Source organism: Mobilibacterium timonense (assembly GCF_900155555.1).
GTDB classification, from domain to species: Bacteria; Bacillota; Clostridia; order Peptostreptococcales; family Anaerovoracaceae; genus Allobaileyella; species Allobaileyella timonense.
Map to the genome: position 1 here is coordinate 56,986 of NZ_FUHN01000004.1, position 57,671 is coordinate 114,656.

Annotated in this window: 49 protein-coding genes and 1 tRNA gene (2 of these 50 only partly in view); 8 read left to right on the top strand and 42 right to left on the bottom strand. The window is 53.8% G+C overall.

What is annotated here, in order from left to right:
- A protein-coding gene (locus tag BQ7382_RS00335; protein WP_077389657.1) for an alpha/beta hydrolase crosses the window boundary here: on the top strand, positions 1 to 576 show its 3' portion. 396 nt of this gene lie to the left of the window's left edge; only the last 576 of its 972 coding nucleotides appear in the window; its start codon lies off the left edge, out of view; the stop codon is at positions 574 to 576.
- A 109-nt stretch (positions 577 to 685) separates the two neighbouring features.
- Here BQ7382_RS00335 and yihA read toward each other — a convergent pair whose 3' ends face one another.
- The 13 genes from yihA to serC all read right to left on the bottom strand — a co-directional run bounded on the left by yihA (position 686) and on the right by serC (position 15,549).
- On the bottom strand, positions 686 to 1,279 hold the full coding sequence (gene yihA, locus BQ7382_RS00340; protein ID WP_077389660.1) for a ribosome biogenesis GTP-binding protein YihA/YsxC: 594 nt from the start codon (positions 1,277 to 1,279) through the stop codon (positions 686 to 688).
- A complete protein-coding gene (lon, locus tag BQ7382_RS00345; RefSeq protein ID WP_077389664.1) occupies positions 1,279 to 3,714 on the bottom strand; it encodes an endopeptidase La in 2,436 nt (811 codons plus the stop codon). The genes yihA and lon overlap by 1 nt, the downstream gene beginning before the upstream one ends.
- Before the next feature lie 25 nt (positions 3,715 to 3,739).
- Positions 3,740 to 4,999, bottom strand: a complete 1,260-nt coding sequence (gene clpX, locus BQ7382_RS00350) for an ATP-dependent Clp protease ATP-binding subunit ClpX (RefSeq protein ID WP_077389667.1) — start codon at positions 4,997 to 4,999, stop codon at positions 3,740 to 3,742.
- A 44-nt stretch (positions 5,000 to 5,043) separates the two neighbouring features.
- Complete coding sequence (gene clpP / locus BQ7382_RS00355) at positions 5,044 to 5,625, bottom strand: ATP-dependent Clp endopeptidase proteolytic subunit ClpP (RefSeq protein WP_077389670.1); 582 nt, start codon at positions 5,623 to 5,625, stop codon at positions 5,044 to 5,046.
- A 150-nt stretch (positions 5,626 to 5,775) separates the two neighbouring features.
- Entirely contained in the window at positions 5,776 to 7,119 is a 1,344-nt protein-coding gene (gene tig, locus BQ7382_RS00360; protein WP_077389673.1) for a trigger factor, read from the bottom strand.
- A 117-nt stretch (positions 7,120 to 7,236) separates the two neighbouring features.
- The gene (locus BQ7382_RS00365; RefSeq protein ID WP_077389676.1) at positions 7,237 to 7,878 is read right to left on the bottom strand and encodes a CYTH domain-containing protein; all 642 of its coding nucleotides are present in this window, start codon (positions 7,876 to 7,878) and stop codon (positions 7,237 to 7,239) included.
- Positions 7,879 to 8,111: 233 nt separating this feature from the next.
- Positions 8,112 to 8,912, bottom strand: a complete 801-nt coding sequence (gene murI / locus BQ7382_RS00370; protein WP_077389679.1) for a glutamate racemase — start codon at positions 8,910 to 8,912, stop codon at positions 8,112 to 8,114.
- Positions 8,913 to 8,995: 83 nt separating this feature from the next.
- Positions 8,996 to 9,081 (bottom strand) — tRNA-Leu (locus tag BQ7382_RS00375).
- A 138-nt stretch (positions 9,082 to 9,219) separates the two neighbouring features.
- On the bottom strand, positions 9,220 to 10,602 hold the full coding sequence (locus BQ7382_RS00380) for an NAD(P)/FAD-dependent oxidoreductase (RefSeq protein WP_077389682.1): 1,383 nt from the start codon (positions 10,600 to 10,602) through the stop codon (positions 9,220 to 9,222).
- A 117-nt stretch (positions 10,603 to 10,719) separates the two neighbouring features.
- Positions 10,720 to 11,013: a DUF1292 domain-containing protein gene (locus BQ7382_RS00385; RefSeq protein WP_077389685.1), complete on the bottom strand. Its 294-nt coding sequence runs from the start codon at positions 11,011 to 11,013 to the stop codon at positions 10,720 to 10,722.
- A gap of 109 nt (positions 11,014 to 11,122) precedes the next feature.
- On the bottom strand, positions 11,123 to 13,045 hold the full coding sequence (uvrC, locus tag BQ7382_RS00390) for an excinuclease ABC subunit UvrC (protein ID WP_077389688.1): 1,923 nt from the start codon (positions 13,043 to 13,045) through the stop codon (positions 11,123 to 11,125).
- 4 nt (positions 13,046 to 13,049) lie between these two features.
- Positions 13,050 to 14,471 (bottom strand): D-alanyl-D-alanine carboxypeptidase family protein, encoded by a 1,422-nt coding sequence (locus BQ7382_RS00395; RefSeq protein WP_144082044.1) that lies wholly within the window; start codon positions 14,469 to 14,471, stop codon positions 13,050 to 13,052.
- The gene (serC, locus tag BQ7382_RS00400) at positions 14,458 to 15,549 is read right to left on the bottom strand and encodes a 3-phosphoserine/phosphohydroxythreonine transaminase (RefSeq protein ID WP_077389694.1); all 1,092 of its coding nucleotides are present in this window, start codon (positions 15,547 to 15,549) and stop codon (positions 14,458 to 14,460) included. Before serC ends, BQ7382_RS00395 begins: the two co-directional genes overlap by 14 nt.
- 280 nt (positions 15,550 to 15,829) lie before the next feature.
- Here serC and BQ7382_RS00405 point away from each other — a divergent pair, with 280 nt between their 5' ends.
- Positions 15,830 to 16,969, top strand: a complete 1,140-nt coding sequence (locus BQ7382_RS00405; protein ID WP_077389697.1) for a 3-phosphoglycerate dehydrogenase — start codon at positions 15,830 to 15,832, stop codon at positions 16,967 to 16,969.
- Positions 16,970 to 17,106: 137 nt separating this feature from the next.
- Here BQ7382_RS00405 and mscL read toward each other — a convergent pair whose 3' ends face one another.
- From mscL to BQ7382_RS00425, 4 genes are read right to left on the bottom strand one after another with little or no spacing between them, the layout of a single operon-like run.
- Positions 17,107 to 17,580: a large-conductance mechanosensitive channel protein MscL gene (mscL, locus tag BQ7382_RS00410; protein WP_077389701.1), complete on the bottom strand. Its 474-nt coding sequence runs from the start codon at positions 17,578 to 17,580 to the stop codon at positions 17,107 to 17,109.
- Positions 17,581 to 17,614: 34 nt separating this feature from the next.
- The gene (locus tag BQ7382_RS00415; RefSeq protein ID WP_077389704.1) at positions 17,615 to 18,604 is read right to left on the bottom strand and encodes a diacylglycerol/lipid kinase family protein; all 990 of its coding nucleotides are present in this window, start codon (positions 18,602 to 18,604) and stop codon (positions 17,615 to 17,617) included.
- A gap of 13 nt (positions 18,605 to 18,617) precedes the next feature.
- The gene (locus BQ7382_RS00420) at positions 18,618 to 19,772 is read right to left on the bottom strand and encodes a YihY/virulence factor BrkB family protein (RefSeq protein ID WP_077389707.1); all 1,155 of its coding nucleotides are present in this window, start codon (positions 19,770 to 19,772) and stop codon (positions 18,618 to 18,620) included.
- A complete protein-coding gene (locus BQ7382_RS00425; protein ID WP_077389710.1) occupies positions 19,765 to 20,355 on the bottom strand; it encodes an XTP/dITP diphosphatase in 591 nt (196 codons plus the stop codon). The genes BQ7382_RS00420 and BQ7382_RS00425 overlap by 8 nt, the downstream gene beginning before the upstream one ends.
- A 185-nt stretch (positions 20,356 to 20,540) precedes the next feature.
- Between BQ7382_RS00425 and BQ7382_RS00430 the strand changes: the two genes are divergently transcribed.
- Positions 20,541 to 21,491, top strand: a complete 951-nt coding sequence (locus BQ7382_RS00430) for an AEC family transporter (protein WP_077389713.1) — start codon at positions 20,541 to 20,543, stop codon at positions 21,489 to 21,491.
- Positions 21,492 to 21,573: 82 nt separating this feature from the next.
- Here BQ7382_RS00430 and scfB read toward each other — a convergent pair whose 3' ends face one another.
- The 17 genes from scfB to buk form a co-directional block, all read right to left on the bottom strand.
- Positions 21,574 to 22,971 (bottom strand): thioether cross-link-forming SCIFF peptide maturase, encoded by a 1,398-nt coding sequence (scfB, locus tag BQ7382_RS00435; protein WP_077389716.1) that lies wholly within the window; start codon positions 22,969 to 22,971, stop codon positions 21,574 to 21,576.
- Positions 22,972 to 23,083: 112 nt separating this feature from the next.
- Positions 23,084 to 23,233 carry a six-cysteine ranthipeptide SCIFF gene (gene scfA, locus BQ7382_RS00440; protein ID WP_077389740.1) on the bottom strand — a complete coding sequence of 50 codons (150 nt, stop codon included), beginning with the start codon at positions 23,231 to 23,233 and terminating at the stop codon, positions 23,084 to 23,086.
- A 40-nt stretch (positions 23,234 to 23,273) separates the two neighbouring features.
- Positions 23,274 to 24,587, bottom strand: coding sequence for a universal stress protein (locus BQ7382_RS00445; RefSeq protein ID WP_077389743.1), 1,314 nt, complete (start codon positions 24,585 to 24,587; stop codon positions 23,274 to 23,276).
- 24 nt (positions 24,588 to 24,611) lie between these two features.
- A complete protein-coding gene (locus BQ7382_RS00450; RefSeq protein ID WP_077389770.1) occupies positions 24,612 to 25,682 on the bottom strand; it encodes a hypothetical protein in 1,071 nt (356 codons plus the stop codon).
- Between the two features lie 70 nt (positions 25,683 to 25,752).
- Positions 25,753 to 27,189 (bottom strand): acetate--CoA ligase family protein, encoded by a 1,437-nt coding sequence (locus tag BQ7382_RS00455; RefSeq protein ID WP_077389773.1) that lies wholly within the window; start codon positions 27,187 to 27,189, stop codon positions 25,753 to 25,755.
- Between the two features lie 111 nt (positions 27,190 to 27,300).
- Entirely contained in the window at positions 27,301 to 28,314 is a 1,014-nt protein-coding gene (gap, locus tag BQ7382_RS00460; protein WP_077389776.1) for a type I glyceraldehyde-3-phosphate dehydrogenase, read from the bottom strand.
- 60 nt (positions 28,315 to 28,374) lie between these two features.
- Positions 28,375 to 29,490 carry an Ldh family oxidoreductase gene (locus tag BQ7382_RS00465; RefSeq protein WP_077389779.1) on the bottom strand — a complete coding sequence of 372 codons (1,116 nt, stop codon included), beginning with the start codon at positions 29,488 to 29,490 and terminating at the stop codon, positions 28,375 to 28,377.
- A 67-nt stretch (positions 29,491 to 29,557) separates the two neighbouring features.
- The gene (gene hydE, locus BQ7382_RS00470) at positions 29,558 to 30,613 is read right to left on the bottom strand and encodes a [FeFe] hydrogenase H-cluster radical SAM maturase HydE (RefSeq protein ID WP_077389782.1); all 1,056 of its coding nucleotides are present in this window, start codon (positions 30,611 to 30,613) and stop codon (positions 29,558 to 29,560) included.
- Between the two features lie 185 nt (positions 30,614 to 30,798).
- A complete protein-coding gene (locus BQ7382_RS00475; protein ID WP_077389785.1) occupies positions 30,799 to 31,656 on the bottom strand; it encodes a metal ABC transporter permease in 858 nt (285 codons plus the stop codon).
- Positions 31,653 to 32,369, bottom strand: a complete 717-nt coding sequence (locus tag BQ7382_RS00480) for a metal ABC transporter ATP-binding protein (protein WP_077389788.1) — start codon at positions 32,367 to 32,369, stop codon at positions 31,653 to 31,655. Before BQ7382_RS00480 ends, BQ7382_RS00475 begins: the two co-directional genes overlap by 4 nt.
- A 29-nt stretch (positions 32,370 to 32,398) precedes the next feature.
- A complete protein-coding gene (locus BQ7382_RS00485; RefSeq protein ID WP_235847900.1) occupies positions 32,399 to 33,478 on the bottom strand; it encodes a metal ABC transporter substrate-binding protein in 1,080 nt (359 codons plus the stop codon).
- 2 nt (positions 33,479 to 33,480) lie between these two features.
- On the bottom strand, positions 33,481 to 34,380 hold the full coding sequence (locus BQ7382_RS00490; protein WP_077389791.1) for a PPK2 family polyphosphate kinase: 900 nt from the start codon (positions 34,378 to 34,380) through the stop codon (positions 33,481 to 33,483).
- An 89-nt stretch (positions 34,381 to 34,469) separates the two neighbouring features.
- Positions 34,470 to 35,375, bottom strand: a complete 906-nt coding sequence (locus BQ7382_RS00495) for a TMEM164 family acyltransferase (protein WP_159437171.1) — start codon at positions 35,373 to 35,375, stop codon at positions 34,470 to 34,472.
- A 147-nt stretch (positions 35,376 to 35,522) separates the two neighbouring features.
- Positions 35,523 to 36,035 (bottom strand): ferritin, encoded by a 513-nt coding sequence (locus tag BQ7382_RS00500; protein WP_077389797.1) that lies wholly within the window; start codon positions 36,033 to 36,035, stop codon positions 35,523 to 35,525.
- 134 nt (positions 36,036 to 36,169) lie between these two features.
- Positions 36,170 to 37,288 carry a 5-methyltetrahydropteroyltriglutamate--homocysteine S-methyltransferase gene (locus BQ7382_RS00505; protein ID WP_077389800.1) on the bottom strand — a complete coding sequence of 373 codons (1,119 nt, stop codon included), beginning with the start codon at positions 37,286 to 37,288 and terminating at the stop codon, positions 36,170 to 36,172.
- 211 nt (positions 37,289 to 37,499) lie between these two features.
- Complete coding sequence (ygiD, locus tag BQ7382_RS00510; protein WP_077389804.1) at positions 37,500 to 38,300, bottom strand: 4,5-DOPA-extradiol-dioxygenase; 801 nt, start codon at positions 38,298 to 38,300, stop codon at positions 37,500 to 37,502.
- Between the two features lie 224 nt (positions 38,301 to 38,524).
- Positions 38,525 to 39,598, bottom strand: coding sequence for a butyrate kinase (gene buk, locus BQ7382_RS00515; protein WP_077389807.1), 1,074 nt, complete (start codon positions 39,596 to 39,598; stop codon positions 38,525 to 38,527).
- Between the two features lie 197 nt (positions 39,599 to 39,795).
- Between buk and BQ7382_RS00520 the strand changes: the two genes are divergently transcribed.
- Both BQ7382_RS00520 and BQ7382_RS00525 read left to right on the top strand, forming a co-directional pair.
- Complete coding sequence (locus tag BQ7382_RS00520; RefSeq protein WP_077389810.1) at positions 39,796 to 40,374, top strand: LysR family transcriptional regulator substrate-binding protein; 579 nt, start codon at positions 39,796 to 39,798, stop codon at positions 40,372 to 40,374.
- 82 nt (positions 40,375 to 40,456) lie between these two features.
- Positions 40,457 to 40,807, top strand: coding sequence for a winged helix-turn-helix transcriptional regulator (locus BQ7382_RS00525; protein ID WP_077389813.1), 351 nt, complete (start codon positions 40,457 to 40,459; stop codon positions 40,805 to 40,807).
- 147 nt (positions 40,808 to 40,954) lie between these two features.
- Here the strand turns inward: BQ7382_RS00525 and BQ7382_RS00530 are convergent, their stop codons facing one another.
- The 3 genes from BQ7382_RS00530 to BQ7382_RS00540 form a co-directional block, all read right to left on the bottom strand.
- On the bottom strand, positions 40,955 to 41,818 hold the full coding sequence (locus tag BQ7382_RS00530; RefSeq protein WP_077389816.1) for a patatin-like phospholipase family protein: 864 nt from the start codon (positions 41,816 to 41,818) through the stop codon (positions 40,955 to 40,957).
- Between the two features lie 69 nt (positions 41,819 to 41,887).
- A complete protein-coding gene (msrA, locus tag BQ7382_RS00535) occupies positions 41,888 to 43,018 on the bottom strand; it encodes a peptide-methionine (S)-S-oxide reductase MsrA (RefSeq protein ID WP_235847901.1) in 1,131 nt (376 codons plus the stop codon).
- A gap of 15 nt (positions 43,019 to 43,033) precedes the next feature.
- A complete protein-coding gene (locus tag BQ7382_RS00540) occupies positions 43,034 to 44,275 on the bottom strand; it encodes a glucose-6-phosphate isomerase (protein WP_159437172.1) in 1,242 nt (413 codons plus the stop codon).
- 118 nt (positions 44,276 to 44,393) lie between these two features.
- Between BQ7382_RS00540 and malQ the strand changes: the two genes are divergently transcribed.
- On the top strand, positions 44,394 to 45,968 hold the full coding sequence (gene malQ, locus BQ7382_RS00545; protein WP_077389825.1) for a 4-alpha-glucanotransferase: 1,575 nt from the start codon (positions 44,394 to 44,396) through the stop codon (positions 45,966 to 45,968).
- Positions 45,969 to 45,995: 27 nt separating this feature from the next.
- On the opposite strand, the gene BQ7382_RS00550 is transcribed toward malQ, so the two are convergent.
- The 5 genes from BQ7382_RS00550 to glgB all read right to left on the bottom strand — a co-directional run bounded on the left by BQ7382_RS00550 (position 45,996) and on the right by glgB (position 54,130).
- Positions 45,996 to 47,714: a phospho-sugar mutase gene (locus tag BQ7382_RS00550; RefSeq protein WP_077389828.1), complete on the bottom strand. Its 1,719-nt coding sequence runs from the start codon at positions 47,712 to 47,714 to the stop codon at positions 45,996 to 45,998.
- A 33-nt stretch (positions 47,715 to 47,747) separates the two neighbouring features.
- Positions 47,748 to 49,721 (bottom strand): glycoside hydrolase family 13 protein, encoded by a 1,974-nt coding sequence (locus BQ7382_RS00555; RefSeq protein ID WP_077389831.1) that lies wholly within the window; start codon positions 49,719 to 49,721, stop codon positions 47,748 to 47,750.
- Positions 49,722 to 49,787: 66 nt separating this feature from the next.
- Positions 49,788 to 50,915: a glucose-1-phosphate adenylyltransferase subunit GlgD gene (gene glgD, locus BQ7382_RS00560; protein WP_077389834.1), complete on the bottom strand. Its 1,128-nt coding sequence runs from the start codon at positions 50,913 to 50,915 to the stop codon at positions 49,788 to 49,790.
- Between the two features lie 18 nt (positions 50,916 to 50,933).
- Positions 50,934 to 52,121, bottom strand: a complete 1,188-nt coding sequence (locus tag BQ7382_RS00565; RefSeq protein ID WP_077389837.1) for a glucose-1-phosphate adenylyltransferase — start codon at positions 52,119 to 52,121, stop codon at positions 50,934 to 50,936.
- A 14-nt stretch (positions 52,122 to 52,135) separates the two neighbouring features.
- Positions 52,136 to 54,130 (bottom strand): 1,4-alpha-glucan branching protein GlgB, encoded by a 1,995-nt coding sequence (gene glgB / locus BQ7382_RS00570; protein ID WP_077389840.1) that lies wholly within the window; start codon positions 54,128 to 54,130, stop codon positions 52,136 to 52,138.
- Between the two features lie 292 nt (positions 54,131 to 54,422).
- On the opposite strand from glgB, the gene BQ7382_RS00575 reads away from it, so the two are divergent.
- The gene (locus BQ7382_RS00575) at positions 54,423 to 56,105 is read left to right on the top strand and encodes a glycogen synthase (RefSeq protein ID WP_235847902.1); all 1,683 of its coding nucleotides are present in this window, start codon (positions 54,423 to 54,425) and stop codon (positions 56,103 to 56,105) included.
- Between the two features lie 30 nt (positions 56,106 to 56,135).
- A protein-coding gene (locus BQ7382_RS00580) for a glycogen/starch/alpha-glucan phosphorylase (RefSeq protein ID WP_077389844.1) crosses the window boundary here: on the top strand, positions 56,136 to 57,671 show its 5' portion. The gene runs 939 nt beyond the window's last position; the window shows 1,536 of its 2,475 coding nt (coding positions 1-1,536); its start codon is at positions 56,136 to 56,138; its stop codon lies off the right edge, out of view.

Sequence of the window (57,671 nt, forward strand, 5' to 3'; positions counted from 1 at the left end):
ATCTGTGGATGGGGCGGCATGGCCCTCAACGCAGCGGCCATAGACACCAGGATCAAGGCCACTGTGGCATCCACCATGTACGACATGAGCAGGGTGACTGCCAACGGATACTTCGATGCTATGTCCGAAGACGACCGCTACCAGCTGAGAGTGCAGCTTAACCAGCAGCGTACCCAGGACTACAAGAACGGCTCCTATGCCCTGGCCGGAGGACTCCCTGAAGAGGCACCTGAGGATGCGCCGTTCTTCGTAAAGGACTACGTGGCGTACTACAAGCACCGTGCTTATCACAAGCGCTCCCTCAACTCCAACGGAGGATGGAACATGACATCTTCCCTGTCTTTCCTTAACATGCCTCTCCTTTCCTACACTGGAGAAATAAGGAATGCGGTTCTTGTGATCCACGGAGAAAAAGCTCATTCCTGCTACTTCTCCAGGGATGCCTTCAAGAAGCTGGAGGGAGATAACAAGGAGCTGATGATCATCCCTGGTGCTGTACACACAGACCTGTATGACAGCATGGACGTGATCCCGTTTGACAAAATCACGGAGTTCTTCAACGAATACCTGAAGTAAATAGTTCAACTGAAAAAGGGACGTTTCGGTACCTGCGCACTCGCGTATAGCGATGCATCCAGGTCTGAAACGTCCCTGTTTTAATAAAATATGTCGATCCGAAACGTTGCTACGCCTCAGTTTCGACGATCTCTTCCATCACATCCAGCAGCTTTTCATATCCCTTGCGCTTCAGGGCCGACACCGGGATCAGGATATCGTCCTTCTCCATTCCCAGTGTCTTCCTTATGAGTGCAAGGTTTTTCTGTCTCTCGTTTCCGGAGATCTTGTCAGCCTTAGTGGCGACCACCACCCCGTCAAGGCCGTAGTACTTCAGATAGTCGTACATCTGAACATCCTGGGCGCTCGGCTTGTGGCGTATGTCCACCAGGAGCACCACCTTACGCAGGTTCTCCCTGTTTTCCAGGTAGTTCTCCATCATCGCTCCCCAGCTTTCCTGCTGGCTCTTCGAGAGCCTGGCATATCCGTACCCCGGAAGGTCGACTATCCTGAACTGATCATTGCACAGATAAAAGTTGATGGTACGAGTCTTTCCCGGGCTTCCGCTGACCCTGGCCAGGTTCCTCCTGCCGGTGAGCAGGTTGAGGAGCGAGGACTTCCCCACGTTGGAACGTCCTGCAAAGGCGATCTCCGCCTTGTCAGGCGCGGGGAACTGCTCCGTCTTAGTACCTATGGCCTCGAGCTCCGATCTCTTGATGATCATTACTTTTCCTCTTCTTCATCCGACTGAACGGGATCCAGCAGCACCTCCTCGAAGGCCTGCCTGGCCTCCGTCAGGAAGGTGAACTCTATCTTCCTTCTGACAGATGCCGGGATGTCCTCCAGATCAGCCTTGTTCTCCGCCGGGATCAGGATCTTTCTGATGCCCTGCCTGTACGCGGCCAGGACCTTCTCCTTGATGCCACCCACCGGAAGTATCCTTCCCCTCAGGGTTATCTCTCCCGTCATGGCGATGTCTCTCCTGGCCGGCCTGTTGGTCAGCGTTGAGAAGAGCGCGGTGCACATGGTCACTCCCGCAGAAGGGCCATCCTTAGGTGTGGCGCCTTCCGGGATGTGGATCTGAATATCGTGATCCTTGAACTTGTCCTCGGAGATACCGTATTCCCTGCTCAGGGACTTGATGTAGCCAAGTGCAGCCGTTGCCGACTCCTTCATGACATCGCCCATCTGTCCCGTGAGTATCATTTTTCCGTTTCCAGGCATGAGGACAGTCTCGATGGAAAGAGTCACTCCTCCCACCGCAGTCCACGCAAGCCCGGTGGTCACGCCGATAGCAGGCTCCTTTTCCGCGACGTCGTCCAGGAAGATCCTCCTGCCCAGGAATTTTTCCACGTTCCTTGACGTGATGCTGTAGTTCTTCTTCTTGTCCGTAACGATGAACTTGGCCACCTTCCTGCAGGCCGTAGCGATCTCCCTTTCCAGGTTTCTCACGCCGGCCTCTCTGGTATATCCCTCGATGATCTCCCTGATGGCCGACTCAGAGAACTTGAGCTGGGACTTCCTGATGGAAAACTCCTTCAGCTTCTTCGGGATGAGATACTTCTCCGCGATGTGGACCTTCTCCTCCTCGGTGTAGCTGGAGACCTCGATGACCTCCATCCTGTCGAGGAGAGGTCTCGGGATCGTGCTGGTAGTGTTGGCCGTAGTGATGAACATCACCTTTGACAGGTCAAAAGGTATCTCCAGGTAGTGATCTGTGAACTCCTTGTTCTGCTCCGGGTCCAGGACCTCCAGCAGGGCAGATGCAGGGTCTCCCCTGAAATCGCTGCCTATCTTGTCCACCTCGTCGAAAAGGAAGAGCGGGTTGTTCGTTCCTGCCTCGATGATGCCGTTTATCACGCGGCCCGGGATGGCTCCCACATAGGTTCTTCTGTGACCTCTGATCTCGGCCTCATCCCTTACTCCGCCAAGGGACATCCTGACGAACTCCCTGTTGGTGGCCCTGGCGATGGACCTGGCTATGGAAGTCTTTCCGACTCCCGGAGGGCCTACCAGGCAGAGGATCGGACCCTTGATCTCCTTCGTGAGGTGCATCACTGCCAGGTTCTCCAGGATCCTCTCCTTCACCTTCTCAAGGCCGTAGTGATCCTCGTTCAGGATCTTCTCGGCCTTCTTGATATTGATGTTGGTCTTCGACGCCTTGTGCCACGGGAGTTCCAGTATTGTCTCTATGTACGTCCGGCTCACGTTCGCGTCCGGGCTCATGACGTTCATGTTGGAATATCTCTCGATCTCCTTGCGGACTTTCGCATCGATCTTTTCCGGGAGCTTGAGTTCATCGAGCTGCTTCAGCCACTTTGCGGCCTCGTCGTCCTCGTCGCCGCCCTCGCCGAGCTCTTCCTTGATGACCTCCATCTGCTCCCTCAGGTAGTACTCCTTCTGGCCCCTGCTAAGGTTGTGCATCACCTTGTTGTTGATGCGCTTCGTCAGAGCCAGGATCTGGTTCTCCCTGTTGATGATGTCGATGAGATGCTCGATCCTCGCCGAAAGGGAATTTGTCTCCAGCAGCTCCTGCTTCTCGTCGAACGGGATGTCGATCTCCCCGGCTATGATGTTGCAGAGCGCGGAAGGATCCTCCACGCCCTCGATGAGGGCTCTGGCCGCTGCCTCGCCGGCATTGCTCATCTCTATATACTTGAAGTAGTACTGCTTCAGGACTCTCAGCAGCGCCTCAATGTTCATGCTGTCTTCAGCGTAGTAGTCCTCGAGCCTGTCGTAGGTGCAGGTGAACATCCCGTCTTCTTTGAAAAGCTCTCTGATCTTCACTCTGCCCTCGCAGCTGGCGAGCACCCGTACATACTCCTCGTGGCGCTTCACTATCTGCTTCAGCCGGATGATCACGCCTGTCTGGTACAGATCATCCTTTTCCGGCTCGTTTACCGACGTATCCTTCTGTGCCGTGACCACCACATATCTGTCTCCGTTCATGGCAGCCTCCGCCGCCTTGAGAGACACGTCTCTTCCTATGTCAAAGCCTACGATGGTGTCAGGGAAAAAGCACTGTCCTCTCAGCGGTATGTAGGGGGTATGCGGCTCTGCGGGGGCCTCCTGCTCCTGCAGAAGGTCCTTTTCCTCCTCATCCCTCTGGGCGGCCAGTTCCTCCACCTCATCGAGACTCATGATCCTCTTGTCTTCCATTATGCCTCCAGTCTGACGGATCGAGCTACATGGTGATCAGCTTTCCGTCTTTTCCCTTTAGTATTGGCTGGGCGCCGGACTCCACAACATCACGGGTGATGATGCACTCCCTGACGCCGTCGATCGACGGGATCCTGTACATGATGTCCGTCATCATCTTTTCAAAAATACCTCTCAGGCCTCTTGCTCCCGTCTTGAGCTGGATGGCCTTGTTGGCGATGGCCGTTACTGCATCGTCCTCTATCGTGAGGTCAACGTCGTCCATGGCCAGAAGGGCCTGATACTGCCTGATAAGAGAGTTCTTCGGCTCCTTCATGATCCTGGTGAGGGCCTCCTCTGTGAGCTCGGACAGGGCCACTATCACAGGCAGCCTGCCGATGAGCTCTGGGATGAGCCCGAACTTCAGGAGATCCTCCGGCTCCACCTTCAGGAGGATGTCGTGGTCGTCCTTGACGCTCTCGCCCGCCTCGGAGTTGAATCCGATGATCTTGTCTCCAAGTCTTCTCTTGATGATCTGGGACAGGCCCGTAAAGGCGCCGCCGCAGATGAATAGTACGTCCTTCGTATCGAACTGAATGAACTCCTGCAGAGGGTGTTTTCTCCCGCCCTGAGGAGGTACGTTGGCTACGGTGCCCTCGATGATCTTGAGCAGCGCCTGCTGTACACCCTCTCCGCTCACGTCTCTTGTGATGGATGTGTTCTCCGACTTTCTGGCGATCTTGTCGATCTCGTCGATGTAGATTATTCCCTTCTGAGCCCTTTCCAGATCACCGTCCGCGGCCTGATAAAGCCTGAGGAGGATATTCTCCACGTCCTCTCCAACGTATCCGGCCTCAGTGAGTGAAGTGGCGTCGACTATGGCAAAAGGCACGTTCAGTGTCCTGGCCAGTGTCTGTGCCAGCAGCGTTTTTCCGCTTCCTGTAGGTCCAAGCATGAGGATGTTGCTCTTCTGTATCTCCACGGCATCCTTCTCGCTGTCGTCGTGCTCCTCCAGGTATCTTATCCTCTTGTAGTGATTGTAAACAGCAACGGCAAGAGAGACCTTGGCGTCCTCCTGCTCGATGACATAGGAGCTGAGCTCCTTCTTTATTTCCTCAGGCTTAGGCAGTTCCGTCTGAAGCTCAGGTATTCCCGGCATGTCCTCCTTGAGGAGAGACTCGCACACTTCAACGCACTCATTGCAGATGTACACATCAGGTCCAACGATGATGCGCTTTACCTGGCTGCTCGACTTGCCGCAGAACGAGCAGGTCATCTCTGTTCTCCTGGTATCTTTATTACCCATATACCGCCTTTCTGAATGTCATGCCCCTTTGTTTGAATTATGGACTATCTGTGTTCCACGACTCTGTCTATGAGGCCGTACTCCAGGGCCTCCTGCGCGGACATGAAGTTGTCTCTCTCCGTATCTCTCTCGATCGTCTCCAGTGGCTGTCCGGTGTTCTCGGACAGGATCCTGTTCAGCTTCTCTCTCGTCTTGAGGAGCCACTCTGTGTGTATCTTGACGTCTGTGGCCTGACCCTGAGCCCCTCCCAGAGGCTGGTGGATCATTATCTCTGCATTAGGAAGCGCGTAGCGCTTGCCCTTCGTACCTGAAGACAGGAGCAGAGAGCCCATGCTGGCTCCGAGTCCCATGCAGATCGTGCAGATGTCAGGCTTTACGTATCTCATTGTGTCGTATATAGCCATGCCTGCAGTCACCGAACCTCCCGGTGAATTGATGTATACGTTTATGTCCTTTTCCGGATCCTCCGCCTCCAGATAGAGCAGCTGTGCTACCACCAGGCTGGCTGTGTGATCCGTTATTTCCTCATCGATAAAAATGATCCTGTCCTTCAGGAGTCTCGAGTAGATGTCGTAACTTCTCTCCCCTGCCCCGGACTGATCTATGACATATGGGATCATGTTCATGGATCCATCTCCCTTCGATTTATATGATCCTGATTTACCATATACAAATTTGGACACGGCCCGCGGTCAGTGCCGGAGCCGCGTCCTTTTGCAATCAGTAGGATTCGCCCCCTGCATCACTGCAGAGGATCTGATCTCAGAATCGCGTAACTACTTATCTTCCTCTTCCTTGTCCTCATCGGCGGCTTCCTGTGCAGGCTCCTCCTTAGGCTCTACCTGTACAGCGTTGTCGAAGATGAAGTCAAGAGCCTTCCTCGTCTGAACATCGTCTGCGAACAGTCTCGTATCTCCGTTGATCATCTTCTTGACCTGATCAACAGTGTTTCCGTACTGCTCGGCGAAGTCCTGGATCTCCTTCTCAATCTCTTCGTCGGAAGCCTTTATGTCCTCCTGGTTGATGATACCTCTCAGGATGACCTTGGAAGCTGCTCTCTTCTCAGCGTCTTCCTTTGTCTGCTCTCTCAGGTCCTTCATGGATGTGCCGGAGAACTGCAGATACTGGTCGAGGCTAAGTCCCTGATACTGAAGCTGCTGCTGGAGCTCCTGGATCATGCTGTCCGTCTCGTTCTCGATCATCTGCTGAGGAAGCTCGAGGCCGTTGCTCTTGTAAACGCTCTCCAGCAGTCTGTCCTTCATGATCTCCACGGCTCTGTCGTCCGCAGCCTTCTGCATCTGCTCTCTCAGATCCTTCTTGTACTCCTCGAGAGTGTCGAACTCACTCACGTCGCTGGCGAAGTCATCGTCCAGCTCAGGGAGCACCTCGGTCTTGATCTCGTGTACCTTTACCTTGAACACGGCGTCAGCACCAGCCAGCTCCTTGGCCTGATACTCTTCAGGGAATGTGACCTTTACCTCTACCTCATCTCCAGGCTTAGCTCCTACCAGCTGATCTTCGAAACCAGGGATGAACTGTCCGGATCCCAGCTTGAGCTCGAAATTCTCGCCCTTTCCTCCCTGGAACTCCTCACCGTCCTTATATCCGGTGAAATCGATGATGACCGTATCGTCATTCTCTGCCGGCCTGTCCTCGACGGACTCCATCCTTGCGCCTCTCTTGCGCTCTCTCTCCAGCCTGTCATCCAGTTCTTCGTCTGTTACGGTCTTGAACTGCTTCTCTACCTCTACGCCCTTGTAGTCCTTGATCTCTCTCTCAGGGAAGCAGAGAACTGTAGCTCTGATAACGACATCCTGTCCGTTCTTGATCTCATCTGCGTCCAGCTGAGGCTGTGCGATAACGTCAAGATCAAGGTCATTGAGAGCTTCCGGATATCCGGACTGGAGCAGGTCATTCAGGGCCTCTTCATAGAAAATATCCTGTCCGTACATATTCTCGATCAGCTTGCGAGGCGCCTTGCCCTTGCGGAATCCGTCGATGCGGAACTTGTCCTTGTTTGCCTTGTAAGCTCTGGAGATCGCGGCATCAAATTCCTCAGGGGAGAAGCTCATCTCAAACTTCTTGCTGTCTCCATCCTTCTCAATGAATGTAGCTTTCATTAATATCCTCCTGCATTTCTGCTCAAATTAGTTACTGCTTTGTTTATTTCCACTGACACTGTACCCGATGGAGCCGGGCGCCTCCGTCCGCTCCTGCCTTCCGGCCGGTCCGGCTGATCAGTAGCTTTCACCTATCTCTGAAACGTCCTGTGCAAACCCCCGCTGGAGCTTAGAGGCATTCTCCGGCTTGAGGTCGAACTTCTCGGCAATGCTTGTCGCCACTTCCCGGAAATCGTCCTCGTCTCCGTGGTACCACTCCACCTCCATCTCAAGGATGACGCTGTCACCGTTCTCACCGTGGATGACTCCGTCATCAAAGGAAAGTGCACTCATGGACCTGCCTGTGTCCACCTTGATAAGCTGTCTCACGAACTCCATCTCCACCAGCTTCACCAGCTTCTTGTCGCCGGCAGCCCTGAGGAGCACGTCATATGCATCACTGGACTCAAAAGCCTTGATATCAGGATCCTCTGCAAACCGCTCATCGTTGATCACCAGGTTGAACTCCTCCCTTGAATGGAGTCCGTCATCGACCCGGTTGTCCCACTTGATGGTGGCAGTGATGCGGTCGTTCTCGTGCCTGATGCGGTACGCGATACCCGCCTTTCTCAGGTCCTGATCCTGAGTATCAAAGTAAACTGCGTGCATCCTGATGTCCTCCAGATTATCCCTGTTGACAAAAGGATCCAGCATCGGGTCGTTGAGGATCTGCCGTATCTGGGCTCTGTCCTCAAGCCTGTACTTGTATTCTGTTTCCATGTATATAATTACACTCCTGTTTGTAATGTTTTCAGGTCTTCAGGCGGTGCTTCGCCTTAGGAACACCCCCGGCTGCAGATCCTTCAGCACCAAAAGAGGGCTCGTCCCCGCAAATATACCGTTGTATTCTACATAAATTGCCTATTGTTGTCAATTAGAACAGGCTTGTCCCCGTTTGAAGTCTCTGTTTTTTTCACGAACAATGGTGATTTGGTCTCAACATCGGGAAAAAATCAGTTTTCCAGCTTTTTCAGCTTGATTTTCGCATCATTGTTCCCCACCAGCATGTCAGTCATCCTGAGGAAATTGTCCGACAGGTCGCTGGCGTAATACCTGTCCACCATCTGGTTCTCGACCGCCAGCTGGTCTCTTTCCTTCAAAAGGCTTTCCGCCTCCAGTATCACTTCCCTGGAAGAACTGTAAAACTCCAGCTTAGGATAGATGCTGTGTATCCTGTGGGCTATCAGAGGATAGTGGGTACAGCCAAGGATCAGACGATCAAAGTCATTTTCGGCCACGAAATCGTCCATATAGTAGCGGATGGTAAGATCCATTATCTCGTTGTCGATTATCCCTTCCTCCACCAGTGGAACGAAGGCAGGGCACGCCAGACTGAACGTCTTCACCTGAGGGTCGAATGAGTGTATAGTGTCCGGGTACACATTGCTTTTGATAGTGACCTTTGTGCCTATTATTCCCACGCTTCTGCATCCGTCTTCTGCGACTCTTTTCGCAGTCGGCTCGACCACTCCCAGTATCGGGATCTCGGGATGCCTCTCCCTGAGCATCGGAAGGGCCATGGCCGTCACTGTGTTGCAGGCGATTATTATCATCTTGACGTCTTTTGCGGCAAGGTAATCCACGATCTGAACAGCGAATTCCCTGATGGTCTCCGGAGATTTGGAACCGTATGGCGTCCTCGCCGTGTCACCGTAAAAGATCACGTGCTCCAGCGGCAGTCTTTCGTGAAGAGCCATCACGCTGGTGAGCCCTCCGATCCCCGAGTCGAAGAATCCAATTGGTCTGTTGTCCATTCAGCATCTCTCCCCTGTTCCCGCAAGATCCGTGAAGAGGACCTTTGCTAAAAAAATCCCCCTTGCAGAGCAAGGGGGTTTCCTGGTGCGGATGGTGGGACTCGAACCCACATGATTTGTGGTCACACGGACCTGAACCGTGCGCGTCTGCCAATTCCGCCACATCCGCTCATCGTGGCTTTCCGTATTCGCAACGACAGGTAATAATATATACTAATCGCCGCCCTTTGTAAAGCCACTTTTTAAAATTCTTTTATACTATCTTTTCTTTCAGACGTCCTGCGTGACAGTTGAAGATCCCGGCAGTCTACTGACCGTACATCTCATTCAGCAGCCGCGCCACGTAGACCCCGCTGGCCGACGCCTGAGACAGGGAGTGCGTGACTCCCGCGCCATCTCCGATAGCGTAAAATCCTTTTACGGAAGTCTCCAGATGGTCATCCACCGGAACATTTGAGTTGTAGAACTTCACCTCGACGCCGTAGAGGAGTGTGTCGTCGTTCGCAGTTCCCGGAGCGATCTTGTCAAGGGCGTATATCATCTCGATGATGTCGTCCAGCTGGCGCTTAGGGATGACAAGGCTCAGGTCGCCTGCCGTGGCCTTGAGCGTAGGAACGGTAAAGGACTTTTTCATTCTCCGCTCGCTGCTTCTCCTGCCCTTCACCAGGTCGCCGAAGCGCTGAAGGAGGACACCTCCTCCCAGGAGATTAGACAGCTTGGCTATGGATTCGCCATATTCGTTGCTGTCTCTGAACGGCTCCGTGAAGTTGTTGGTCACGAGGAGCGCAAAGTTCGTGTTGTTCGTGTGCCTCTTCGGGTCCGCATAGCTGTGGCCGTTCACCGTGATTATTCCATTGGTGTTTTCCGACACGACTTCTCCGTATGGATTCATGCAAAAAGTCCTCACCCGGTCATTGTACTGCCTGGTCTGGTATACGATCTTGCTCTCATAGACCTCGTCGGTGATGTGCTTGAATATCTCCGCCGGAAGCTCGACCCTGACTCCGATGTCCACCCTGTTGCTGATCTCCTGGATGCCGAAGGACCGGCAGACCTTGGAGATCCACTTAGACCCGGACCTTCCCGTTGCCAGTACCACCTGGGCTGCGCTGTAGACATTGCCGTCGCTGTCCGTAACCACGAAACGGTCTCCCCTTTTCTCAACAGTATCCACGGTGGTCCTGAGCCTGATATCCACCTTCTTGCTGATGTAGTCGTAGATCTTGCCGAGGATCTTAACGTTTCTGTCTGTTCCTAGATGCCTTACCTTTGCGTCCAGCAGGTGGAGATCGTGCTGAAGGCATTTTCTCTTGAGATCCGAGTTTGCGGTACTGTAAAGCTTGGCGTCTGAGCCACCGAAGGAGCACAGCACGTCGTCCACGTACTCCATTAGCTCCATGGCGGTATCGTCACCCACATATTCGTGGAGGTCGCCGCCGAACTGGTTGGTGATGTTATACTTTCCGTCTGACAGAGTCCCTGCTCCGCCGTACCCGTTCATTATGTGGCACGGGCTGCACTTTATGCATTTCTCGGTCTTTCCGGCCTTGATGGGACAGATGCGCTCTTCCAGAGCCGCCCCCTTGTCCATCATCAGCACTTTACAGCTGGTGTTCAGCTTAGTGAGTTCATAGGACAGAAAAACTCCTCCGGCCCCGGCTCCAATGATGATCACATCATAGTCTTTCATCGATATATTTCTCCCTTTCATCCCTTTACACACAACAAGACCGTCACACCCGGAAAGGCGTGACGGCTCACTTTACTTTTGTCTGGAATAAAACCGGTCCCCTATCAGGATACGGAACTAGTCCTCTGCGTCCATGAGCTTGTCCAGCTCTGCAACTGCCGCATCGAACTCGTCCTCATCGTCGATATCAAGGATCTCGAAGGTGTCGTCATCGTTATCCTTGTATCCGTAGATATATACATCGTCTGTGCCGTCGTCAGGAGCGAGAGCGATGTACTCCTTGTCGTTGAGGTCGAAAACTCCGATGATAAAGCAGTCAACGGCTGTGCCGTCATCGAACTCCAGAGTTATGAAATCCTCATCCTCGTCAGTAACCTCTTCTGCCAGATTCTCGCGCTGTTCCTCAGACATGTCATTTCTCCTTTTAATACTAAATACCGTGTCTTCCGTTCTGGAAAAAAGATCCTTGTAAATGTAACATGTATGCCGTGGTTTTGCAAGGTCTTTCGGGCATTTCGACCTATTTCGTTTCAGTGGTCTTTCCGCTGTGAAAATATTCTATAACGCTCTCCGCGGCTCTGGCGTTCATGCCGTCCACCTTGATCAGATCATCGTATGATGCGTTTTTGACCGCCTCCACGCTGCGGAAATGCCTGAGGAGCTCCTGCCGCCTTCTCGGACCGATACCCGGGATATTTTCCAGACCCGATGCGATCATGCGCTTGCTCCGTCTGTCCTTCTGGAAGGTTATGGCGAACCGGTGGACCTCTTCCTGGATAGATCCCGCATAGCTGAAGAGCATGGTGTCACCCCTCAGGTCCATCTCGCTGCCATCCTCGAATACGATCGCCCTGGTCCTGTGGACGTCGTCCTTCGCAAGGCCAACAACGGGAATGGACATTCTGAAGGCATCCACGATCTTTTTCACGGCGTGCACCTGTCCCAGTCCGCCGTCTATGAAAAACAGGTCCGGGAAGTGATCGAATCCCGGATCTCCCGCCTTTCCTCTCTTCAGGCGCCTGTACATGACCTCCTGAAGGCTCCCGTAGTCGTCTCCAGCCTCGGCGTTCCTGATCTTGAATTTCCTGTAGTCCTTCCTTACCGGCTTCCGTCCTTCGTATACCACCATGGCACCGACCATGTCCAGGCCGTTGAGGTTGGATATATCGTAGGCCTCGATCCTGTAATCACGATCCTCCTCCGGATCAGCAAGATAGGGCTGTGAGCCGCTTATCTCCGACGCCCTGACTATGATCTTTTCTATCTTTTCCCTGAGCTTCCTCTGGCGCTCGTGGTCTCTGTCCGCCCTGAGGTCCAGATCCCTGAGCAGCTGCAGGGAATCTGCGGAGGCCATATCCAGGATCGCCTTTTTGTCTCCTCTCTCCGGAACGATGATCCTGGTCTTGTGACCGGTGTCCCTCTTTTCCAGGCGGTTGGTCTCGTTGGTCTCGTTCAGCAGATCGGCCAGCAGCTCCTGGTCTTCTATGTGGACCGGCAAGAGTATCTCTCTCGGAAGTCTCGTGCTCGTGAGATAGTATTGCTTGATGAACGCAGAGAGGAGCTCTTCCTTATTGCCGGATGCTCCCTGGCTGTCCATGTAGAAGACCTCTCTCCCGGTCATCTTACCATCTCTCACCTTGTACTGGACGACGATGGAATTCTTCTGGGTGGAAAGAGGCATCAGCACGTCCTTGTCTCTCTCCCCTATCATGGTGGCCCGCTGGGTCTCCCCGAGAGTCTCCAGGGCCGTAATGTAGTCCCTGTACTTGGCGGCCTGTTCGTAGCGGAGCGCCTCTGACTCTTTGTACATCTGCTCCTTCAGGTGCTCACGGACCTCCTTGTCCCGTCCTTCCAGGATCTTGAGGATGTCCTCTATCATATCGTCGTATTCGGCACGGTCAACGTTCCCGAGGCACGGTCCCATGCACTTGCCTATGTGGTAGTTGAGACAAGGCCTGAAGCTGTCCGGAAAAGATGTCCTGGCGCACTTTTTCGTCGGATACATCTCGTCCAGCATCTTTATTATGCGGCCCACCGCCCCGCTGTCGGAATACGGACCGAAGTACCTGCTCCCGTCCCTTTTCAGAAGGCGCGTCCTCATCACCCTTGGATATTCCTCGTTTGTGGTGACCACGATGTACGGGTAGGTCTTGTCGTCCTTGAGGAGAATGTTGTACTTCGGCATGTATTTCTTTATGAGGTTGGACTCCAGGATCAGCGCCTCCATCTCCGTGGCGCAGGTGATGTAGTCAAACTCCGCGATGTTGGCCACGAGAGCCCGCACCTTCGGATCCGACTGTCCCTGGCTGCGAAAATAGGATCTGACCCTGTTGCGCAGGTTCACGGCCTTCCCCACATATATGACCTGTCCCAGGCTGTCCTTGTGCATGTAGACGCCCGGGCTCTTCGGAAGTTTTTTCAGTTCAGCTTCGATGTCAAACATTGCTTCAGAAATACCAGTCCCTCTTTCTCCGGTCCTCCTCGATCTTCATCTCTCTCAGTGCCATCTCTCTGATCTTCGCCTGCCTGCGCGCTTTTCTCCTGCGCAGGTTTCGTCTCCTGATCTGGAGGAGCCTGATGAAGATAAGCAGGATAACAAGGAGTACAACTCCGATGATCACGGTCGTCCTGTTCGAAATATATAAATATGAAGGGAACCACCCCGCAGGTATGTCCTCCCTGACCACAAGATCCACAGCCCCCTGGTATTCATCGGCTACATAGATCTTGAGCTCTCCGGCCTTGGTGCCCGCCTTGACTGGTGCCGTCAGCTTTTTGTTCACCTCCGCCTTCACCTGCACGAGAGAACTGCTGCCCTCCGGCGGAATGTAGACGTAGGCCTTCTTTTCAGTGTATACCGGCACCCGGGTGGACGCTCCGTGGCGCACCATGACCTTTCCTTTTTCCACGCCCGCCTTGCTGATGACCTTCTTCGTGACGTTCTTGAAGCCGTAGTCGAGAAGCGATGTGGCATCGGCGACCCTTGAAGAATCAGGATCGTTCATGAGGATGACCATCATGGACATGTCGTCCTGCTCTGCGATGACCGCAAAGACCGTGGAATCCCTGGCGTCTCCTCCATCGTCTGTCGAAGGCGGCACGGTCTCGTGGCTCAGGATCCCTCCGTAGACGCCGGAATATGCCAGGCTTCCGTCGCTCCCTCCCGTGAGCAGCTCGTTCCTGCTGCTAAGGGTCCTGGCAGCCGACTTGTCCGTGGCGTCCATATTGTATGTCTTAACTCCGAGGATCTTCTTGATCTTTTTGTAGGTCATGGCCGTCTTGAGCATGTCCCCCACGTCTTCCGCCGTGGAGTACTGACCGTCCTGGTTCGCTCCGGATGGGTTCGCGAATTTCGTGTTCAGCAGTCCCATCTGCGATGCCTTCTGGTTCATCTGCTCGGTAAAAGTAGACACGGATCCCGCGGAGTACACCGCCAGTGCATAGGCTGCCTCGTCGGAGTCGTCGATCAGCATGGCGTAAAGGAGGTCGTTTACAGAAACAGTCTCGTCCTTCTGGAAAAGGTCTCCCTGCTCATCCGAGACGGCGTCCATCTGAACGGTGTTTTTGAGTTCATTCTTGCTGTGCATGTTGTCCAGGACCACCATGGCGGTCATCAGCTTTGCGGCACCGGCCATCGGAAGCTTCCTGTCCCCGTGGTTGGAATAAACCACTTCACCCGTCGTCGCGGACATCACAACTGCCGCCTCCGCGGAGGAAGACGGTTGATCATCGGCAAACACCTGATTAGCATTGATGGTGGTCATCAATGCCAGTGCAACAAGCACCGTCACGACAGCCACCATCACGTTTCTTCTGCTATTGTTTGTCGATGAGCAGTATTCAGATCTCTCTTTCTTACTTGTTCTCATCTTCAAATTTCTTCATGTAAGCTATCAGCGCGTCTACACCCTCCTCAGGCATAGCGTTGTACAGAGAAGCTCTCATTCCGCCTACGGATCTGTGTCCTGCCAGGTTGATCATGCCCTGCTCCTTTGCGCCTGCGATGAACTTCTTGTCCAGCTCAGGATCTCCCGTTACGAACGTGACATTCATGAGGGATCTGTCTTCCTTTGCAACAGAAGGCTTGAACAGTTTGCTCTGATCGAGGTAATCGTAGAGCTTTTCTGCCTTCTCAACGTCTCTCTTGTGCATCTCCTTGATGCCGCCGATGCTCTTCAGGTATTTGAATACCTCTCCGGCAACGTATATGGAGAAGCATGGAGGAGTGTTATACATGGAGCCCTTCTTTGCGTGTGTTGCGTAATCCAGGTAAATAGGGGTCTTCTCGTCGGCCTGTCCTACCAGATCCTTTCTCACGATGACGATGGTAACTCCTGCAGGTGCGATGTTCTTCTGAGCTCCGGCGTAGATCAGTCCGTACTTGGAAACATCTACTTCCTCGGACAGGATGCAGGAAGACATGTCGGCTACCAGCACCTTGTCTCCAACATCAGGAACGGTGTTGAAGTGCGTTCCGTAGATGGTGTTGTTGGAGCAGATGTAAACGTAGTCAGCATCCTCTCTGATGTCGTCCTTAGTGATCTTCGGGATGTATGAGAAGTGATCCTCCTCAGAAGAAGCGATGGCCTTGGCATCTCCGAACTTCTGAGCCTCCTGGAAAGCCTTCTTCGCCCAGTTTCCTGTGATGATGTAGTCTGCCTTTCCGTTCTTCCTCATCAGGTTCATCGGAACCATGGAGAACTGCAGTGTACCGCCTCCCTGGAGGAACAGCACATAGTAATCATCCGGAATGTTCATGAGGTCTCTCAGGTTCTGCTCAGCATCCTCAATGATCTTCTTATACTCTGGAGACCTGTGGCTCATCTCCATTACGGATTCCCCTGTTCCCTCGTAGTTCAGGAGCTCCTTCTGGACCTTCTCCAGGACTTCCAGCGGAAGGACCGATGGGCCTGCGGAGAAGTTGTATACGCGGTCGTACTTAGACATTAGACTTTACCTCCATACTTCGTTTGTTTAAGTGTCTAAACAGCACTGAAATTGTAGCACTAATATCGTTGAAAGTAAAGGTGTAAGATGTTATACTTGACAAGGTTAAGTCAGTGATTTCAAGGGAAACAGGGAACGACCACCGGCGATCGCCCCGCATTGCCCGGGACCGCCGCGGCGCGTTTTTTCCTTTTCCAGGTACATCACTGTATGGGCATGCGGACAGCATGACCGCATTTACGGATTCTCTCAAGGGAGATCATTAGGAGGTACATTAGAAATGCAGAAGTATTACATCGGGACCCTGAACAACATTTCGAAGGTGGGTCTGAGCCGTCTTACTGACAATTACGAGATCACCGAAGACCTGGACAAGGCTGAAGGCATCGTAGTAAGAAGCTACAAGATGCACGATATGGATTTCTCCGATAACCTGCTGGCTATTGGAAGAGCTGGGGCCGGCGTTAATAATATTCCTCTTGACAAGTGTGCTGAGAAGGGGATCGTTGTTTTCAACACTCCTGGAGCAAACTCCAACGCTGTAAAGGAGCTGGTGATCGGCGGACTGATCATGGCTGCGAGAAACACCTACGAGGCTATTTCCTGGGCTGATTCCCTGGAGGGCGATGTTGCAGCCGAGGTCGAGAAGGGCAAGAAGCAGTTCAAGGGAACTGAGATCTCCGGCAAGACTCTCGGTATCATCGGGATTGGAGCCATCGGTGCTAAGGTTGCAAATGCAGCTCACGCCCTTGGCATGAACGTCGTAGGAAACTCCGTAGTCGTTTCCCCTCTTCTGACTGCTCCATGCAAGATGTACGACAGCATCCCTGAGATGGTAGAGGAGTGCGATTACATTTCCATCCACGTTCCATCACTGCCTGCCACTAAGGGTATGGTAAACAAGGAACTCATCAGCCACATGAAGGACGGAGTAGTCGTATTGAACTATGCACGCCCTGACCTGATCGTGGAAGAGGATGTTCTGGAGGCTGTAAAGTCTGGAAAGATCAGGAAGTACATGACCGACCTGGCAGATGAGAATCTGATCAACGTTCCTGGAGTCATCGCTACACCTCACCTGGGAGCTTCTACAACAGAGGCCGAGGATAACTGCGCTGCCATGGCCGTAGACGAGTTGATGGACTACTTCGAGAACGGAAACATCCGCAATTCCGTGAACTTCCCTGCCGTTACAGTTGACGCCAAGGAGGGCACTGTGAAGGCATGCATCCTCTACAAGGGTTGCGACGACATCTCCGCTGCTGTCAAGAAGGCTGTAGGTACCGATAACGTTGCCGGCCTTACCGACGGAAAGAAGAGAACAGAGTATGGATACGCCATCGCCCTGATCAACGAAGGCGTCGACACTGCACCGCTTGAGAAGATCCCGGGAGTTCTCAAGGTGAGAGTGATCGGCTAACCGACGCAAGGTCCGCAAGGAATCGAGCACGAAAAAAAGGATGCCCATCGCGGCATCCTTTTTTATGCGTCTGCATTGTATCACTGTGTCGACAAGTGTGTCAGTTAGAAACGTCCCTGTTGACACCAGGTAACAAACTATTCTTCTTTTTTGTTTTCCTGGAGGGCCGCCCTCACGGACTCTGCAGTCTCTCCGCCGGCCAGGAGATCACGGATCTCGGTCATCAGCCTGATATCCTCAGGTGTCTCTGGAGCCGGTTCTGGAGCATGCTCCTCTTTCTCTCTGAACCTGTTGAATGCCCTGATGACCATGAAGATCACCAGCGCCACTATGAGGAAGTTCACCACCTGCTGAATGAACATCCCGTAGTTTATCGTCGCCGGCTCTGCGCCGCCGACCGGATTCCCGATGACCACCTTCAGCGAGGAGAAATCCACACCTCCCGTGAGCAGCGCTACGATCGGCATCAGTATGTCGTTGACCAGCGAGGTCACGATGGCGGTGAACGCCCCGCCTATGATAACGCCCACTGCCATGTCCAGAACGTTCCCCCTGGATATGAACTCCTTGAACTCAGCAATGAATCCCTTTTTCTTATTGCTGTCACCCATTATGTATCACCTCTGTACGATCTTTCCGGAGGGCCTACCTGCCCACTCCTTCTCCAGTTATAAGATTTACCGCACTTCTCAACGTGTCTACCTGTATGTCCGTGGCTCCCTGCTCATACTCTCCATCAAGGGTCCACGGAGTCCCGGGCTCGATGCGGATTTTTATATTGCGGGCACTGTAAAAGGTGATCTCGTCAGCTTTAAGCTGCCCGTCAAGGAGAGACAAAGCAATGCTGTTCAGTTCCATCAGGTTGTTAGGCCTGCGGATCAGCAGCAGTTCCATCATACCGTCGTTCATGTCCACATCGAAGTTGTCCAGCTTCAGCAGACCCCCGACGGATGTGGAATTGCAGATGGCGCCGAAAATAAAATCTCCGGAAAACTCTCTCTCGTTGGGAGTCCCTTCGTCGACGATGAATTTCGCCATGACCGGCTTGATGTTCAGCACGTCCCTGATGCCCTGAAGCATGTAGGCGGTGTGGCCCATGATGTTCTTCAGGTTCTGGGGAACTGAATAGGAAGTGCTGGTGAATGCACCAAACGACGCCACGTATGAAAAGTAGCGGCCATTAAAAGACCCCACGTCCAGTTTTTTCGGCGTGCCGTTGGCTGCCACCCAGGCAGCATCGGTTATCCCCTTCGGCAATCCCACGCTGGCACCGAAATCGTTGGTGCTTCCCGATGGTATGTATCCGATCTCCGTAGTGCATCCGGCAGAGAGAACGCCTTCGATGACCTCGTTCAACGTCCCGTCTCCACCGGAGCAGACGATCCTGTCCATGTCCCCGGCATAGAGATTGGCAAAAGTCTTCGCGTCTCCCGATTTCGCCGTCATCAGGACTGAAGTCAGGAACCCGGCATCACTGAAGATCTGCAGGATATCCGCCAGGTATCTCACGGCCTGCATAGTGCCGGCCTTCGGGTTCAGAATGAAGAGGAGCCTCTTCCTTTCGCTCCCGTCCCTTCTTTCATCCTCTCTCTGTGCCACATCACCGGTGTTATTCTTCACATCACTATCAACCATAACATCACCGTTTTTACTCGTCCTTCGCCCGTATCTCCACCTCGACCTCCGCCGATGCACGGGCCTCCTTCACTACCTTTTCCGCCTGCTTTTCCCGCTCCTTCTTGCGGCGCAGGATCTCCCTGTCTCTTTCCTCGCTGTACCCCGGCACGAACTGCCGACTCATCTTTACGGCGATGGACTCAGGGTTGCTGTCCTCGTCGTCTTCGTCTGTGATTATGAGCTTCTTGTAATCGCTCTTGTCATCGCCCATCTGCTGCTCGAGGTACTTCACCATCTTCTCCTTGGTCAGGAGATGGCGCCCCATGATCTCGTCCCAGGCCTTATTGAACATCATTCCGATGCACAGTACCCAGGATATCAGGTAGAACCAGAGCATCAGCACCACGATATTAGCAAACGCCCCGTAGAGTATATTGTAGTTTGCTATGTACGAGATGTAGATGGCGTAAAAAAAAGTGATTATCATTATCCCCAGCATGGCCAGGATGGTTCCCGGGATGATGCAGCGCAGAGGTACTCTGACCCTCGGCAGTATGTAGTAGATCATCATCAGCATCAGGAAAAAGAGTATGGCTGCTATAGGTCCTCTCATTGCCACCAGCAGCCGGGCCGCGTTGTTGTCGGAGACGATCTTGAGGAAAAGTTCTTCGCCATACACGTAGATGGTAAGCGTGAAGGCGATGGCCATGATGGTGATGGCCGCCGTCGGTATCGCCTTTATCCTCTCGCTCCAGAAGCTGAACCTGTAGGATCCTTCCGTGAGGGAATAGGTCGTCAGCCTGGCAAGGGAAAACTCCAGTCCGGATGCAGCCCACAAAGCCAACACGATCAGCAGTATATTCGTGACCTTAACGTTAGATGTGGAAAAGAGATCCATCACGAAGCTGCTGACGGTGGTGTTTGTGTGGACGTTCAGCCACTCCTGGATAAAGTCCAGGGATACATCAAAAAGCCCCAGGAACTGTGAAAGCACCACCAGCGTCGGCATACTGGACATGAAAAAAAAGTAGGCGATCTGGGCGGCGAATCCGGTGTAGTACTGGTCGTCGAACTGGCGCCAGATGTGGAATCCCATCCTGATCAGTTTGTCTTTTGTCAGCCGCTGGCGGTCCGGGTCATTCAGCCTGTTTTTTATTTTGCCAATGATCTCCCGGAACCTATTCACCGAGCATCTCCTCAAGTCGGGCCAGGGATCTTCCTCTGTGGCTTATGGCGTTCTTCTCCTCGGCGCTCATCTCCCCGAAGGTCTCATCTCTCCCCTCCGGGATGAATATCGGATCGTATCCGAAACCTCCTTCTCCCCTGAAGTCTTCTGCAATGTGACCAGGGCACTCTCCCCTGGCCACCAGCTTCCTTCCATCCGGGAAAAGCATGGTTATCACGGATACGAAGCGTGCGGTCCTCTCCTCGTAAGGGATCCCCTTAAGGAGTCCCAGGAGCTTCACGTTGTTGTCGTGAGGCGTGCAACCCTCTCCAGCGAATCTGGCGGAATAGACTCCCGGAGCGCCGTTGAGGCAGTCCACCTCAAGGCCGCTGTCATCTGCAATGGTCGGCACCCCTGCAATGTCCAAGATGGCTTTCGCCTTGATATACGAATTTTCCTCGAAGGTCTCCCCTGTCTCCTCGACCTCGAATGCGTCTATACCGTAATCGTCCCGGGACACCACGGTCATGCCGAATTTCCCCAGTACGTCACCTATCTCTTTTATCTTCCCTTTGTTTCTGGAAGCCAGAACGACCTTTTCCATTTATCTCCCCGATCCCGGGGCCTGTCGGCCCCACTCGATATTGCATTGAATAAAATCCTGCACAATACTACAGAATGCCATTGATTATACCACGACGTATTGCAAATACAAAAGCATTAGTAGTATTATAGAGAGGATTTTTGTGAAAAAGCACTGAAAAGCATATATAAATTTAGGAGTTTACAATGGGTTTGATAGTGAGTAAGGTTTTGGTGGTCTTTATATACATCGGCGTGGGATTTGCGGCCTGTAAGGGCGGCCTTATCGGAAAGGATGCCGTGAAAGGTCTCAACATGCTGGTCCTCAACATCGCTTCTCCCTGTCTGCTGATCTCTTCGATCACCAGCAGGAAACTGAACGACAGCCTCTTCAAAAACACCATCATCATGTTCGTGCTGACCATTGTCTTTTTCATACTGCTTTCTATCTTCACGGTTTGGCTGTCCAGACGGATGGGGATGGACGACGACGCAAGGGCAAATGTTCTTGCGGTGGGAATGACCGCCTGCAATTCCGGTTTCATGGGCATCCCTGTTGCACAGTCCGTTTTCGGAGGTCTGACCTTTTACTATGTGATCATACAGAACATAGCCTTCAACCTGTATATCTACATCATGTCGATAATGCAATTCAACCACGGTGTGAAAAAGGTCAGTGGAAAGGTCACGCTGAGAAAGGCGATAATGCCATTCATCAACGTGCTGACGATATCGGCTGTTGCATCCATCGTCCTTCTGTTCGCCAGGATCTCGCTGCCTCAGTACGCTCTGGACATCTTTTCCACTCTCGGAAATGTATGCATCCCTGTTTCCATGATCATCGTAGGTATCAATCTCACCGAGGGCAGTCTCATGAGTCACTTTACCAATCCGAAGATCCTGATCACATCTCTGATAAAGCTGATCGGTGTTCCTGCTCTCACCCTGGCCATTGTCTATCCGATGCCATTGGATCCACTGGTAAAGCTTGCCACTGTGCTGTGCATGACATTCCCGACTGCCGTAATAACCGTAGCTCTTGCGGCGAGAGAAGACAGGGACTCCGGACTGATGTCGGAGTGCGTCGCCACATCCACGCTCCTTTCGGTTGTGACGCTGCCGGTGTGGATGATAATACTCACGACGCTGTTCCTCTGACGTCAGCAGCGAAAAAGCCGTGTCTCTCCGGATCGATCTGATCCGGAGAGACACGGCTTTTTCTTGTTGATCGCACTGTTTTCTACTTAGAGGCTTCGGCTTTTTCCTGCTTCATGTCCTCTTCTGCCACCTTCATCATGATGGCGCACTCGATCCTCTTTCTGTGGAGCTCACATCCGAACTTGTACACCTTGTTGATGTCGCCGTTCGAGTGATAGTTGTTAGCACAGCAGCCACCGGAACAGTAAAGCCTGGCGAAACATTTTCTGCACTCGTCCTTCGTGTACACGTTATTCCGGTTTCTGAACTCATCGATGATCTGCGTCTCGGTGATCCCGTTCCAGATATCACCTACCTTGAAATCATCATCCCCCACGAACTGATGACACGGGTAGAGGTCTCCTGTCGGCGTGACCGCCAGGTACTCGGTCCCGACACCGCAGCCCGCGACTCTCTTGTAGATGCAAGGACCGCCCTCGAGATCAACGGTGTAGTGGTAGAAAGTGAACGGGTCACCTTCTTTTTCCCTCTTGAGCATCTCCACTGCCAGCTTCTCGTATTCGTTGAAGAGCTGCGGCAGATCCTCCTCGTGGAGCGCATAATCCACGTCCGGATCTGAGACAACAGGCTCTATGCTGGTCTCCGTAAGTCCAAGGTCTGCCATGTGTATCACGTCGGCCGCAAAGTCCTTGTTGTATGCAGTATAGGTGCCCCTCACGTAATACTGCCTGTCTCCACGGGCCTTAGCCAGCCTCTTAAAATTCTCCACTATCATGTCGTAGGTGCCCTGACCGTCCTTCGAATGGCGCATGCGGTCATGAGTCGATCTTCTTCCATCCAGACTCAGGACTACATTTCCCATCTCTCTGTTGGTAAAGTCGATGACATCGTCGTCGATCAGAACGCCATTGGTGGTGAGGGTGAAGTTGAAGATCTTGTCGTGTGTCTTCTCCAGCTCACGGCCGTATCTCACAAGCTCCTTACAGACATCCCAGTTCAGCAGGGGCTCGCCCCCGAAGAAATCCACCTCCAGGTGCTTCCTGGAGCCGCTGTTCTCCACGAGGAAATCCAATGCTCTCTTTCCCACCTCAAGGGACATGATCCCCTTCTTGTTGTTGTAATCGCCCTTTCCTGCAAAGCAATACCGGCAATCCATGTTACAGCCGTGAGCCACGTGCAGACAGATCGCCTTGAGGACCGACTGCTTCATCTTGAGAGTGCCTGCCACTTCTTCGAATGGATCCTCTGAAAAGAGCAGTTTTTCCTCCGTCAGGTGATCGATGTCCTCAAGAGTCTCCGCCACATCTTCTTCAGTCACGTCCGGGTATTTCGCCATGATCCTGTCGGAGATCTCCGTTCTCGGGACGCTCTGGTCCACCAGGGCGATGATGTCATACGCCACGTCGTCCACAGAATGGACGGATCCGCTGTTGACGTCAATTACGATGTTATATCCGTTTAGTTTGTACTGATGTATCATTACAGCCTTTCTGTGTATCTTCAAGAATAATATCTCTGTCGATCTTCTTCGTGCAGTGTCAGCGACACCACGAAAAAAGCGCTGCCGAAGCAGCGCTCAGTCTACGGATCAACTACTTCTCCTTGATCTGCTCGCAGTGCTGATTTGCAACGCTGCAGGAAGTCTTGCTTGCAGACTGGCAGGAGGTCTGGCACTCGCCGCATCCACCAGTTACAACGCTCTTAGCAAGGTTCCTTGTAGAAATTGTCTTGATTCTTGTCATGTCTCTATCCTCCTAAGTTACGTTTCAGATTAGCAAAATATCATTCTCTTGTCAATTCCTCTTTCTCTGACTCCAGCTTTTCAGCTTCAGCGTCGTACCTGGCGAAGGCCTCCTGAAGCTTCTTGTACATCTCATCCATGTCGCCGTCGGTCACTTCCTGGAATTCTTCGATGTCGCTATCGTCTTCACTTTCAGGATCCGGAGTTTCGTCCGACGCCTCCGCCAAAGCGTTTTTACGAATCTCTGTCTGAGCTTCTTCAATACCCTCTTCCGGGATCTCCTCACGGATCTCCGCCGGAGCTTCTTCATTGCCCTCTTCCGTGGATCCCTCTGTGATATCCTCAGGAGTCTCCTCCTGGGTCTCCGTTCCGGACGAAAGTCTCGGGGCTTCAGGTGCAGCAGCTATCAGAGGTGTATCTGCGCTCTCATCTTTTTCGGACTCTGCCGCTTTGGTCTCAACAGCATCTGTATCTTCAGGTGCTTCAGGCGCCTCCGCCTCACGGGCCTCCTGCTCCTCGGCCGCCTGCGTCCGGGCAGCCTCCTCATCCTTCTTTTCCATGGCCTCACGCTCGGCCTGCGCGACCGTCATGATCCTGTACCTGAAGGTGGATTCCTCTCTCATGGAGCGGTTGATGATTCGGATGCGGTCGGCCTTTCCCTGGCTCTCGTCCATTTTCACGGGGATGTCCACGATCTCGCCCTCGTTTATCTGGATCAGCTGGTGTTCCCCGGCAGCCGGAGGTAGATCCCAGGCCAGTGTCTCAGGGTCGTATGCCCTTCTCACGTATCTCACAGATCCCTTGAGGACCTCTATCCTGTAGATGCACTTGCCTTTCACGCTCGGGAGCAGGCACTCAGTCTGATTGAAGTTCAGCTGTCCCTTAAGCGCCACGGTGGCAGCGGCCTTCCTGATCACCATCCCACGGTATACGGAGGGTCCTGCCTTGACGTTCTCAGGCACCAGCATGACCGGCCACTCGCTGTTTCTTATGACGAAGGCCGCCGTGGTCCCTATGCTCCTGTTCTCCTGGTTTCTGGATGACGTTGACTTGGTCATGATTATCATGTCCGCGTCGATCTCCCGGGCACAGGCCAGGATCTTCTCGCCGGCCTTGCCTATGGAAGCTCTCTTCTCGATCTTGTAGCCGTCCAGCCGTTTCTGGATCTTTCCAAGTCTCTGGGCCAGACGCCCGTAGATCTCGTTCGCATCATCCTCCGACAGAGGCTGTTCCACATTTTCCTGTACCATCAGGAGCACTACCTCAAAAGCGGATGGCGCAAAGGATGCCCTCACCTGATCCACCGCTTTAAGGCTCCTTCCGGAACCGTCTACCGGAACAAGAACTTTTCTCATCTGGAACTACCTCCATTACTTAAGCTATTTGATAAACTTGTTGAGTGTCATTATGAACTCAGAGAACACTATGAAAATCGTAAGATAATCGTCATCGAAAGAGCAGATGACGTTGTTCTGTACAGTCCGGCCGTCCGAAAACTCTATCTGGGCGTTAGCTCCGTAGACTCCTATCAGGATGTCGTTCCTGAATATCCTGTAGTTGCAGGACAGGTTACCCTTTCTCACGGCCCTGAATGCTACGGCTTTAAAGTCTCCAAGGCTGCACTTCAGCTCGTATCCGTCCGCTCCGCCCCTGAGCCTGGTGAAGTGGTTTTCGTCCACTCCCTCGATCGTCACAGGCCAGTGCCTGGCAAGCTTCGGGGACCTGGCGTCAGGATCCGCGCTGACAGTGGCGATCTCGTTCCCGTCCATGTCGTGTATATCGACCCGGAGAGGCTCGTACTTAGCCCTGCAGCTGGCATACTCGTTTCCATCCTCGTCCTTAACTATGTTATCCGAGGTGTCGTAGTGGAACATCTTGTAAATGTCCATGGACTCAGGGACCTGATAGTCCCTGTTGCTGTCGATCCTGTGGACGAGATCCATCAGATCCTCCAGCATTGCGGCCGCGATCATCTTGTACGACGCGAAGCCGCAGTACCTGGCGGCAGTGACCTCCATGTTGGATATATCCGCAACGCCGTCGAACCTGTACATGTCGTGTTCATAAGGCTTCAGATGCGCCAGCACGGTGCTGTCCTGGAAAAAATAATCCCTGCCTTTTTTTCCAACTGTCACGTAGTCCTTGAAGATCCCCGGTCCGAACACTATGACCTTTCCCTGGAATTCCTGGTGCTGTGCGATCCACGGCTTTCCGAGAGGTGTCTCCATGTCGCGGATCTTCTCATAAAGTTCCTCGACCGACAGATCTCCTGAGGTCTCCAGTTTTTTCACGTAAACGTTCCGGTCGTTGAAGGTCTTTCCTCCCACCACGGACCACACGGATCCTGCCACAACTGCGCAGATTCCCGCGATCAGCCACTGCCCCGTCAGGAAGGCCATGATGGCGATGAAAGCCAGCATCATCGGGATTATTCTTTTGAACTTATCCATAAGCAGGGATGCTCCTTAAAAAGTGATTTATCTCTTCAGCTCTGGCGCGCAAATCGGCGCGCCGATCCTTCTACAGGTCTGCAGCCTCTCTCAGAGTTGCCTTCTGAGCCCTGATGTTGGCGTATCTCCTCAGTGCCACCATTGCGTTGACTGCCTGCTCTGCTGTCGCGTATGCAGGGATGCCGTTGTCTCTCAGCTTCTGGATGGCCTCTCTGCACTCGAATCCGCCCTGACACTCCATAATGAAAGGCTTCTTTCTGCCATTGTAGTTCTCATATACGGCCAGCACGGTCTGCGTGATCGCAGGAACGTCTGTAACAGCCGTAGGGCAAACAGAGACCAGAACTCCATCGACGTTATCGTCCTCAAGAGCTACCTTGAGTGCTCCGCCATACATGTTGGATGTGGCCGTTCCGCTGATGTCTACCGGGTTCAGTGGCGAACCGAAGGCCGGCATGTACTTCCTGATATCCTCTCTCAGAGCAGGAGAGATGTACTTCAGCTCGTGAAGAGGCATACCCAGTCTCTCGAACTGGTCGCAGGCCAGAAGTCCGGCTCCGCCGCCGTTGGTGATCATCACAACGTTGTCTCCCTCAAGAGGCGGCATGCTGCCCAGGGCCAGCGATGTATCCAGGAACTCCATCCAGGTCTTCTCCCTCAGAACTCCGGACTCCTCAAAGAGCTGGTCGTAGGACTTGTTGTCGTGTCCTCTGTTTTCAGATGCTGTGTGGGCGAATGCGGCCTTAACACCGATATTGGATGCTCCCACCTTTATTACGGTTATTGGCTTATCGACCTCAAGGCATGCCTTCTTGAAAGCGTCATAGCTGTCCAGGGCCTCGATGTACACCGCGATGCACTTGGTATGCGGCTCCTTGTCGGCGTACTTGATGACCTCGGAAAAGTCAACGTCTGCCTTGTTTCCCAGTCCGACGAACATGCTGATGCCGAAGTGGTCGATCTGAGAAGACCCGAGTGCGGCAAGCAGATTCGATCCCGACTGGGAAATGAGGGCAACAGGTCCTTTGTTAGGAAGATACGGAACGAATCCGCAGTTGAAGTCGAAGTACGGTGTTCCGATGCCTACCAGGTTAGGTCCGATTAGAGGCAGCTCGTTCTCTCTGCAGTACTCCGTGATCTCGTTCTGGAGATCTCCGTTTCCGACCTCCTTGAAACCGGAGGAGGAAACGACCGCGATCTGGACACCCTTTGCAACACACTCCTTCAGTGCATCGAACACGCCTACAGCAGGCAGCGCAACGAATGCCAGATCAACATCCCCTGGAATGTCCTTCACGGATCTGTAGGCCTTCAGTCCACCTACCTCAGTAGCGTTGATGTTGACCGGGTAGATGATGCCCTTGTAACCGCTGTTTCTCAGGCTCTGGATCACCTTGAAACCAACCTTTTTCTCGTTCCTGCTGGCACCGATGACTGCGATCGTTCTAGGCTTGAAAGCATAGTCCAGCTTGTCTACAACATATTGTCTCGCTTCCTTGACTTCCATAATTCCCTCATCTTTACTTTACTACTTCTGAATTTAATTTTTTTATGCACAGACCCCGGAGAGTCGTGATGCCTCGCTTTTATCGTTCTCCAGGCCTTCCCGGAAAAGCTTTTACAGGGACGCCATGTGTCTCATTGTGCGCACGAGCTGGTTCACGTAGCTCATCTCGTTGTCGTACCATGCGACTACTCTCACCTCGAAGATATGGGTCCCGCACTTCTGGGCCAGTGTCTGGGTGGCGTCGAAGAGGGAGCCATAGCTCATTCCGATGACGTCTGTTGACACGATCTGGTCTTCCGTATATCCGAAGGACTGATCCGCCGCCGCCTTCATGGCCTGGTTTATCCCCTCAACAGAGACCGTATCTGTCATGTCCTTGAGAGTGGCATCCAGGATGGTCAGGGATCCCGTGGCAACAGGGACTCTCTGAGCCGATCCGATGAGCTTTCCGGCCAGCTCAGGGATGACGTTTCCGATGGCCTGGGCAGCTCCGGTCGTGGTCGGCACGATGTTGATGGCCGCAGCCCTGGACCTTCTGAACTTGTTTCCCTTTGCCGGTGCATCCAGTATCTTCTGGTTGCCGGTATAGGCGTGGATCGTGGTCATGAATCCCGTTCTAAGCTCTCTGTATCCCGCCAGAGCCTTCGCCATCGGGGCAAGGCAGTTGGTGGTGCAGGATGCTCCGGAAACTATTTTGTCCTCGGAGGTAAGTGTGTCGTGGTTGACTCCGTAAACGATGGTCTTCAGATCATCTCCGGCAGGAGCGGAGATCAGTACTCTCTTTGCACCTGCATCGATGTGAGCCTGGGACTTCGCCTTTGAAGTATAGAAGCCCGTGCACTCCAGAACGATATCGATCCCCAGCTCTCCCCAAGGGAGCTTCGATGCGTCCGGCTCGCTGTAGATGCGGATGGACTTTCCATCCACAGTGATGAAATCCTCTGTGCATCCCACCTCGTGTCCGTGGAAAGTTCCCTGAACACTGTCAAATCTCAGGAGATACGCCAGCATCTCCGGCGCCGTCAGATCGTTGATAGCGACTACCTCGATGTCATCCATCTCCACGATCTTCCTGAAGGCCAGTCTTCCTATCCTTCCAAATCCATTGATCGCAACCTTAGTCATAAGGTCCTCCTTTCTGCGGCCGCACGTGCCGCAAGACCATTATCTATGGAATAAGTATTATTAATTTTCAAACGGGAACTTCACAGGAATATTCAGGTCGTCTCTCACCTGGATGAACTCCTTCTGAACGGCCTCTGCCATTGGAACGCCCTTGTCCTTCCTGTATTCATAGGCATCCCACTCCTTGTCGCCGGCAACATAGATCCTGTCGTGGCCAGGTGCCTTCTGGGAGTTTCTCAGTCCTCTCACGATCTCACCGGCGATGTGCCTGCACTCCTTTTCGCCGATCATCATCTCCGGATTGATGACGATGAAGAAGTGCCCCAGGTGGTAAGGTCTCAAGCTTCCGTCCTCGTTGTAGCAGGTCAGATCCTTCATGAAACGTCCGCCGGCCAGCGCAGCGGAAAGGATCTCGATGATGGCCGCATATCCGTACCCTTTGTATCCCGCCATCTCTTCACCGATCCCGCCCAGAGGCGCAAGTGCGGCCTCCTTGGTCGTGAGAGCCTCCAGGATGTAATGGGTGTCAGTAAGGGCAGATCCGTCTCTTCCGATCACCATGCCGGCAGGTGTTTTCTTGCCGATCCTGTCATAGTACTCGAGTTTTCCTCTCTGGATGATAGAAGTTGCGCAGTCCAGCAGGAATGGATACTTCTCATCGGTAGGGATGCCGACCGTCAGAGGGTTCGTCCCCATCATATTCTCGACACCGAAGGTAGGAGCGATGGACGGTCTCGCGTTCGTTCCGGTAATTCCGATCATTCCGGCATTTGTCGCCATGCTCACCCAGTATCCGGCGATGCCGTAGTGGGAAGAGTTTCTCACCGCAACGCAGGCCGTTCCGTATTTCTTTGCTTTTTCGATGGCCATCTCCATGGCCTTGTGGCTGGCGACCATTCCCATTCCGTCGTTGGCATCCAGAACAGCGGTCGTAGGGAACTCCCTGATCACGTCGATCTTAGTTACCGGGTTCAGGATACCCTTGTTGATCCTGTCCACATAGATAGGCTTGAATCTGTTGACTCCGTGGCTCTCGATCCCTCTCTTGTCGCTTTCGATGAGCACGTCCGCACAGATCTCAGCGTCCTTTTCAGGAACGCCAAGCTTCACGAAGGCCTGCTTCATGAAGTCGACGATGATGTCAAAGCTTACAAAAGGTCTAGTATCCTGTTCCATGTTCAATACCTCGTTTCGTTTATGTAAAAATTTTTTTGTTACTATAGTCACTTCTGCGGGGATCCGCTCACTCTCTGCTCCAGCCTTTGTAGTCGCCCCGGGCGGAAACGGTGTGATATCCGATGCGCTCCATCCTCATCTCCATGCAGCGGTGGCACTCGGCAGCCTCTTCTCCAGTGCAGATCTTGCCGTCGTACAGGAGATATTTTCCCCTCACTCCCTTCGGCGAAAGGCTTGGCATCACAACATTGGCTCCTGCCTGCACTCCTTTTTCCCGGCCCAGGGGATCGATCGTCCCGAGAGCCGTCGTGGCGGGCAGAAGCACCTTCGGAAACATAAGCCTCAGCACGCTGAGACAGAAGAGCGTCATCTCGAGAGTCCCGTCCGGGCAGTCCCTGAAAGGCGTGTCGCTGTGGTGTATGAACGGCCCGATGCCGATCATATGAGGCTGCAGCTCTTTGAGGTAGAGGAAGTCGTCAGCCAGGTTTTCATACGTCTGATACGGCGAACCCACCATGAAACCGGCGCCTATCTGGAAGCCTATGTCCTTCAGGTCTCTCAGGCACTGCTTTCTGTGCTCTATGGAAAGATCCGACGGGTGTAGCCTGGCGTAGTGCTCAGGATCTGCGGTCTCGTGCCTCAGGAGGTACCTGTCGGCACCCGCATCGTAGAATCTCTGATATGAATCCTTTTCTCTCTCTCCGAGAGAAAGAGTTATGGCACAGTCTGGATATCTGTCTTTGATCCTTGAGACCATGTGACAGACCTTGTCGTCCGTGAACCAGGGATCTTCTCCGCCTTGAAGGACGAAGGTCCGGAAACCGAATCCGTAACCCGCGTCACAGCAGTCCATTATCTGGTCTTCCGTGAGCCTGTAGCGCTCGGCCTTCGTGTTGCCTGCCCTGATGCCGCAGTAGTAGCAGTCGTTTCTGCAGTAGTTCGTAAACTCTATCAGGCCCCTCAGGTATATGTCGTGGCCGTAGTTCTCTATGGAACGGCTGCGGGCCAGGGAATACAGGTACTCTCTGTCGCCGGGATCGTCGTTCCGGTGGCTGAGGAGAAAGACGAATTCTTCTTTTTCCAGAGTACCCTGCCGGGCAAGCCTGTCTATGAGTTCTCTCATTTCATTCTCCTATTCCAGGTCAGAAGCTGCGGCAGAGCCGTATCTCTTATCTGTCATCAGAGGCACCATAAGATGCCTGTATTCGGGTACATTTTAACATGACCTTGTTTTATTATCCATATTGAGGTGTTTCCACAGGGCCATGTATTAAAAAAAGAGACTGATCTTCCAATAACGCCCGGGCATCACGCGGCGCCCCTGCGCAGGGTGCTCCCTGCAGCACAGCTCACAGCGAACATCACTATCTGCGTGCATACTATGGTGGCTCCTACAGGGGTGCCTGCGACTATGGATATCAGCATCCCCGTGAGAGATGATATCACCGCCAGGACTCCCGAGCAGATGGTCACCGACTTGAAGCTGTTGAACATCCGCATGGCAGAAAGGGCCGGGAAGATTATCAGGGCAGATATGAGCAGCGACCCGACGAGATCCATGGCGATCACGATCACCACCGCCACCACAACTGCGATCAGCAGATTATATGCCTCTGTGTTCGTCCCGCTGGCCCTCGCGAAGTCCTCGTCAAATGTGACGGCGAAGAGCTTGTTGTAAAACAGCACAAAGATGCCCACGACCACCGTAGCCAGGATCACCGTGGATGTCACCTCTGTTCTGGACAGGGTGAGTATCGATGTCGAACCAAAAAGAGTCGTGCACACGTCTCCGGACAGGTTCGAGGAAGCACCGAATACGTTCATCACCATATAACCGACGGCGAGCGAGGCCACCGAAAGCATCGCTATCACCGCATCCCCGTTGATCTTCGAATCGCGTCCGGTGCGCAGTATCAGGATGGCACAGATGATGGTCACCGGAAGGGTGAACTGAACGTAGCTGGTAAAGTGCATGACCGTTGCTATGGAGATGGCTCCGAAGGCCACGTGGGAGAGGCCGTCTCCGATAAAAGAAAACCTCTTGAGGACCAGCGTCACTCCCAGAAGCGATGCTGCAAGCGATACCAACACCCCTACGATCACCGCATACCTCACGAATGGATAGATCCTCAAATACTCGAAAGCGAGTGACAGCCCGCTGTTCATCGTCTGTCACCTCCCTTTTCCGTCGAGGCAAAGGCCTTGCCTTCTTCCGTCTCCAGGTATTCCTCCACCGAGCCGAAAAAGATGCTGTCACCCAGGTGGAGAATATGGTCCGCGTTCTTGATGGCTCCCTCCATGTCGTGGGTGACCATGATGATCGTCACCTCGTGGAGCTTGTTTATGTGCCTTATGAGATCGTAGATCTCCTGGGTCACAAGGGGATCCAGGCCGGTAAACGGCTCATCCATCACCAGCAGCTCCCCGGATGCCGCCAGGGCCCGGGCCAGGAGGACCCTCTGCTGCTGCCCTCCCGACAGGTTTCTGTAGCAGGACCTGCTCAGTCCGCCGATGTTCAGCCACTCCATGCACATGCGGGCCCGGGCCTTCTGGAGCTTCGTGTAGAATGGCCTGAAGCCCCTTCCTCCCTGACAGCCGGACAACACTATCTCTCCTACAGATGCCGGGAAATCCTTCTGGATGTCCGTCTGTTGCGGAAGGTACCCGATGCTGCCTTTTTCAAGGCCGTCACCTCTCGTGATCTGGCCGGAAATGGGTTTGTGCAGCCCGAGGATAGCCTTCATAAGCGTGGACTTCCCCGCGCCGTTCTCCCCCACTATGCATAAATAATTTCCCTTTTCCACGGAAAAGGACAGATCGCTGACCACGGGGACGTTTTCGTATCCCAGCGTCAGGTTTCTGCATTCTATCTGCGCCATTGCGTTTCCTCTCCTGAAGGCTTGAAGGCTCAGTTCAGCGCCTCTTTAATAACCTTCAGATTCTTTCTCATTATCGAAATATATGTCATCCCGTTTTCCATCTGGGACGATCTGACGGACTGCATGGAATCCAGGACTCCAACCTTCACATTTTTTTGTCCCGATGCCTCGATGATGGTGTCCGGAAGGTCGTCGGTGCCGGTCTCTGTCCTGAGGACCACAGGGGCATTCAGCTCCCGGACCTTTCCAGCCAGGAAAATGACCGTGTCAAAGCTGGCCTCACTCTCGGCGGAGCATCCCGCGAAAGCGGCGTAATATTTTATGCCGAATTCATCTGTCAGATATCTGAACGGGAACCTGTCGGCCACGATGATGGTCCTGTGTTCCGAGCCGTCAACCGCATCCTGATAGTCCCGCTGGAGCTTCTCCAGACGAGAAGTGTAAGCTGCGGCATTTTCGCCGTACTCACCGGCGTGCTCCGGGTCTATGGACGAAAGCTTTTCCTGTATAGCCTCAGTGAAAAGAATGGCGTTGGCAGGCGACATCCACACGTGCTCATCGTATTCAAGGTCGGAATGGGTGTGACCGTCCTCGCTGCCGTGCTCATGGCCGGTCTCTTCATCCGGCTCCTCTTCCATTCCCTGGACCCGCTCCTCCAGCTTCACGCCGCTTCCGAGGGTCTTCATGAGGTCTATGGTCTCGGGCGGGTCATCAGCGCTTTTCAGCACGTCCTTCACCCAGCTGTCCGAAGTACCGCCCACGTATATGAACAGATCGGCGTCCAGTATCTTTCCTATGTCCTCCGCGTCGGGCTGGTAGCTGTGCATGTCCACGCCGTTGTCCAGGAGGTATGTGACCTGGACATCATCCGCCCTGTCTCCGAGTACCTGCCTGGTCCAGTCCCAGGCAGCAAAGGATGTGGTCACCACCTTGAGCCTGCCATCTTTTCCTGAAGCCGTCGAAGAGGATCCTGATGCTGCGGAATCCCCGGGCGATCCGCCGCAGGAGGACAGGGATGCCACAGTCAGCAGCAGAGCGACCGCCAGGGCAGCGGCCCTGGCGGCGAACGCCTTGCTTTTTGTCCTGTTACTTATCGATCGTCTCTCCAAAATCACTTCTCCCGGGCCTTGTCGCCATCCTTGCGGCCTTCCCCGAGTTCTTTTTCCAGAGCTGTCCTGATCTCGTCGAAACGGCTCATCCTCTCCCGGGACACCTGAGGGTAATGCGGATCCATGTCCTTAAGCGTATCCAGTATTATCTCGCTGACCACGTAACGCATATACCACTTGTGGTCTGCCGGAACCACGAACCACGGGCAGTGCTTCGTGGCGGTCTTGTTGATGGCATCCTGGAAGGCCTCCTGGTACAGATCCCAGTACTGTCTTTCCTCATAGTCCGCCGCAGAAAACTTCCAGTGCTTTTCCGGCTCCTCTATGCGATCCAGAAAGCGCCTCGCCTGCTCATCCTTTGAAACGTGGAGGAAGATCTTCACCACCCTCACGTTGTTGTGCCAGAGGTACTTCTCGTAGTTTCTGATGTCCTCGTAACGGTGCTCCATGATCTTGCCGGTCTTGATCCTGTCGGCGTTTGCCTGGTTCTTCCAGAGTTCCTTGACCCTGTAGATCAGCACCTCCTCGTAGTGGGATCTGTTGAAAATGGCGATCTCGCCTTTGGCCGGGACCTCCTTCTCTATCCTCCACAGGTAATCGTGGGACAGATCCTCAGATGACGGGCTCTTGAAGGCCGCCTCGTGGACTCCGTGCGGCGAAAGGCACTGGAGCACGGCCCGGATGGTACCATCCTTACCCGCAGCGTCCATGGCCTGAAAGAGAAATATCACTCCCTCCTTCTTTTCAGCGTAGAGCTTCTGCTGCAGCTGGTCTATCTCGAAATTGTTCTTGTCGAGGAGGAACTCGGCCTCTTCCCTGTTCTTCACAAGACTTGTGTCATGTGTGGACGCCTCATTGATGTCAAAATGCTTCTTTCCGTTGTAGCGATAGTGATCAAACATGATCCCTTCCTCCTTTTACAGATCAAAATCATACCACACTGGTATGAAATCCCCGTGTAGCTTGAAAAAACAATAGGCATCTTTGTCTGCTACTCTTTCCTGCGCTCCTCCAGATCCTGGCGTTCCTCAATGATCTGGTCGTCCACCATCTTTTCCACTTCCTTTTCCATATCCTCTCTCCGGCTCTGTATCCTCTTTACGGCCTCCGGCTTCGCAGACTGGCGCACGGACGGAGCCATGTTCTGTACCCTGTAGTGGTACGGGGTGAACTTGTGCTGTATCCAGAAGGCGAAGACCCATGCCGCGAACAGCGCGAAAATATACACGGCCACCACGCCCACGGTGCCCAGCACCCTCAGATATCCCGGCACCGGCTGAATGATGAACCTCGTCGGCAGCTGTGGCGCCATGAGGAACATGTAGTTCCAGCCGAATATAATGTCGATGGCAAGGACACCGCCGATGGCAACGAGGTTCACGATCTCCGCCCCGATGAGCGACCTTCTGTCTATCTCCTCATCGTGGTTAAGTATCCTGAGAAGCGCGCTGTACGCCAGGCCGATGTGTGTCATGAAAAAGGCTATCCTGGTTACATGCGGGAACGCGAAGGGTTTAGGCGTGGAGTAAAAGACAGAACTGATGCCGCCGTAGAGAGCGGTGTATATGGAAAAGTGCTCCAGAGGCATCCACCTCACGAAATAGGTGATGATAAGAAGTATGCACGCCATCCTGCAGGCGTAGAGAGGCCATTTATCTCCCCCCGCGTCCACGATGAAAAACCAGCAGAAGTATATCATCTGACCGGCGCCCATCACCGTGAGCGAGACCTTTTCCAGCCTGATGAGGGTCTTTTCGTGTCCCGGCCTGCGGGCCATGCGGATCATCTGGATGAATCCCAGAACGAAGCACACGAAGATCAGCATGTGTTCAAAGGACAGGGTGTTGTAGATGTGGTCGTATCCTGTTCTGTTCACGTAGTGAAAAAAATCAGACATACCCGTTTCTCCTTTTGCTTGAATTCCCTGTAAGTGTATTCTGAAAAACATCTATACATTAACATGGTAAACAGAATTCATCAACAAACGAAAAAAGCGGGCACGCTCTGTGCATGCCCGCAGTGATATGCGTTGAGGCCACTCAGCCTAGAGCACCAGTGACGGCGCAGTATACACTCTGGCCAGCAGCTCCTGGTTCAGCGCATACAGGCCCTTAGGATCGTTCCCGAAGAGCTTGAACTTCTTGATCAGATCGTCTGCGCTCTTCTCTTCTTCGCCCTGCTCCTTCACGAACCAGTCAAAGCACTGCATCGTGCGGAAGTCGTCCACATCCTTTGCGGCCTTGTATATCCCGTTGATCAGGGATGTCACGTACTCCTCGTGCTCCAGCCCGAACTTCAGCGGATCCTCCAGGGATCTGTACTCCTTGTCCGGCTTCTGGATCGCCTCAAACTTCACCTTCTCACCGTTGTTCTGGAGATAGGTGCGCATCAGCATCGCATGATCCCTCTCCTCCTGAGCCTGGATGTCGTACCAGTGGCCGAACCCGTCCAGTCCCTCATCATAGTAATAATTCGCAAAATCAAGATACAGATAAGCAGAATAAAACTCCGCTGTGACCTGCTCGTTGATCAGTCTGCTAACATTCTTGTCAAGCATAGATATCCCTCCACATTTCACACAATTTTAAAATATGTCAGATAAATTTTGATCACGAGCAGATTTTACTCCATTGCCTCCCCGAATTCAACGCAGAGCGAGGCTCCTCTGCGCCGCTGTACGGGCCGCCCCCTCTAGCAGTCCTTCCAGACAGACCCTGCGATCTCCCTGATGAGTGCGATCTTCGCCCACTGCTGCTCCTCGGTCAGCACATTTCCCTCCTCCGTAGAGGAGAATCCGCACTGAGGCGACAGGCAGAGCTGATCCAGAGGAACGTATTTTTCCGCCTCTCTGATGCGCGCCCTGACTGCATCGGGATCCTCCAGATCAGGGAACTTGGATGTCACCAGCCCGAGTACCACAGTCTGGTCCTTTATGTATCTCAGAGGGCTGAAATCTCCCGCACGGTCCGAGTCGTACTCCAGGAAGAACCCGTCCACGTTGCAGTTTCCGAAGAGGATCTCCGCAACCGGCTCGTATCCGCCTGAAGAGAACCAGGTAGACCGGAAGTTCCCTCTGCAGATGTGCATGGTGATGGTGAGGTCGTCCGGCTTGGAGGCGATTATCTTGTTGATCACCTCGACGTATTTCCTCTCGATGTGGTCCAGATCAAGGCCTCTTTCCTCGTAGGCCTTTCTCTTGGAAAGGTCGCAGAACTCGCCCCAGGATGTATCGTCCAGCTGCAGGTAGCGGCATCCCAGGTCGTAGAACTTCCTTACCGCCTTGATGTACGCGTTTGCGATGTCGTCGAAGAGCACATCCTCGTCCTTGTACCTGTCTATAGGCTCATAGTTTTCCTCCCTCACACACGGGATGAGGTGGAGCATCGAAGGAGACGGGATGGTCTGCTTCACCAGGGTATCTCCGGCGGCCTCCTTCGTGAACTTGAAGTGCTCGAGGAAAGGGTGATCGCTGAAGTCGATCTTGTCCGAGATGACTATGGTCCTGGCCTTAGGGTTCGCACCCTTGAACTTCACGGACCAGGCATCCGCCCTGACCTCAGTGATCCCGTCGAGGCCAGCAAGAAAATCGAGGTGCCAGTACGCCCTTCTGAACTCTCCATCTGTCACGGCCTTGAGTCCCGCGGCCTTCTCCTTTGCGATCAGCTCCCTGATGGCGCCGTCTTCCTTGTCTCTGAGAGCCTGGTCTGTGATCTTGCCTTCTTCGTGCTGAGCCCTGGCTTCTTTAAGGTCGGCCGGTCTCAGAAAGCTTCCTACTACATCGTATCTGAATGGTGGGTTTACTCTGCTCATAATTTGTGCTCCTTTTCCTCTCATTCCGTTATGTACTATGTTGGTATGTTTTCTCTTCCGATTTGAATTCGTATGGCGAATTATAAACCTACCATTTTGGTGTGTAAATTACAAAAACAATGCGGTCAGCCATAGTTATTATCTATGACTGACCGCACGGCGCTATCTTTACTATTTGGCCGCAAACATTCCTGCCCTGCGGCTCCTCTTTTTACAGGCCAAAAGCAAAACCGGTCATGGCGATGGCCCCCAGCTCGCAGTGGTCGTTGAACACTCGGGCCTTCTCTCCCTTCGCGGCGCCCAGCATGTAAATGAGAGGCAGGTAGTGCTCAGGAGTAGGCACGGCATACTGGGTGTACGGCAGGGCCTTGTACTCCATCACAGCCTTGTCGTCTCTCTCGAGCACCAGGTCTCTCACAGTTTTGTTAAAGGCTTCCGTCATCTTTGAGCCACCCCTGTTGTCCCACTCAACATATGAGAGGTTGTGGACCACGTTGCCGCTGGCGAAGATCAGATATCCATCGTCCCTCAGCGGCGCCAGCGCCTGACCTAGTTCGTAAAGGGTCTCGGATGATGCGGAGGCATCGACGGTGAGCTGTACCACCGGGATGTCGGCCTTAGGGAACATGTGGCAGAGGACCGTCCACGTGCCGTGGTCGATGCCCCAGTCGTTGTTCACTCCCGCCTGTATCCCACCTGGAGCGGCGCTGTTGATCAGCTCAAGAGCCCTGTTCCCGAGATCGGGAGAGCCCTTCACCGGATACTTGAAATCGTAGAGTTCCTGAGGGAACCCGTACATGTCGTAAACCTGCTTCGGCTCCTCCTCCGTCTGCACATAGGTACCGTAGGCGTACCAGTGAGCGGAGACCGCCAGGATACCCTTCGGCCTTCCGAATTTCTCCAGGACCTCATCTCCGATGGCCCTCAGTCCTCTTGTCACCTCGGTGTCCTCAAGTGCAAGCATAGGGCTGCCATGTCCCGAGAATATCACCGGCATTCTCTTTTCGTTCATGTTTCTACCTCCTATCTGATCCGGAACATCGGCCCAAAGCCTCTTTTCCTTTGTAAGGTGGATCGTCTTGACGATTTGCGCTTTAATTTTCTGACTTGCTCAAAGCATCGTACTGCACAGCGTTTACGTCAAGAAGGATTTTTTCATTTAGTAAGTATCTTTCACCATACTCAGACGTCTCCGGAAGGTCATACGAAAATGCCGGATCACCCGTTCTGTCGCTCTTACTGCTTCAGCTTATATTCCTTTATCTCCATCTCACCTCGCAGCATTGCCAGACAAGCACTGGAGAGCGCATTCATCTCGTCCTCTCCCGGCACGATCTCGACCGGAGCGATCTTTCCTATTCTGGCCGAGATCCCGCTCGTCACGTATTCGGAGTATGCTATACCGCCGGTCAGAACTATGCAGTCGACATCGAAAGAAAGAACAGAAGCCATTGCACCCGCGTCCTTAGACACCTGGTAAATAAATGCATCCAGTACCTGCTTCGCCTTTTCGTCTCCACTGCCTGCACGCTTCTCTACCTCGCGCATGTCCGCAGTCCCAAGGTAAGACGTGACCCCACCTTTTCCACGTACCATGGACTTGAGCTGATCGATGGAGTAGTGCTCCCTCTCTGCCATCTGAAGGAACTGCATCAGCGGCAGCTCACCGGTACGCTGTGGCGAGAAGGCTCCTTCGTCATCCCTGACGTTGTCCACGATCTTTCCATGATCATGGGCGCCAACAGAAACTCCTCCACCCATGTGAAGGATCACCATGTTCACCTCATCGTAGGATCTGTTGTATTTCCCGGCGACGATCCTCCCCACCGCCTTCTGATTGAGAACGTGGCATCCCGGCACCCTGGTCAGTGCAGCGGATCCGGATATTCTGGCGATGTCGTCCCACTCGTCTGCGGTGACGCAGTCGGAAATAAATGCGGGAATGCCCGCCTGACTCGCTATGCGCGAGGCTATAAGCGCCCCGAGGTTTGATGCATGGGGATAGCACTGCCCGGTCATCAGAGCTTTCACCATGTCATCGTTGACCTTGTACCCGCCTGCCTTGATGTTGTACAGCATGCCGCCGCGGCCGATGACCGCATCCAGGCCGTCTATGCTCACGGAATGCTCTTTCAGCGTATCCCGAACGACATCTGTGCGCATGTCCAGCTGTTCCGGTATCGTTTTGAATGAGCCTATCACCTCCGCAGGATGGTCCACCGATTCAACGAATTCCTGATTTTCGCCGTCAAACAAAGCGATTTTCGTGGATGTAGAACCGGGATTTATTACGAGTATCTTTTCTGCCATAATACCCCCCTCTGAAAAACGTTTTCAACTTCTTGCTTATCATACGGAAATATTATACACGGAATGAATGGATCCCGGCCGTTCAAGTTGACGTGCTGATGCGTTCGAATATTCCGAACACCACTCTGCCTGTCCTTGCGGACCTGACGCCAGGCGATATATAATTTCCGGTGATTCCGGAGCATCAGGGAGGAAAAATGAAACTCGAACAACTGCAGCTTCTCATAGACATGGTCTCCAGAGGCATCGCAAACCTCGGCGTCGTTTCTCTCTTCCACGGCAGCGAATCTATCGCCGAGACACGTATGGAAAACGCAGGCGTCCTCTTCCATCCACTTACGGAGCGCAGGCTGTACGCGGTCGTCGGAACGCGCAATCAGTTTCTTTCCAAAGACGTGGAAAGCGTGAGCCTGGAAGATCTGAGCGGTTTCCCTTATTTTCTGAACTACGATTCAGTCACGGAGTTTTCAATGGAAAGATTTATGGAAAAAAGGGATCCACTCCGCTCTGTGATACAGGTGACAGACCTGGCCTGCGCCCTCAAGCTGGTCGCGGAAACAGACGGCGTCCTGATCGAGACCGACGACCGCGAGCTCTACCGGGAATTCTACCAGGCCGAGGGACTGAGATTCATCCCGATGAGCGATGAATCCATGAAATGTACACTTGGCTGGATCAGCAGAAAAGATACCAGACTTTCAGAGGTCGCGCGCCACTATATTGAAATCATGGACGATCTCGTTCATGAGATGTGCCGGAATGAAGTAGAGCTCTAAAATCCCGACTTACTAAATAATATATACTTCGTTGTTATCACCCGGCGGCCTGCGCCGCGATCAGATATTTCGAGGAAACGACATGAAAAAAGAAACATGTGAAAAAGCAAACCAGTTCGGAATGTGTCCCTATGTCACCGCCCAGCAGCTGCTGTCCGGAAAGTGGGCCATTCTCATCCTCCACACACTCGCCGACGGAACGAAGAGATTCAACCAGATCCAGCGCGAGATCGACATCACCCAGGCTACGCTGTCGAACCAGCTGAAAGCTCTGGAAGCAGAAGGCCTTGTCTCCAGGACCGTGTATCCGGAGGTCCCGCCACGGGTGGAGTACTCCCTGACCGACATCGGGGCCAGGTTCAAACCAGTGCTCGACAGCATCGAAGTGTGGGGCAGGGAGTACATCGAATTCCTGAAGGAAAAGAACAAGTAGACACGCGCAGGGGAAAGCTGGCACGGCGTGAGAAATTGCGAAGAGCGCCGCGCTGATGCTCCCGCAGCCTCGCGGCAGCTGAAAAAAAAGGGCAGATCCCCGCAGTATGTGCGAAGATCTGCCCTTTTTTCATTTCGTGTTAACGACCTACTTCTGATCTCCCGTCCAGCCGTGGTATTTAAGGAAATTCGGGATTGCTTGAGCAGCGACGAGTCCTTGCCTGTAAAGGCTCTTCAGCTGGTCGATGTTCCTGGTCAGGGTCTTCAGGCCGCTGATGTCCTCGGGAGCCACGATCAGGACATCCCCGTCTGCCTCAAGCTGCATCACCTCGGCCATCTGTGTGTTGTAGAGATCGGCCCTCTCCCACAGGCGCTTCGCCGACTCGGGATAGCTGAAGTTCAGCACCCTTGCGAAAGCCTCATCCTTATCCGGCTTTCTCCACTCGCCTTTCGGCCTCGTAAGGACCACCACGAGGGCGTCGCATCCGTCCTCAAAGGCCTTCTTGTAAGGGATGGGATCGCTCAGACCTCCGTCCAGGTATTTCACACCGCCTATCTCGTACGGCTTGTTGATCACCGGGACCGTTGATGACGCCATTATCACCCTGTAGTCTCCGTTGGACATGTCCTCCTTGGTGAAATACCTCGGCATCCCGGTCTCCGCGTTTGTTGCCACGATCACAAATGGCGACCTGCAGCTGCTCATGGCCTCGTAGTCCAGCGGATATTCACCGTCATCTGCAGAAAGCTCGCCATATGTGTACTCGAGGTCCACATATGAGCCGGTCTTTGCGAAATTGTGCCAGCTCATGGTCTCTCCCCTGAAGCAGTAGTCGGTGTAGAAATCATAATTCCTGAACATCTGGCCCGCCTCGTAGGAGCACAGGTTGGCGCTGCCGGCGGAAACGCCGATGCAGTAATCAAGCATGATCTTCCTGTCCATGAGGAAATCCGTAACTCCGGCGCCGAAGATCCCTCTCAGGCCGCCGCCTACATCAATAATTCCGATCATATTTTTCTCTCCCCTGTATACAATTCTCCGAAGCCGGTCACGGCCTGGATGCAGGACATCGGACCGGGCTCACTTCCTGAATGACACTCCCCTCGGGATGAGTCCTGACGGTATTGAAAGCTTCTCGTCCCTTATCAGGAACTCGCCGTCCACCACGTCGATGATATAGATATCGCAGTTTCCCACGTTCTCGTCCCAGAAATACTCAAGATCCTTGTCCCTGATAGCCGACAGTATGGAATGGATGGCCGTCCCGTGGGACGTGAGGAGGATGTTCTTCCCGGGAGCCGTGTCTTTGAGTTCATTCATCAGGCCCATGAGCCTTGCGGTCAGCTCCTGGTATGTCTCTCCGCCCTCAAGTGGAACGTATTTCTCGGGTGCCGTGAAAAAGTATTTCTGGTCGTCCGTGAGTTCCGCGTATTTCTGCCCCTCTATCGGGCCGAAGGACATCTCAGCAAGGCGGTCTTCGATGATGAAGTCCTCCCTGCTCACACCCGTGACCAGTTCACAGGTCTGGATCGCACGGATCAGCGGGCTGCAGTAGATCCTGTCAAAGGTGATCCCCTTTTCCCTGACCACCTCTGCCATTTCCCTCGCCTGCTCCTTGCCCGTATCGTTCAGCGGGATGTCCATCCTCCCCTGGAGACGCCGCTCCAGGTTCAGCTCCGTGCGCCCGTGGCGCAGCAGGTAGAAACGCATGGATCTCTCTTTTCTCTTCTTCTGAAGATCAAAGGACCTTCCTGAGATGTGGCAGTATCCCCCCGGGTTGCGGTCCAGATATTTCTGGTGGTACTCCTCCGCCGGCCAGAAGTTCTCAAGCTCCTGAGCCTCCACCACGATGGGATCATCGTAGTTCTTCTGGGCCTTCTTGAAGGCGGCCCTAATGATAGGTCTCTGCTCCTGGTCTGTGTAGTAAACTCCAGTCCTGTACTGGGTCCCCATGTCCGCGCCCTGCCTGTTGAGCGAAGTCGGGTCGATCACCATGAAGAAGTAGTCCAGGAGCTCCGGAAGGGTGATCCTCCAGGGATCGTAGTCCACCTTCACCGTCTCAGCATGGCCGGTCCTGTACAGCTGCTCATAGGTCGGATGATCTGTCCTGCCGTTGGCGTATCCCACCGTCGTGGACACCACGCCGTCGAACTGATCGAAGAATTTCTGGGTCCCCCAGAAGCATCCCCCTGCAAAGTATATAGTCTTCAACATTAACTCCCGTTTCTAGAGGGCCTCGATGTAGCTCCTCATCTCTTTCTTGTATGCTTCAACTCCCGGCTGGTCAAAAGGATCCACTCCCGAAAGGAGAGCGGAGACCCCGCACTGGATCTCGAAATAATACAGCAGCTCGCCCGTGATCTCCTCGTCGACCCTCGGCACGCTTATCCGGATCACCGGAATGCCAGCCTTGATGTGGGCGTCGGCAACGCCGTTCACGGCGCACCTGTTGATCTGCTCTATTGTTTTTCCCGCAAAAGGCTTCATGGCGATGTCCGGGATCCTCTCATCGGCGGCCGCCTCATCGGCGGTTATGAATGTCTCGAAGAAGCACTGTGTCCCCTGCTGCAGGAACTGTCCCATGGAATGGAGATCGCGGCTGAACATGAGAGAGGCCGGGAAAAGTCCTTTCCCATCTTTGCCCTCGCTCTCGCCGAAGAGCTGCTTGAGCCATTCGCCGAAGTACGCGAAATACGGATCGAAGAACTCGAACACCTCGATCTTCTTTCCCTTTTCATACTGAAGGTTTCTGGCGATGCTGTAATCCAGCCCGTCACCAGCGAAGGACTCCTTGTCTGCGATGCTCCGGGCACCCTTCATGATCTTCTCGATATCGATGCCGGCGACGGCGATCGGCAGGAGCCCCACCGGCGTGAGCACAGAATACCGTCCTCCGATATCCAGGGCAAGGTCGAAGATCCTGCACCCCTCTTCAGAAGCCTGATCGAAGAGGAAGCTGGACTTGTGCTCCGTGACCACGTAAGTCCTTTTCGCCGTCTCATCCGGCCCGTATTTTTCAAGCATCATCTCCTTGAAGATGCCATAAGCGCTGAGCGTCTCCGTGGTGCTCCCGGATTTCGAGATAACACACAGGGAGAAGTCGCTGTCACCGATCTGCCGCTTTACCTCCTGTATATACCTTCCGCTGAAATTGTACCCGGCGAAGATCACCCTGGTCCTGTCTTTTTCATCCACAGGCTCCAGCAGGTCTATGACGGCCTTCGCACCCATGAAGGAGCCGCCAACACCCAGAACGACGAAGAAATCGCTTTTTCCGCGTATCTCTGCCGCCGTGTCCTCCAGCTCTCTGACCATCTCATCCGTAAACGTGTGAGGGTCGTTGACCCAGCCGGTAAAATGAAGCTCGCCTGACCACAGTCTGTCCAGGGCACCGGCCACATCTTTCCTTCTCTTTTCTATCGCTCTGACATCAAGTCCACCGTATGTGAGATCTGCTTTGATATCCATCGTCATCTCCTTACTGGTTCTGAAACTCATGCGTAATGATTATAATATCTGATTCAAGGATTGTCTAACTTGTGGTATCATTGGTCGGAATCTTTTCCGAGAAAGGACGGGCGTGCCAATGAGCGCAGCACTTCAAACGAGAGACAGACGCAGATGTGCCGGCATACTGATGCCGGTTTTTTCCCTTCCATCGGAGCACGGCATTGGATGCTTCGACAAGGAGGCCCGGGAGTTCATCACCATGCTGGCGGTCGCCGGGCAGTCGCGATGGCAGATACTCCCACTCGGGCCCGTGGGCGAGGGAAATTCCCCCTACCAGCCACGATCCTGCTTCGCAGGTGATCCGATATACATCGATCCTGTACGTCTCCTGGAAAAAAATCTCATCACACCGCGAGAGGTGGTGGAGATGAAGGGGATCATGAAGGCATCTCCGGAGGCTTCCGGCTCGCGCTCCCTGAGGGCAGTGAATTACCATGCCGTTAGAAATGGAAGAGAATACATTTTCCAGAAGGCCTTCGACCGCTTCGTCCCGGATCAGGATTACGCGGATTTCGAACAGGAAAACCGCTTCTGGCTCGAGGACTACGCACTCTTCGAGTCCATGAGCACCGTATTCGGCACCAGCTCATGGGACCGCTGGCCGGATGAGCTGCGCTTCCGGGATCCGGATGCCCTGAAGCGGTGGACTTCGAAGCACTGGAAGCTCATCGACATGAACAAATGGCTCCAGTTCGAGTTCTTCCAGGAATGGAATGCCATTCTCAGATTTGCTCATCAGAGAGGGATAAATATCATCGGCGATCTCCCGATATATGCGGCCTACGAGAGTGCGGACTGCTGGGCCCATCCTGAGCTCTTCCAGCTGGACTCCGACCTTAAGCGGGCCGACGTTTCCGGTGCGCCCCCAGATGGTTTCAATCCGGAGGGGCAGGTATGGGGCAACCCGCTCTACGACTGGAAATACCACCAGAATACCGACTTCAGCTGGTGGATCTCCAGGATAAAGCACAATTTATCTATGTTCGACACACTGCGGCTGGACCATACCAGGGGCTTCTGCGCCTACTATTCCGTGCCTGCAGGAGAGGCCACCGGACTTCACGGACACTGGGAGGCAGGCCCTGGCCTGGAGTTTTTCCGCGCAGTAGAAAAGGCCCTCGGGCCATGTGATCTCATAGCCGAGGACCTCGGATTCATTACAGACGATGTGGTGGAGATGGTCAGGGCCGCCGGTCTCCCCGGTATGAAGGTCCTCCAGTTCGCCTTCGACGGCGATCCGGACAACCCGTATCTCCCCGAAAACATCAGGGAAGAAAGCGTAGTCTACACCGGCACCCACGATAACGACACCTCCGTCGGATGGTTCAGCTCGCTCGACCAGGGCACACGTGAGAAGATCACTCTCTACCTGAGAGAGAGAGAAGGCATCCGCATGTCCGCCGCCGGCAGAGCCCCGGTGTTCAGTTCCCAGTCAGCCGCCATCTCACTGATGCAGAACGCCCTCATGACCAGGGCTTACATGTGCATCATCCCTATGGGGGACTATCTCCTTCTCGGCTCGCAGGGGCGGATCAACACCCCTGGCACGGTAAAAGGAAACTGGGAGTGGCGCATGGAAAAAGATGCTTTCACTCCTGAGCTCGCCGCATCCATAAGGAGCTCATGCAGGAGGTGTGGGAGGAACAACTAACACGGAACACCGCAGGAGGGATCGCGCCTATGACAGGCGCTTCATCCCTTCTGTTTTTATCTTTTCGAAGAGTTCTTCTGCCTCTCTGCCGTCCTTCCCCTTAGTCATGATGTACAGCTTCACCTTAGGCTCTGTACCAGAAGGGCGAACTATCATGGAGCAGCCTCCCTCCAGATCGTAGAAGAGGACGTTGCTCTCCGGGAGGCCTGTGGATGATACAGAACCATCTCTCAGGTCCCGGATCTCCCCGGTCTTGTAGTCCCTTATCCTGTCCACCTTCTGGCAGAGCTTTTCAGGCGGATCGCTGCGGAGACCGTCCATGATGGAGGACATCTTCTCCCTGGCGCCCAGCCCCGTGAACGGGACCGAAACGACACCTTCCTTGAAATATCCGTATTTTTCGTAGAGCTCCTGCATCCCCTGATACAGGCTCATCCCTCTCAGCTTGTACATGCAGCCCATCTCGGCGATGAGCATGGATGCCACCACGGCGTCCTTGTCTCTCGCGTACGTTCCGGCAAGGTAGCCGTTGCTCTCCTCGAATCCGAAGAGGAATGTGTGGCCTCCAGAGGCCTGGAACTCCTTTATCTTTTCTCCTATGTACTTGAAGCCCGTCAGGGTCTCGAAGATCTCGACGCCGTTTGCCCTGCAGATCTCGTTTGCCATGGTGGTGGAAACGATGCTCTTAACGGCCGCGGCGTTCTCCGGCAACGTGCCCTGCTCTCTCCTGGCTGTTATGAGGTAGTTGAGCAGCAGAACGCCTATCTGGTTTCCCGTCAGGGTCTCGTAGTCATCTCCGTTTCTCACCACGATCCCGCAGCGGTCCCCGTCAGGATCCGTGCCAATGATAAGGTCCACGTTATTTTTCCTGGCCATGTCCACGGCCAGGTGGAATCCTTCGATGTATTCCGGGTTCGGTGACTTCACGGTAGGAAAATCACCGTCGATCACCATCTGCTCAGGGACGGTGAGAACGTGTTTCATGCCCAGTCTCTTCAGGACTTCAGGCACCAGCTTGTATCCGGTGCCATGGAAAGGCGTATAGATGATGGTGAAGTCATCTGCCGCCTTTTCGACGTACTTTCCGCCCACCGACTGCTCCAGGACCTTCGACATGTACTTTTCATCGATATCTCGTCCGATGACGGTGATCAGTCCCTTTTCTATCCCTTCTTCGAACCCCATGGTCATGACGTCGTCGAAGATGTCGTTCCTTTCCATTGAGGCCGATACCTGAGCGGCGTGTTCAGGCGGGAGCTGTGCCCCGTCAGACCAGTAGACCTTGTAGCCGTTGTATTCCTTCGTGTTGTGGCTTGCGGTAATGTTGATCCCGGCGACGGAACCAGTCTCCCTCAGAGCGAAGCTGAGCTCAGGCGTCGGTCTCAGCTCGTCGAAAATGTTTACGTGTATCCCGTTGGCCGCAAGGACTCCGGCCGACTCCTCGGCAAAACGTCTGCTGTTGTTCCTGGAATCGTAGGATATGGTCACTCCTCCTCCCACATTCTCCCCGCAGTTTCTTATCAGGTCAGCCAGCCCCTGGGTGGCATATCTCACGGTATAGACGTTCATGCCGTTCATTCCTGCTCTCATGACTTCCCTGAGTCCCGCGGTGCCGAAGTTCATCATTCCCGAGAAGCGGAGGCGGATCTCATCGTCGTTTCCATCCAGGGCCTTCAGCTCCCCCTTTGTCTCCTCGTCCACCACAGGGCTGTTCAGCCACTTCATGTATTCATCGATATAGCTCATTTTTTGTCTCCTCGTACACGTTATTCTTAAAGATCATTCCTGTCCAAGTATGTCTCCAGGCGCCTCTTCCAGTATCATCAGCTCTCCCGGGAGCACGGATGTGTTGCCACACAGGACACGTCCGGTCAGCAGGTCGCACCAGCTTCCTGTGAGATGGAGCTCTTCCGCTGATCCCCCGCAGTTTGCCGCCGTGATGACAGATGCGTAACTGAAGGAGCCTCCGTCAGCGGGCATATTTCCCTTTTCCAGCCTCTCCCTGTCTCCCTCCGTAAGGAAACGCTGAAAGGCATAAAGCCCCTCTATCGCCTGTACCGTGCGGTAGCCGCCGGACCGGTACACGTAGTGCTCCCTGCGGATCATGCTGAGCCGCCTGTACCAGCCGACCAGATCCTCGTCCACATCGTTCCAAGGGAAGCAACCGCGGTTGAAGGGATCACGATAGCCCTCCATGCCGGTCTCGTCTCCGTAGTAGATGCACGGCACCCCGGGAAGGGTCATCTGAAGAGCGGAAGCGATCTTGAGAAGGCGCCTTCCCTCGCTGCGCTCGCGGGCGCTCAGTGCCGCCGACGCCATCCAGTCCATGGAAGCGTTCCCGGGCGGGATCTGCCCTGCCAGGGCCGTGATGATCCGCTGCGTGTCGTGCGTACCCAGGATGTTCATGAGGCAGCTCGTGACCTCGGGAGGGTAATTTTCCTGGAGCTGCTCCACGGTGCCGACCAGTAGGCCCGGATGACCGCCCCTCACGAAGTCTATGATACCCTGCCTGAGCGGATAATTCATCACCGAATCCAGCTTGTTCCCTTCGAAATAGTTTTTTCGCTGGCCGTAGGCCACCTTGGAGGAGGCGTCCTCCCACACTTCTCCCAGGACCAGTGCGTCGGGCTTCTCATCCTTCACGGCCTCTGTCAGCTCTTCAAGGAAGTCCACCGGCAGCTCATCTGCCACGTCCAGCCTCCATCCGGAAGCCCCGGCACGCAGCCATTTTCGTGCTACGCCATCTTCGCCGCAGATGAACCGGCGGTATCCGGGATCCTCCTTGTTCAGCTTTGGCAGCGTGTCTATGCCCCACCAGGTGTCGTAGGTGCCGTCCGGGTGGAAAAAGTACCAGTCTCTGTAGGAACTTTCCGGGTCTCCGTACGCCCCGCCGCCGAAGCGATGTTCGCGGTCGAAGTAGACCGAATCAGAACCCGTGTGGGCGAAGACGCCGTCCAGGATGACGCGCATGCCCATTCCCCCGGCCTTTTCGCAGAGCTCCCTGAAGTCATCTTCGGTGCCGAAGGACGGATCTATCTCCATGTAGTCCATGGTGTCGTACTTGTGGTTTGAATAGGCCCGGAAGATAGGGCTAAGGTAGATGCAGGTGACGCCGAGTTCCTTCAGGTAATCCAGCCGGGATATTATCCCCTGCAGGTCTCCCCCGTAAAAGTCGTTGTTCATTATCCTGCCGTTCACCGGCTTATAGTCAGGCTGCTGTCCCCAGATGTGGTGGAGGTGTCTCTCCGGGGAATTTGCAGTGGGCGCGAGCTTCAGCCTCTCCTTAAGCTCGTCGTATCCTGCTGACCTGGAAAACCTGTCCACGAAAATGTGATATATGATCCCTCCCTGGAGCCATCCCGGGATCTGATATTCCCTTTTGTAGACGGTCTGCTGCCAGCTCATGGGACTGCCCGTGATCATGCAGCCAGTACCTCCGTCACGGCCGACGTTGATGATCCCCTTCCCCGTCTCGATCTGAAAATAATACCAGTACAACCCGGTATCGTAGACAGGAAAAGACGTCTCGTACTGTATATAGCTGCCGTCCGCAGCTCCGGTACCTGCCGGATCCATCTCGTAGAGGGCAGGCTGCGTGTGGCGGTCGTACAGGAAGAAAACTCTCACGCCCAGAGGATCCAGATCGGAGTGAACGTATATCCTGAGCTCCAGGACATCTCCTGACCGGATGGCGCCCGTCGGCTTCTTGAACCTGCCGTCCCTGGAATTGAAAATAACCGATTCTTTTTTCACTTGATGCAGCTCCAATACCTGAACAGCCGGCCATGATGCCGGCTGTCACTTGCTTTTACTTTGAACTCAGACCCTTCCGTTGTATTCGAGATAGAACGGATGCGTTATGTATCCCGAAAGGCTCCTGTCGTCGTGGATCACCGAATTCCTGTCCACCACCGTGTAATTCAGGGTGCAGTTCTCCCCCACCTTGCTGTCGTGCATGATGAGGCTGTTTTCCACAACTGTACCCTTTCCGATCACAGCGCCCCTGAAGATGATGGAATTCCTCACAGTACCTTCGACTATCACTCCATCTGCGATGAGAGAATTCTCCACTACCGCGTTTTCTCCGTACCTCGTAGGAGGGCTGTCTTTGACCTTCGTCATCACAGGCCGGTCCTCGTGGGCGAATATGGAATCCCTCACGTCTTTATTCAGCAGTGCCAGGTTGCTCTTCAGGTAGCAGGATATGTCATCCATGAACAGCACTTCATCCTCTGCCTCGTATCCCATGACCCTGCCGTGCTTTATGGCAGGCATGAGAATGTCACGCCTGAAGCTGTTCTGGCCCTTTTTGATGCTGTCCTCAACACACTTGATCAGATCTGACGTCTTCATGATGTAGGCGTTCAGCCCGATCTCCAGCCCCTTGATCAGCTCGCTGGAGATCCTGCAATCCTCCACGACTCCGTTTGCGTCTACGTCAAACTCGGTGATCTCAACGCCGTCTTTCTTGTTCTGATGGTTTTTCGTGTACAGGGCCGTAATAACAGCGCCTGACTTCTGATGGAAGTCCATCATCCTGCTGAAGTCTATATTCGCCACGTAATTGCAGCTGGTCAACAGGATATACTCTTCCTCCACGGTCCTGAGCCACGGCAGGTTTGCCTGCATGGCCTCCAGCCGGTTCTCGTATACAGCCTTCACATCGTTGGAATTGAACGGAGGCAGGAAGTTTATGCCTGAATTTTTCCTGTCCAGATCCCATGGGGCGCCTGAATTCACATGTCTCACCAGGCTCAGATACTTCTGTGTGACTATCACTCCTATATTGGTTATGCTGGCGTTTGCCATGTCGGACAGGAAAAAGTCTATAACCCTGTACCGGGCTCCGAAGGGGATCCCCGCCAGAGTGCGCTTGTCCAGCATCTCCTTCAGTTCAACATCGTAGGAGTCTCCGAAGATCAGGCCAGCCATTTTGTTTTTCACCATATTCTCAACCCCCTGTCTCTAAAGTCTGTCCTCAGTGACGATCTCTCCCGGCTTTATCACGACACCGGGACCTATCTCCACATCTCTGGCGATGACCGTCAGTTCATCCTCTTTTCCTTTTTCACCGATCACAGCGCCCTTTCCGATCCTGGCGCCCCTGTCCACGATGGCGCAGTTCACGCTGCAGTCCTCCATGAGCTGGACATCGCTCATGATTATGCTGTCACTGACGGAGGCTCCCGGGTGCATGTTTATCTTGTTGAAGATCACCGAATGATAAACGGATCCGTAGATGTCGTTGCCGTCTCCGCATATGGACCTTCTGATCTGCGCTCCCGGGCCGACATACTGCGGCCTGTTGAAGGAGTGCCTGAAGAAGATCCTCCAGCCCGGGTCGTTGAGCCGGAGCTCATGGTCGTCTCCTATAGCATCCATGTTGGCATCCCAGAAAGACTTCAGCGTTCCCACATCTCTCCAGTATCCCTTGTAGAGATAAGCGAACATGCGCTGCCCGTCTTTCAGCATGGCAGGGATCACATTTTTACCGAAATCGTTGGATGAATCAAGGTCTGCCTCATCCCTTTCAAGATATCTGATAAGCTTGTCTGTCCTGAAGATGTATACCCCCATGGACGCCTGGGTGCTCCTGGGATGAGGAGGTTTTTCCTCAAATTCAAGTATTCTCCCCTTGCTGTCCGTGTTCATGATGCCGAAGCGCGGCGCCTCTTCGATGGGAACATCTATGACTGCGATGGTGCAGTCCGCGTTGTTCTCTATGTGCTCCTGCAGCATTATGGAGTAATCCATCTTGTAGATGTGATCCCCGGACAGTATGAGGACGTAGTCAGGATCATATCTCTTTATAAATCTGATGTTCTGGTAAATGGCGTTGGCGGTCCCCTTGAACCAGTCTCCACCTTTTACGGCCTGATACGGAGGAAGCACGTGGAGTCCTCCGAACTGGATGTCCAGATTCCAGGGGCCTCCCATTCCAAGATAGTCATTCAGCTCCATGGGCTGATACTGTGTCAGAACTCCCACAGTGTCTATTCCGGAGTTGACACAGTTGGACAGGGAGAAGTCGATGATTCTGTACCTGGAGCCAAAGTTCACCGCCGGCTTGGCGATGTTGGCTGTAAGTGGTGCCAGCCTGCTGCCCTGGCCTCCCGCCAGGAGCATGGCGATGCATTGTTTCTTTCTGGTCATGCTATCTGCCTTTCTCAAACGATTCTTTCAAGGATAACAGCGGACAATGCAGGGAGCTTCACCGTGATGTGCTGCTCATAGCCGTTCACAGCTCCCGGCTTCACAGGATAAAACATTTTATTTTTCTCTGAGGCAGCGGGATCTTCTTCACCGTCTGTCTCAGTATTTACGACGATCTGATAACCTCTTCCATCAGGGACTCCAATGTCGTATTCCTCAAACCCCTTTCCGGACAGGTTGAGAGCCGTAAGGACCACATCACGCCTGTCGGCGCCCTTCTCGCCCTTCTTTTTCTTCTCGTGTGACTTCTCCTTTTTCTCCTGGACCTCCCCGAGGATGCGGAAGTACGTGTAAACGTTGTCCGACGCGTTATCCGCGTCGATCCAGTTGAAACCGTTGAAGTCATCATCCGTCTTCCACAGCGCCGGAGTGTTCAGATAGTAGTGGTTGAGTACCCTGACGAACTCTCTGACGCTTCTGTGAGTCTCGTAGTCCAGGAGCATCCAGTCCAGCTCCTTCTCTTCGTTCCACTCGGTGAACTGGGCGATCTCGGTACCCATAAAGGTCAGCTTCTTTCCCGGATGAGTGTACATGTACACCAGGAAACTCTTAAGGCCCTTGAACTTGTCCTCGTATTCTCCCGGCATCTTATCCAGAAGAGACTTCTTCCCGTGGACCACCTCATCGTGAGAGACCGGAAGTATGTAGTTTTCACTATATGCATAGGTTATGGCGAAAGTCAGCTTGTTGTGGACACCCTTCCTGAAAAGGGGATCCGTCTGGAAGTAGTCCAGCACGTCGTTCATCCACCCCATGTTCCACTTGAAATTGAACCCGAGGCCTCCCACTGAAGGCGGTTTCGTGACGTTCGGCCAGGCTGTGGACTCTTCGGCGATCATGACGACGCCCTTGTGGTTGGTGAGAATGTCCTGGTTGAGGTTCTGGAAAAAGGCTATCGCCTCCTTGTTCTCCACTCCTCCCTCGTCGTTAGGCGTCCATTCACCGTCCGCTCTGTCGTAGTTCAGGTAGAGCATAGCGGCAACTGCATCAACCCTCAGTCCGTCCGCGTGGAAGCAGTCGCAGTAATAAAAGGCGTTAGAGATCAGGAAACTGACCACCTCCGGCCTGCCGAAGTCGAAGGCCCTGGTGCCCCAGCCCTTGTGCTCCATCTTCAGAGGATCCGTGTATTCGTAAAGCGGGTGCCCGTCGAAGTTGATGAGCCCGAACTCGTCTTTTGGGAAGTGGGCCGGCACCCAGTCCAGGATCACTCCTATCCCGGCCTCGTGGGCCCTGTCCACCAGGATCCTGAAGCCGTCCGCATCTCCATATCTGGATGTGACGCTGTAGTATCCTGTCACCTGATATCCCCAGGATCCATCAAAAGGATGCTCCATCACCGGGAGCAGCTCTATGTGGGTGTACCCCATGTGGTGCACATATGGGATCAGCTGATCCGCCAGCTCTTCGTATGAAAGGTAGCTCCCGTCTTCGTGGCGCCTCCAGGATCCGAGATGGACCTCGTATATGTTCATTGGAGACTCATATGGATTGCTGCTGTCTCTCTTTTCTATCCACTGCTCGTCGTGCCACTCAAAGGGCTCGCTGATGTCCCTGACCACGGAGGCCCTCATGTTGAGCTGTCCGTCCACATCTTTTTCCGAGGCGAAGCCATAAGGATCCGCCTTGTAGACGGTTTTCCCATCATCCGATGTTATGGCGAACTTGTAGAGATCTCCCAGAGCGGCATCCGGGGAAAAGAGCTCGTATATACTGCTGTCGGTCTCCAAGGTGTGCATCTTCCCTTTCTCAAGATCCCACTCATTGAAGGATCCCACGAGGGAGACCTCCACAGCCCGCGGCGCCCACACCCGGAACACGAAACCTTCTTTTCCGTCTGCTGCGGTCCTGTGGGCTCCAAAGTACTCGTAGGCCCTGTAATCTCTTCCCTTGTGGAACAGGTATCTGTGCTGGGAATTATCATCTTTCGCGATGGCCGTCTTTTTCTGCATAAATATTCGCCTCCCCGCCGCGGAATTCCTGTGAGGACTGCCAACCGATCTCGTTAATATTTGTTATGATTATAATATTCCAAACGTGAAGTCATTTCAATGAAATGGGCCGCCCTCCCGCCGATTCACGAAATCTTAACATCCCCTGTGATGTAAGCCCCCTGGAAAATGTAGTATAATCAAGGCGTTCAACAGAGCACATCACGCCGCCCGTCCGGCACGGCGGATGTAAATAAACTTTGTAAATATTTTCACCTTATCGATATACGAGATATGAGAAAGGGGAATGAATATGGCAGAGACCACGAATGAGGCAACGAAGAAAACCAGGAAAAAGGCCACCAGAAAGGGTGCGGCGTCCGAGACGAAGCCCGCTGCAGCTACAGGTACGATAAAGAAAAAGTCTTCCGGCTCCAAGTCGGCAAAGTCCGGCGCTTCGAGGGCTAAGACAAAGTCGTCGGCGGCTAAGTCAAAAACCGGAACGTCAAAGGCTTCATCAGCGTCATCCAAGGCCGCAGATCAAAAGGCTGCGGCTGCAAAAGAGGAAAAGAAAATGACAGAGCAGAAGAACAAGATCAAGGTCCTCTTCGCCACCTCAGAATGTGTTCCTTTCGCAAACACCGGAGGGCTCGGTGAGGTTTCCGGCTCCCTCCCTGAGGCTCTCGTATCCATGGGAGTGGACTGCAGAGTCATCATGCCGCTCTACGAAAAGATTCCTCAGTCCGTGAGAGACCGCATGGTCTTCATGGGCACCGCCAACGTGCCTGTGGCCTGGAGGAACCAGTACATGGGACTTTTCCAGCTGAAGCAGAACGGCGTCACATACTACTTCGTGGACAACGAATACTACTTCAAGAGAGCCGGTCTCTACGGCTATTACGACGACGGTGAGAGATTCAGCTACTTCTCGAGAGCTGTCTTCGAGGCCATGGAAGTATCCGGGTTCTATCCTCACATAATACACTGCAACGACTGGCAGACAGCCCTCATACCGGTCTTCCAGAACTCCCTCATACGCCGTGAGGATCTGAAGACCGTATTCACCATACACAACATCGAGTACCAGGGGCAGTACTCCACCGACGCCCTGGATTCCATAATCGGGCTTCCTGCCTCTGAAAACAGATTCCTGGAGTTCGGCGACAGCATCAACCTGATGAAGGGCGCCATCGAGTGTGCCAACGAGGTCACCACCGTGAGCCCTACATACGCCCAGGAGCTCAGGGATCCGGCAAAGGCCTTCGGCCTCGGGGACATCATCAACATGAACGCCCACAAGCTGAGAGGCATCACAAACGGCATAAACACCAAGCTCTACGATCCGAAGAACGATCCGTACATCGCGGCGCCTTTCGGGCCTGATGACGTGTCCGGCAAGACAGCCTGCCGCCACGCCCTCCAGTCCGCCATCGGCCTCCCTGTAAAGGATGTTCCGGTGATCACCATGATATCCAGGCTGGTAGCTCCAAAGGGCATCGATCTCGTGATGGAGATCATGGACAGCGTGCTGGCATCCAGAGATGTACAGTTCGTGGTGCTCGGCACAGGGGACAGAAATTACGAAGACTATTTCAAGGGACTGCAGGAGCGCCACCAGGATAAGGTGAGATCCCTCATCCAGTTCAACGGTCCTCTGTCCCACATGGTATACGCCGGCGGTTCCGTGATACTCGTTCCTTCCAGATCCGAGCCTTGCGGCCTGACTCAGATGATCGGCTGTAGATACGGAAACATTCCTGTGGTAAGGCAGACGGGAGGTCTGGCGGACACCATCCAGGACTGCACTCTGGGAGACGGAAGCGGTTTCGTGTTCAGCCAGTTCACGGGAGAAGACCTGCGCCAAGCTCTCACCAATGCCCTGGACCGCTGGTATGACGAAGACAACTGGAAGGCTCTCATGGTACACGACATGGGTCTTGACTTCAGCTGGGACGCTTCCGCTGAAGAGTACAAGAAGCTATACGAAGAGCTTTAGAATCATCCTAGAAGAAAGGGTATCTCGATAATGGAGAAAAAAGCAGCAAACAAATACAACGATCCTTCGTATTTCAGAGGCCAGGTGGAGACATATCTCACAAACATTCTTCACACGGACCTGAAGAACGCTACGCCTGCCAACATGTATCAGGCTATCGCTCAGCTCATCAACAGAGAGCTGGGAGAAATGCGCCTGGCCTATAACGACAAGCGCAAATCCGTCCAGAAGTCCACTGACAAGACAAAGAAAGTCTATTATATCTGCATGGAGTTCCTCATGGGCCAGTCCCTGAAGAACAACCTCTACAACCTCGGACAGCAGGCCATGGCCGAGGATCTGCTCCGGGAGATCCACATGGATCCTCAGGTCCTCTACGATCAGGAGCCGGACGCCGGCCTTGGCAACGGAGGCCTGGGGAGACTGGCGGCCTGCTTCATGGACGCCCTCACCACCCAGGGCTACGATGCCACCGGATACTCCCTGTGCTACGAATACGGCCTTTTCCGGCAGAAGATCGTAGACGGCTGGCAGGTTGAATTCCCGGACAACTGGCTCCCTGGCGGGAGAGTATGGCTGAATCCAAGGGAAGAAGACACCTTTGAAGTGAATTTCTACGGTGACTACCACGAATACTGGGAGAACGGCCAGCTGAAATACACCCTGACCGACCCTCAGACCGTGGAAGCCGTGCCTTACGACCTCTTCATCTCCGGTTCCGGCACCACCGCAGTGAACAAGCTGCGCCTCTGGTCCGCCAGGAGCTCCGGCAGCTTCGACATGAACGCCTTCAACAGCGGCGACTTCACGAAGGCCGCCCAGCGGACCAACAGTGCTGAGATGATCACCAAGGTCCTCTACCCTGCAGACAACATTCCGGAAGGCAAGGAGCTCCGGCTGAAGCAGCAATACCTCATGGTCTCCGCTTCCTGCCAGAACATCGTGAGAGATCAGCTCCACCTTTACGGCACCCTGGACAACTTCCACAAGAAGACGGCCATCCACATCAACGACACCCACCCGGCCCTCGTGGTGCCTGAGCTCATGAGGATCTTCATGGACGATTACGGCATGGGCTGGGAAAAGGCCTGGGAGATCGTCTCCAACACCGTTTCCTACACGAATCACACCGTGCTGGCAGAGGCCCTGGAAAAGTGGAATTCCAGTCTCGTACAGTCCATGATGCCGAGGATCTACGGCATACTCCAGGAGATCGACAGGCGGTTCAGGATACAGGCCTTCAGCAGGTTCCCGGGAGATTCGGGAAAAGTTGATTACATGGCTGTGCTCCAGGATCGCGAAGTGCGCATGGCAAACTTGTCCGTGATCGGCTCCCACAAGGTGAACGGCGTTTCGAAGCTCCACTCCCAGATACTGAAGGACGACGTCTTCCACGACTTCTATCTGGCGACCCCGGAAAAATTCACCAACGTCACCAACGGCATCGCCTACAGGCGCTGGCTCTGCCAGGCGAACCCCGAGCTGGCGTCCCTGCTGGACGACTGCATAGGAAGCGCTTACAGGCTGGATTCCTCTCAGCTCAAGCTCTTTGCCGCGTACAGGTCG

Excerpts from the sequence above, each read along its gene's own strand:
- yihA (WP_077389660.1), bottom strand. The coding sequence starts at position 1,279 with ATGATCATCAAGAGATCGGAGCTCGAGGCCATAGGTACTAAGACGGAG.
- lon (WP_077389664.1), bottom strand. The coding sequence starts at position 3,714 with ATGGAAGACAAGAGGATCATGAGTCTCGATGAGGTGGAGGAACTGGCC.
- clpX (WP_077389667.1), bottom strand. The coding sequence starts at position 4,999 with ATGGGTAATAAAGATACCAGGAGAACAGAGATGACCTGCTCGTTCTGC.
- clpP (WP_077389670.1), bottom strand. The coding sequence starts at position 5,625 with ATGAACATGATCCCATATGTCATAGATCAGTCCGGGGCAGGGGAGAGA.
- tig (WP_077389673.1), bottom strand. The coding sequence starts at position 7,119 with ATGAAAGCTACATTCATTGAGAAGGATGGAGACAGCAAGAAGTTTGAG.
- BQ7382_RS00365 (WP_077389676.1), bottom strand. The coding sequence starts at position 7,878 with ATGGAAACAGAATACAAGTACAGGCTTGAGGACAGAGCCCAGATACGG.
- murI (WP_077389679.1), bottom strand. The coding sequence starts at position 8,912 with ATGGACAACAGACCAATTGGATTCTTCGACTCGGGGATCGGAGGGCTC.
- BQ7382_RS00380 (WP_077389682.1), bottom strand. The coding sequence starts at position 10,602 with ATGAAAGACTATGATGTGATCATCATTGGAGCCGGGGCCGGAGGAGTT.
- BQ7382_RS00385 (WP_077389685.1), bottom strand. The coding sequence starts at position 11,013 with ATGTCTGAGGAACAGCGCGAGAATCTGGCAGAAGAGGTTACTGACGAG.
- uvrC (WP_077389688.1), bottom strand. The coding sequence starts at position 13,045 with ATGTTTGACATCGAAGCTGAACTGAAAAAACTTCCGAAGAGCCCGGGC.
- BQ7382_RS00395 (WP_144082044.1), bottom strand. The coding sequence starts at position 14,471 with ATGAGAACAAGTAAGAAAGAGAGATCTGAATACTGCTCATCGACAAAC.
- serC (WP_077389694.1), bottom strand. The coding sequence starts at position 15,549 with ATGTCTAAGTACGACCGCGTATACAACTTCTCCGCAGGCCCATCGGTC.
- BQ7382_RS00405 (WP_077389697.1), top strand. The coding sequence starts at position 15,830 with ATGCAGAAGTATTACATCGGGACCCTGAACAACATTTCGAAGGTGGGT.
- mscL (WP_077389701.1), bottom strand. The coding sequence starts at position 17,580 with ATGGGTGACAGCAATAAGAAAAAGGGATTCATTGCTGAGTTCAAGGAG.
- BQ7382_RS00415 (WP_077389704.1), bottom strand. The coding sequence starts at position 18,604 with ATGGTTGATAGTGATGTGAAGAATAACACCGGTGATGTGGCACAGAGA.
- BQ7382_RS00425 (WP_077389710.1), bottom strand. The coding sequence starts at position 20,355 with ATGGAAAAGGTCGTTCTGGCTTCCAGAAACAAAGGGAAGATAAAAGAG.
- BQ7382_RS00430 (WP_077389713.1), top strand. The coding sequence starts at position 20,541 with ATGGGTTTGATAGTGAGTAAGGTTTTGGTGGTCTTTATATACATCGGC.
- scfB (WP_077389716.1), bottom strand. The coding sequence starts at position 22,971 with ATGATACATCAGTACAAACTAAACGGATATAACATCGTAATTGACGTC.
- scfA (WP_077389740.1), bottom strand. The coding sequence starts at position 23,233 with ATGACAAGAATCAAGACAATTTCTACAAGGAACCTTGCTAAGAGCGTT.
- BQ7382_RS00445 (WP_077389743.1), bottom strand. The coding sequence starts at position 24,587 with ATGAGAAAAGTTCTTGTTCCGGTAGACGGTTCCGGAAGGAGCCTTAAA.
- BQ7382_RS00450 (WP_077389770.1), bottom strand. The coding sequence starts at position 25,682 with ATGGATAAGTTCAAAAGAATAATCCCGATGATGCTGGCTTTCATCGCC.
- BQ7382_RS00455 (WP_077389773.1), bottom strand. The coding sequence starts at position 27,189 with ATGGAAGTCAAGGAAGCGAGACAATATGTTGTAGACAAGCTGGACTAT.
- gap (WP_077389776.1), bottom strand. The coding sequence starts at position 28,314 with ATGACTAAGGTTGCGATCAATGGATTTGGAAGGATAGGAAGACTGGCC.
- BQ7382_RS00465 (WP_077389779.1), bottom strand. The coding sequence starts at position 29,490 with ATGGAACAGGATACTAGACCTTTTGTAAGCTTTGACATCATCGTCGAC.
- hydE (WP_077389782.1), bottom strand. The coding sequence starts at position 30,613 with ATGAGAGAACTCATAGACAGGCTTGCCCGGCAGGGTACTCTGGAAAAA.
- BQ7382_RS00475 (WP_077389785.1), bottom strand. The coding sequence starts at position 31,656 with ATGAACAGCGGGCTGTCACTCGCTTTCGAGTATTTGAGGATCTATCCA.
- BQ7382_RS00480 (WP_077389788.1), bottom strand. The coding sequence starts at position 32,369 with ATGGCGCAGATAGAATGCAGAAACCTGACGCTGGGATACGAAAACGTC.
- BQ7382_RS00490 (WP_077389791.1), bottom strand. The coding sequence starts at position 34,380 with ATGTTTGATCACTATCGCTACAACGGAAAGAAGCATTTTGACATCAAT.
- BQ7382_RS00495 (WP_159437171.1), bottom strand. The coding sequence starts at position 35,375 with ATGTCTGATTTTTTTCACTACGTGAACAGAACAGGATACGACCACATC.
- BQ7382_RS00500 (WP_077389797.1), bottom strand. The coding sequence starts at position 36,035 with ATGCTTGACAAGAATGTTAGCAGACTGATCAACGAGCAGGTCACAGCG.
- BQ7382_RS00505 (WP_077389800.1), bottom strand. The coding sequence starts at position 37,288 with ATGAGCAGAGTAAACCCACCATTCAGATACGATGTAGTAGGAAGCTTT.
- ygiD (WP_077389804.1), bottom strand. The coding sequence starts at position 38,300 with ATGAACGAAAAGAGAATGCCGGTGATATTCTCGGGACATGGCAGCCCT.
- buk (WP_077389807.1), bottom strand. The coding sequence starts at position 39,598 with ATGGCAGAAAAGATACTCGTAATAAATCCCGGTTCTACATCCACGAAA.
- BQ7382_RS00520 (WP_077389810.1), top strand. The coding sequence starts at position 39,796 with ATGAAACTCGAACAACTGCAGCTTCTCATAGACATGGTCTCCAGAGGC.
- BQ7382_RS00525 (WP_077389813.1), top strand. The coding sequence starts at position 40,457 with ATGAAAAAAGAAACATGTGAAAAAGCAAACCAGTTCGGAATGTGTCCC.
- BQ7382_RS00530 (WP_077389816.1), bottom strand. The coding sequence starts at position 41,818 with ATGATCGGAATTATTGATGTAGGCGGCGGCCTGAGAGGGATCTTCGGC.
- BQ7382_RS00540 (WP_159437172.1), bottom strand. The coding sequence starts at position 44,275 with ATGGATATCAAAGCAGATCTCACATACGGTGGACTTGATGTCAGAGCG.
- malQ (WP_077389825.1), top strand. The coding sequence starts at position 44,394 with ATGAGCGCAGCACTTCAAACGAGAGACAGACGCAGATGTGCCGGCATA.
- BQ7382_RS00550 (WP_077389828.1), bottom strand. The coding sequence starts at position 47,714 with ATGAGCTATATCGATGAATACATGAAGTGGCTGAACAGCCCTGTGGTG.
- glgD (WP_077389834.1), bottom strand. The coding sequence starts at position 50,915 with ATGGTGAAAAACAAAATGGCTGGCCTGATCTTCGGAGACTCCTACGAT.
- BQ7382_RS00565 (WP_077389837.1), bottom strand. The coding sequence starts at position 52,121 with ATGACCAGAAAGAAACAATGCATCGCCATGCTCCTGGCGGGAGGCCAG.
- glgB (WP_077389840.1), bottom strand. The coding sequence starts at position 54,130 with ATGCAGAAAAAGACGGCCATCGCGAAAGATGATAATTCCCAGCACAGA.
- BQ7382_RS00575 (WP_235847902.1), top strand. The coding sequence starts at position 54,423 with ATGGCAGAGACCACGAATGAGGCAACGAAGAAAACCAGGAAAAAGGCC.